The 57,671-nt window shown below is 71.2% G+C and carries 42 protein-coding genes (1 of these 42 running past the window's edge); 30 read left to right on the top strand and 12 right to left on the bottom strand.

Features of this window, described 5'->3' with window-relative positions; genetic code table 11:
• From gatB to ABZV42_RS28645, 7 genes are all read left to right on the top strand, one after another.
• Positions 1-1,220: the 3' portion of an Asp-tRNA(Asn)/Glu-tRNA(Gln) amidotransferase subunit GatB gene (gene gatB, locus ABZV42_RS28675; RefSeq protein ID WP_355983356.1), read on the top strand. Its footprint begins 295 nt before the window's first position; the window shows 1,220 of its 1,515 coding nt (coding positions 296-1,515); its start codon lies beyond the left edge, outside the window; its stop codon occupies positions 1,218-1,220.
• A gap of 110 nt (positions 1,221-1,330) precedes the next feature.
• A complete protein-coding gene (locus ABZV42_RS28670) occupies positions 1,331-1,852 on the top strand; it encodes a DUF308 domain-containing protein (protein ID WP_356054223.1) in 522 nt (173 codons plus the stop codon).
• A 183-nt stretch (positions 1,853-2,035) separates the two neighbouring features.
• The gene (locus ABZV42_RS28665) at positions 2,036-4,354 is read left to right on the top strand and encodes an MMPL family transporter (RefSeq protein WP_356054221.1); all 2,319 of its coding nucleotides are present in this window, start codon (positions 2,036-2,038) and stop codon (positions 4,352-4,354) included.
• Between the two features lie 4 nt (positions 4,355-4,358).
• Positions 4,359-4,934 carry a GNAT family protein gene (locus ABZV42_RS28660; protein ID WP_356054219.1) on the top strand — a complete coding sequence of 192 codons (576 nt, stop codon included), beginning with the start codon at positions 4,359-4,361 and terminating at the stop codon, positions 4,932-4,934.
• 34 nt (positions 4,935-4,968) lie between these two features.
• Positions 4,969-5,589, top strand: a complete 621-nt coding sequence (locus ABZV42_RS28655) for a hypothetical protein (RefSeq protein ID WP_355983348.1) — start codon at positions 4,969-4,971, stop codon at positions 5,587-5,589.
• A gap of 183 nt (positions 5,590-5,772) precedes the next feature.
• Positions 5,773-5,967 (top strand): hypothetical protein, encoded by a 195-nt coding sequence (locus tag ABZV42_RS28650; RefSeq protein ID WP_356054217.1) that lies wholly within the window; start codon positions 5,773-5,775, stop codon positions 5,965-5,967.
• Positions 5,968-6,335: 368 nt separating this feature from the next.
• Positions 6,336-9,467: an AAA family ATPase gene (locus tag ABZV42_RS28645; RefSeq protein WP_356054215.1), complete on the top strand. Its 3,132-nt coding sequence runs from the start codon at positions 6,336-6,338 to the stop codon at positions 9,465-9,467.
• 18 nt (positions 9,468-9,485) lie between these two features.
• Here ABZV42_RS28645 and ABZV42_RS28640 read toward each other — a convergent pair whose 3' ends face one another.
• Positions 9,486-10,658, bottom strand: a complete 1,173-nt coding sequence (locus tag ABZV42_RS28640; protein ID WP_356054213.1) for a PQQ-dependent sugar dehydrogenase — start codon at positions 10,656-10,658, stop codon at positions 9,486-9,488.
• Positions 10,659-10,764: 106 nt separating this feature from the next.
• Complete coding sequence (locus ABZV42_RS28635) at positions 10,765-11,772, bottom strand: aldo/keto reductase (protein WP_355983340.1); 1,008 nt, start codon at positions 11,770-11,772, stop codon at positions 10,765-10,767.
• Positions 11,773-11,847: 75 nt separating this feature from the next.
• Here ABZV42_RS28635 and ABZV42_RS28630 point away from each other — a divergent pair, with 75 nt between their 5' ends.
• From ABZV42_RS28630 to serA, 6 genes are all read left to right on the top strand, one after another.
• Positions 11,848-12,789: a 2-hydroxyacid dehydrogenase gene (locus ABZV42_RS28630; RefSeq protein WP_355983338.1), complete on the top strand. Its 942-nt coding sequence runs from the start codon at positions 11,848-11,850 to the stop codon at positions 12,787-12,789.
• Positions 12,790-13,172: 383 nt separating this feature from the next.
• The gene (locus ABZV42_RS28625) at positions 13,173-16,343 is read left to right on the top strand and encodes an EAL domain-containing protein (RefSeq protein WP_356054211.1); all 3,171 of its coding nucleotides are present in this window, start codon (positions 13,173-13,175) and stop codon (positions 16,341-16,343) included.
• A gap of 227 nt (positions 16,344-16,570) precedes the next feature.
• A complete protein-coding gene (locus ABZV42_RS28620; protein ID WP_355983334.1) occupies positions 16,571-18,424 on the top strand; it encodes an acetolactate synthase large subunit in 1,854 nt (617 codons plus the stop codon).
• A gap of 20 nt (positions 18,425-18,444) precedes the next feature.
• Positions 18,445-18,972 carry an acetolactate synthase small subunit gene (ilvN, locus tag ABZV42_RS28615; protein WP_355983332.1) on the top strand — a complete coding sequence of 176 codons (528 nt, stop codon included), beginning with the start codon at positions 18,445-18,447 and terminating at the stop codon, positions 18,970-18,972.
• 135 nt (positions 18,973-19,107) lie between these two features.
• Entirely contained in the window at positions 19,108-20,109 is a 1,002-nt protein-coding gene (gene ilvC / locus ABZV42_RS28610; protein WP_355983330.1) for a ketol-acid reductoisomerase, read from the top strand.
• Positions 20,110-20,418: 309 nt separating this feature from the next.
• Entirely contained in the window at positions 20,419-22,008 is a 1,590-nt protein-coding gene (gene serA / locus ABZV42_RS28605) for a phosphoglycerate dehydrogenase (RefSeq protein ID WP_355983328.1), read from the top strand.
• A gap of 82 nt (positions 22,009-22,090) precedes the next feature.
• On the opposite strand, the gene ABZV42_RS28600 is transcribed toward serA, so the two are convergent.
• Both ABZV42_RS28600 and ABZV42_RS28595 read right to left on the bottom strand, forming a co-directional pair.
• A complete protein-coding gene (locus ABZV42_RS28600; protein ID WP_355983327.1) occupies positions 22,091-25,060 on the bottom strand; it encodes an AAA family ATPase in 2,970 nt (989 codons plus the stop codon).
• A gap of 193 nt (positions 25,061-25,253) precedes the next feature.
• Positions 25,254-26,846, bottom strand: a complete 1,593-nt coding sequence (locus ABZV42_RS28595) for an MFS transporter (RefSeq protein ID WP_355983325.1) — start codon at positions 26,844-26,846, stop codon at positions 25,254-25,256.
• A gap of 123 nt (positions 26,847-26,969) precedes the next feature.
• Here ABZV42_RS28595 and ABZV42_RS28590 point away from each other — a divergent pair, with 123 nt between their 5' ends.
• Positions 26,970-27,542 carry a helix-turn-helix domain-containing protein gene (locus tag ABZV42_RS28590; RefSeq protein ID WP_355983323.1) on the top strand — a complete coding sequence of 191 codons (573 nt, stop codon included), beginning with the start codon at positions 26,970-26,972 and terminating at the stop codon, positions 27,540-27,542.
• 30 nt (positions 27,543-27,572) lie between these two features.
• On the opposite strand, the gene ABZV42_RS28585 is transcribed toward ABZV42_RS28590, so the two are convergent.
• Complete coding sequence (locus ABZV42_RS28585) at positions 27,573-28,862, bottom strand: helix-turn-helix domain-containing protein (protein ID WP_355983321.1); 1,290 nt, start codon at positions 28,860-28,862, stop codon at positions 27,573-27,575.
• A 183-nt stretch (positions 28,863-29,045) separates the two neighbouring features.
• Between ABZV42_RS28585 and ABZV42_RS28580 the strand changes: the two genes are divergently transcribed.
• Both ABZV42_RS28580 and pruA read left to right on the top strand, forming a co-directional pair.
• Complete coding sequence (locus ABZV42_RS28580) at positions 29,046-29,972, top strand: proline dehydrogenase family protein (protein ID WP_355983319.1); 927 nt, start codon at positions 29,046-29,048, stop codon at positions 29,970-29,972.
• 237 nt (positions 29,973-30,209) lie between these two features.
• Positions 30,210-31,841 (top strand): L-glutamate gamma-semialdehyde dehydrogenase, encoded by a 1,632-nt coding sequence (pruA, locus tag ABZV42_RS28575; protein WP_356054209.1) that lies wholly within the window; start codon positions 30,210-30,212, stop codon positions 31,839-31,841.
• A gap of 188 nt (positions 31,842-32,029) precedes the next feature.
• On the opposite strand, the gene ABZV42_RS28570 is transcribed toward pruA, so the two are convergent.
• Positions 32,030-32,236, bottom strand: coding sequence for a DUF5988 family protein (locus ABZV42_RS28570; RefSeq protein ID WP_355983316.1), 207 nt, complete (start codon positions 32,234-32,236; stop codon positions 32,030-32,032).
• 51 nt (positions 32,237-32,287) lie between these two features.
• Positions 32,288-33,211 carry an alpha/beta hydrolase gene (locus ABZV42_RS28565; RefSeq protein WP_356054207.1) on the bottom strand — a complete coding sequence of 308 codons (924 nt, stop codon included), beginning with the start codon at positions 33,209-33,211 and terminating at the stop codon, positions 32,288-32,290.
• Between the two features lie 228 nt (positions 33,212-33,439).
• Here ABZV42_RS28565 and ABZV42_RS28560 point away from each other — a divergent pair, with 228 nt between their 5' ends.
• Positions 33,440-33,982, top strand: coding sequence for a GNAT family N-acetyltransferase (locus tag ABZV42_RS28560; protein WP_355983312.1), 543 nt, complete (start codon positions 33,440-33,442; stop codon positions 33,980-33,982).
• A gap of 269 nt (positions 33,983-34,251) precedes the next feature.
• The gene (locus ABZV42_RS28555; RefSeq protein WP_103550476.1) at positions 34,252-34,383 is read left to right on the top strand and encodes a hypothetical protein; all 132 of its coding nucleotides are present in this window, start codon (positions 34,252-34,254) and stop codon (positions 34,381-34,383) included.
• A gap of 129 nt (positions 34,384-34,512) precedes the next feature.
• Here the strand turns inward: ABZV42_RS28555 and ABZV42_RS28550 are convergent, their stop codons facing one another.
• A complete protein-coding gene (locus tag ABZV42_RS28550) occupies positions 34,513-36,114 on the bottom strand; it encodes a metallophosphoesterase family protein (RefSeq protein WP_356054205.1) in 1,602 nt (533 codons plus the stop codon).
• A gap of 142 nt (positions 36,115-36,256) precedes the next feature.
• On the opposite strand from ABZV42_RS28550, the gene ABZV42_RS28545 reads away from it, so the two are divergent.
• The 4 genes from ABZV42_RS28545 to ABZV42_RS28530 all read left to right on the top strand — a co-directional run bounded on the left by ABZV42_RS28545 (position 36,257) and on the right by ABZV42_RS28530 (position 41,251).
• The gene (locus ABZV42_RS28545) at positions 36,257-37,300 is read left to right on the top strand and encodes a 3-isopropylmalate dehydrogenase (protein ID WP_355983308.1); all 1,044 of its coding nucleotides are present in this window, start codon (positions 36,257-36,259) and stop codon (positions 37,298-37,300) included.
• Between the two features lie 267 nt (positions 37,301-37,567).
• Positions 37,568-38,656 carry a branched-chain amino acid aminotransferase gene (locus ABZV42_RS28540; RefSeq protein WP_355983306.1) on the top strand — a complete coding sequence of 363 codons (1,089 nt, stop codon included), beginning with the start codon at positions 37,568-37,570 and terminating at the stop codon, positions 38,654-38,656.
• 154 nt (positions 38,657-38,810) lie between these two features.
• Positions 38,811-39,881 (top strand): hypothetical protein, encoded by a 1,071-nt coding sequence (locus ABZV42_RS28535; protein ID WP_355983304.1) that lies wholly within the window; start codon positions 38,811-38,813, stop codon positions 39,879-39,881.
• Positions 39,882-39,910: 29 nt separating this feature from the next.
• Entirely contained in the window at positions 39,911-41,251 is a 1,341-nt protein-coding gene (locus ABZV42_RS28530; protein WP_355983302.1) for a lysine 2,3-aminomutase, read from the top strand.
• Here the strand turns inward: ABZV42_RS28530 and ABZV42_RS28525 are convergent.
• Positions 41,198-42,631, bottom strand: coding sequence for a cytosine permease (locus ABZV42_RS28525; RefSeq protein WP_355983300.1), 1,434 nt, complete (start codon positions 42,629-42,631; stop codon positions 41,198-41,200). The genes ABZV42_RS28530 and ABZV42_RS28525 overlap by 54 nt on opposite strands.
• A 165-nt stretch (positions 42,632-42,796) precedes the next feature.
• Between ABZV42_RS28525 and ureA the strand changes: the two genes are divergently transcribed.
• The 5 genes from ureA to cimA all read left to right on the top strand — a co-directional run bounded on the left by ureA (position 42,797) and on the right by cimA (position 48,884).
• Positions 42,797-43,501, top strand: coding sequence for an urease subunit gamma (gene ureA / locus ABZV42_RS28520; protein WP_355983298.1), 705 nt, complete (start codon positions 42,797-42,799; stop codon positions 43,499-43,501).
• Positions 43,498-45,207: an urease subunit alpha gene (locus tag ABZV42_RS28515; protein WP_356054202.1), complete on the top strand. Its 1,710-nt coding sequence runs from the start codon at positions 43,498-43,500 to the stop codon at positions 45,205-45,207. The genes ureA and ABZV42_RS28515 overlap by 4 nt, the downstream gene beginning before the upstream one ends.
• A 26-nt stretch (positions 45,208-45,233) precedes the next feature.
• Positions 45,234-46,271 (top strand): agmatine deiminase family protein, encoded by a 1,038-nt coding sequence (locus ABZV42_RS28510; protein WP_356054200.1) that lies wholly within the window; start codon positions 45,234-45,236, stop codon positions 46,269-46,271.
• Between the two features lie 15 nt (positions 46,272-46,286).
• Complete coding sequence (locus ABZV42_RS28505; protein ID WP_355983292.1) at positions 46,287-46,895, top strand: TetR/AcrR family transcriptional regulator; 609 nt, start codon at positions 46,287-46,289, stop codon at positions 46,893-46,895.
• 384 nt (positions 46,896-47,279) lie between these two features.
• Positions 47,280-48,884 (top strand): citramalate synthase, encoded by a 1,605-nt coding sequence (gene cimA / locus ABZV42_RS28500; RefSeq protein ID WP_356054198.1) that lies wholly within the window; start codon positions 47,280-47,282, stop codon positions 48,882-48,884.
• Positions 48,885-49,043: 159 nt separating this feature from the next.
• Here cimA and ABZV42_RS28495 read toward each other — a convergent pair whose 3' ends face one another.
• Positions 49,044-50,906: a lectin gene (locus tag ABZV42_RS28495; RefSeq protein ID WP_356054196.1), complete on the bottom strand. Its 1,863-nt coding sequence runs from the start codon at positions 50,904-50,906 to the stop codon at positions 49,044-49,046.
• 268 nt (positions 50,907-51,174) lie between these two features.
• Between ABZV42_RS28495 and ABZV42_RS28490 the strand changes: the two genes are divergently transcribed.
• The gene (locus tag ABZV42_RS28490; RefSeq protein WP_356054194.1) at positions 51,175-54,216 is read left to right on the top strand and encodes a glycoside hydrolase family 3 N-terminal domain-containing protein; all 3,042 of its coding nucleotides are present in this window, start codon (positions 51,175-51,177) and stop codon (positions 54,214-54,216) included.
• A 94-nt stretch (positions 54,217-54,310) separates the two neighbouring features.
• On the opposite strand, the gene ABZV42_RS28485 is transcribed toward ABZV42_RS28490, so the two are convergent.
• Entirely contained in the window at positions 54,311-54,559 is a 249-nt protein-coding gene (locus tag ABZV42_RS28485) for a hypothetical protein (RefSeq protein ID WP_355983284.1), read from the bottom strand.
• Positions 54,560-54,750: 191 nt separating this feature from the next.
• Between ABZV42_RS28485 and ABZV42_RS28480 the strand changes: the two genes are divergently transcribed.
• Complete coding sequence (locus ABZV42_RS28480; protein WP_356054192.1) at positions 54,751-56,115, top strand: hypothetical protein; 1,365 nt, start codon at positions 54,751-54,753, stop codon at positions 56,113-56,115.
• A 191-nt stretch (positions 56,116-56,306) separates the two neighbouring features.
• Here the strand turns inward: ABZV42_RS28480 and ABZV42_RS28475 are convergent, their stop codons facing one another.
• Positions 56,307-56,927, bottom strand: a complete 621-nt coding sequence (locus ABZV42_RS28475) for a YceI family protein (RefSeq protein ID WP_355983280.1) — start codon at positions 56,925-56,927, stop codon at positions 56,307-56,309.
• 524 nt (positions 56,928-57,451) lie between these two features.
• Here ABZV42_RS28475 and ABZV42_RS28470 point away from each other — a divergent pair.
• Positions 57,452-57,671 (top strand): carboxyl transferase domain-containing protein (locus ABZV42_RS28470; RefSeq protein ID WP_356054190.1); only part of this gene is annotated, 220 nt, incomplete at its 3' end.

The raw sequence follows: 57,671 nt of genomic DNA, 5'->3' as shown, positions 1-57,671 counted from the left end.
ACATGCCGAAGAACTTCCAGACCTCCCAGTACGACGAGCCGATCGCCTTCAACGGCTATCTGGACGTCCAGCTGGAGGACGGCGAGGTCTTCCGTGTGCAGATCGAGCGCGCCCACATGGAGGAGGACACCGGCAAGTCGACGCATGTCGGCGGTGCCACCGGCCGCATCCACGGAGCCTCGCACTCCCTGCTCGACTACAACCGCGCGGGCATCCCCCTCATCGAGATCGTCACCAAGCCGATCGAGGGGGCGGGCGAGCGGGCCCCCGAGGTCGCCAAGGCGTACGTCGCCGAACTGCGCGAGCTCATCCGGGCGCTCGGCGTGTCGGACGCCCGCATGGAGATGGGGCAGATGCGCTGCGACGTGAACCTCTCGCTGCGCCCGCACGGGCGTGAGAAGTTCGGCACGCGCTCCGAGACGAAGAACGTCAACTCGCTGCGTTCCGTCGAGCGTGCCGCCCGCTTCGAGATCATGCGTCACGCCGCGGTGCTGAACTCCGGCGGCACGATCATCCAGGAGACCCGCCACTTCCACGAGGACACCGGGTCCACGACCTCGGGCCGCGTGAAGGAGGAGGCCGAGGACTACCGGTACTTCCCGGAGCCCGACCTCGTCCCCGTCGCCCCGTCCCGTGACTGGGTCGAGGAGCTGCGCGGCGGGCTGCCCGAGCAGCCGCTGGCCCGCCGCAACCGACTGCGCGAGGAGTGGGGAGCGAACGCCCACGACATGCAGTCGATGCTCAACGCCGGTGCCATCGACTCGATCGTCGCGACGATCGAGGCCGGAGCCGAGTCCACCTCCGCCCGCAAGTGGTGGATGGGCGAGCTGGCCCGCAGCGCCAACGAGTCGGGCACGGCCCTGGAGGACCTGCCGATCACCCCGGCGCAGGTCGCCCGGGTGGCCGAGCTGGTCATCTCCGGCGATCTGAACGACAAGCTCGCCCGTCAGGTCATCGAGGGCGTCCTCGCCGGCGAGGGCACCCCGGACGAGGTCGTCGACAAGCGTGGCCTGAAGGTCGTCTCGGACGAGGGCGCGCTGACCGCCGCCGTCGACGAGGCCATCGCCGGGAACGCGGGCATCGCCGACAAGATCCGTGGCGGCAAGGTCCAGGCCGTCGGCGCGCTCGTCGGCGCGGTCATGAAGGCCACCCGTGGCCAGGCCGATGCGGCCCGCGTCAAGGAGCTCATCCTGGAGAAGCTGGGCGTCTCCGAGGGCTGAGGTCCAGGTTCGTTCCGGGTTTTCCCACATCCCAGGGGGTGCATCGTGGCCGATGCGCCCCCTGGGGTCTGTGTCGGCGTGCTCAGGTCAACGCGCTACGCTCCCGCGCCATGAGTGGAAGCACCGACTCCGAGACGCACGACAGCACGACGCACGACTCCGAGACGCACGACAGCACGACGCACGACCGCGAGACTCGCGACCGCGGGACCCGGACCCCGGAGACCCAGGCCCTGGAGGTCCGGGCCCCGGAGGTCCAGGACCGGGACGAGCAGGACGAGCAGGACCGGGACCCGGCGGGCCCCGACGGTGAGGTCCAGGCCCCGGCGGACTCGGGCGACGAGGACCGGACCCCGGCGGACACCGCCGCCGACGACGAGGACCAGGACCCCGAGGCGCGCCGGGCGCGCTGGAGCGCTGTCGGGACGGGGATCCTGCTGACCGTCGCCGGGCTCGCCGCGTCGGCGATGCGCACCGGCTCCGGGACCGCGCTCATACCCCTCTCCTACGCCTCGGGGGCCGTCCTGTGCGCCGGAGCGTCCGCGCTCGGGGCCAGGGGCCGCACCCGGCGGGCGCTGTGGCTCATGATCGTCGGCGTGATGGTCATGGCCGTGGGTGACCAGCTGGACTGAGCTGTGGCCGACGGGGTGACCGGGGCCACGCGAATGGCCTGTGACCTCGGACGCAGTCCTGTGAGTAAGCCCACGAATGCGACAAAGAATCACTTCAGGCTGTAAGAGTGATGACGCATTAGTCATGTGTTCTTTGCGGGCAGTTCCCGATAAAGATCCACAAATCCCCCAGGGAGCTCGCTCGTGGCAGCCCTTGCACGGTGGTGTGTCCAGCATCGCCTCGTCGCCGTTCTGCTCTGGCTTCTGGCCTTCGGCGGAGTGACCGCCGCCGCTGCCGTTACGGGTTCCGCCTACTCCAACGACTACGAGGTCCCCGGCACCGAATCGGGCCAGGCGACGCAGCTCCTGAACAAGGGCTTCCCCGGGCTCGGCGGTGACAGCGACACGATCGTCTGGCACACCTCCCCGGGCACGGTGCGCTCGGCCGACGTCGAGCAGAGCATGACCCAGGCCCTCGACAAGATCGAGAAGCTCCCCGGAGTGGCCTCCGTCGACAGCCCGTACACCCACCAGGGGTCGGGCCGGGCCGACTCGGTGGGCCGGATCAGCCAGGACGGCCGGACGGCGTACGCGACGATCACCTTCGCCGACCGGGCCGAGAACCTCGACAAGGGCGAGGTCCAGGCCGTCGTCAGCACCGCCAAGGCCGCAGAGGCCAAGGGACTCGACGTCGAGCTCGGCGGCACCGCCATCGCCCTCACCAAGTCCTCCGGCGGGCACATGGCCGAGATCGTCGGCGTGGCCGTCGCCGCCGTGGTCCTCTTCCTCGCCTTCGGTTCGCTCGCGGCCTCCATGCTGCCCATCGCCACCGCCCTGATCGGCGTCGGCACGGCGTACTTCGGCATCGTGCTCCTCGGGCACGCCATGACCGTCGCCGACTTCGCCCCCATGCTGGGCATGCTGGTGGGCCTCGGCGTCGGGATCGACTACGCGCTGTTCATCGTGACCAGGCACAGGCGTGGTCTCAAACGCGGGCTGACGGTGGCCGAGGCTGCGCAGAACGCCGTCGCCACCACCGGACGCGCGGTCGTCTTCGCCGGCGCCACCGTCTGCATCGCCCTGCTGGGCATGCTCATCCTGCGGCTCAGCTTCCTCAACGGCGTGGCGATCGCGGCCTCCCTGACCGTCGTCCTGACCGTCGCGGCCTCCGTGACCCTGCTGCCCGCGCTGCTCTCCTTCATCGGTCCACGCGCGCTCAGCCGGCGCGAACGGCGGCGGCTGGAGGAACACGGACCGGAGCCGGAGATGGCCACCGGGTTCGCCGCCCGCTGGTCCGCCTTCGTGGAGCGCCACCCCAAGCTGCTCGGTGTCGTGGCCGTCGTCGTGATGGCCGTGCTCGCCATCCCCACGTTCTCCCTCCACCTGGGCACCTCCGACCAGGGCAACGACCCGAGGACGACGACCACCCGGCAGGCGTACGACCTGATCTCGCAGGGCTACGGTCCCGGCGTCAACGGGCCCCTGACGCTCGTCACCAAGGTCGGCGGCGCCGAGGACAGGCTCGCCCTGGACAACCTGGACGCCACGCTGCGGGCCACCGAGGGTGTCGCCTCGGCGACCCCGGTGACGTACAACGGCGCCGGTGACACCGCCTTCCTCACCGTCGTCCCGGCCTCCGCGCCGCAGTCCCAGAAGACCAGCGATCTCGTCGACCGGCTGCGTACCGACGTCCTGCCCCGCGCCGAGTCGGGCACCGGTCTCGACGTACAGGTCGGCGGTGTGACGGCGAGCTACGACGACTTCGCGGGCGTCATCGTCGGCAAGCTCCCGCTCTTCGTCGGCGTCGTGATCAGCCTCGGCTGCGTCCTGCTGCTGCTCGCGTTCCGGTCGATCGGCATCCCGCTCAAGGCCGCGGCCATGAACATCGCCGCCGTCGCGGCCGCCTTCGGAGTCGTCGTCGCGATCTTCCAGTGGGGCTGGGGGAGCGAACTGCTCGGCCTCGGCCGCGCGGGCCCGATCGAGCCGTTCCTGCCGGTGATCATGGTGTCGGTGCTCTTCGGGCTCTCCATGGACTACCAGGTCTTCCTGGTCAGCCGGATGTACGAGGAGTGGCTGGAGACCGGCGACAACCGGCGTGCCGTACGCGTCGGGCTCGCCGAGACCAGCCGGGTGATCAACTCCGCCGCCGTCATCATGATCTCGGTCTTCCTCGCCTTCGTGCTCAGCGGCGACCGCGTCATCGCGATGTTCGGCATCGCCCTCGCCGCCGCCGTCGCGCTGGACGCCTTCGTCCTGCGCACGCTCCTCGTCCCCGCCCTCATGCACCTGCTCGGCGACGCCAACTGGTGGCTGCCCCGCGCCCTCGACAAGCGGCTGCCGCGCATCAGCATCGAGCCGCCCGAGTGCAGGGCCGCGCATGAGAGGCTGGCCGAGGCCACGGACGCCGAGGCGGCGGACGTACTGGGCCGCGCGGCGGCGGACGCCGAGGCCGCGGATGCCACGGCGGCGGACGACGGGGTGACCGACGCGGGGGCGACGGACGTGACGACGAAGGAGCGGTAGCGGGATGTACGCGATATCCCTGGGTGACGACGGTGCGCAGCTTCGGCCGCTGGAGCCCTGGCACGCGGAGGAGTTCCTCGCGCATCTGGACCGCGGACGCGAGTTCATCGGGCAGTTCATCTCCTTCGGCGCCCGTTCCACGGACCTGACGTCGGCGCGGGCGCAGCTCCAGAGGCACGCCGACCTGCGCGCCGCCGGCACCGGGTCCCTGCACGGCCTGTGGCTCGAGGGGAAGCTCGTGGGCGGTGTGCTCTTCCTGAACTTCGACGCCGATCAGGGCAACTGCGAGGTCGGCTGCTGGCTGGAACCCGCCGCCTCCGGGCGCGGTCTGGTGACCCGCGCGATGCGGATCCTCATCGACTGGGCGGTCGAGGAGCGCGGGATCCACCGGGTCGAGTGGGTCGCGGCGGCGGGCAACGTCCCGAGCCTGAACGTGGCCCGGCGGCTCGGCATGAGCCGGGACGGCGTATTCCGGCAGAAGCACTCCCACGACGGGGTCCGGCACGACCTCGAGGTGTGGTCCGTGCTCGCCCCCGAGTGGCGTGCCGCACGCGCGGACGCCGCCCACAAGGATCATTAAGGAACCTCTCAGACTGCGTCCGTACGGTGCCCGCATGGGAACCAAGACAGTTGACGAGGCCGGGGCAGAGACCGGTACCGAGGCGAAGCGCGACGAGCGGACCGTGGACGTCACCGAGGCCGGCACGGCCGCGGCGTCCACCGACGAAGGGACTACGGCCGAGGCCGAGGAGCGCGACGAGACCGACGCGGACCTCGACGAACAGGGCGAGCCGGAAGAGAACCCCGTGAGCGGTGCCGACGCCGCCGACGCGGGACAGGACGCCGGTGTCGGCCAGGGCGCCGCGGCGGTCGTGTCCGCCGGGCTCGGCGTGGTGTCGCTGACCGGCAGCTGGGTCGCCACCGTGGCCGCCGCCCGCTCGACCCTGGTCGGCCAGCTCCAGACCTCCTCGACCGCGAGCGTCGCCAAGCAGGTCAAGGCGGTCTACGGCGACGCCTGGGCGACCACCGCGCTGATCGGCGGCCTCTTCGCGCTGGCCGCGCTGATCGTCGGCGTCTTCGTGCTGGTCCGGCCCGCGTTCGGCGTCCCCGGCAAGCCGCAGGCGGCCTGGATCAAGTCCGTCGCCTGGGCCGGCGTGTCGCTGGGCGTCGTAGGACTGGTGCTCGCGGTCGCCAAGTACTCCGACGTCATCCTCGGACTGCCGTCCACCAGCTGAACCCCGTAGACCGGGACGACTCTGAGGGGCCTTAGGGCCGGCGCGGGAAACCGGCCGCCGCCCTAAGGCCCTTCGCGTTCCCAAGATGCGGAACTCTCCCGATGTGGCGCACCCCCCTGGGAGAAGAAGGTTGAGGCATCGCAACGAGCGAGACCGGAACCGACTCTTCACAAGGGGTACGAGATGTTCGAGTACGAGCTCCACCGCATGCGTTCCGCGGACCTGATCCGCGAGGCCCAGACCCACCGGCTCGCCAGGGAGGCCGCGAGCGGCCGCCGGGCCGCCCGCCGCGCCGCCCGCGAGAACGCACAGGGCGACGCCGGGGAACGGGCCCATAGCGACCGCCCCCGCCGGCACCGGTTCGCCCGCACCGCGTGAGCGCCCGGGCACCCGTGGACGGCCGGGCGCAGTCCGGCCGCCCACGGGGCGTACGGGACGGCGGCCCCGGCGGCCCCGCGGCGGTCGGCCGCCTTCCGCCGGGAGCCGGCGGCAGGACACCGGAAGGCGTCGGCCGGACGGCCGACGGGGATGCTCCGACGGCCGGCGGGGGTGCTCCGACTGCGGGCCCGGGCGGTCCGACGCTGGGAGTGGGCGGTCCGACGGCCGACGGGCGTGGTCCGACGATGGGCCGGGGCGGTCCGACGGTGGGCCGGGGCGGTCCGACCGCGGGAGTGGGCGGTCCGACGGCGGGAAGGGTACTGCCCGCCGTCCCGATAACCGCTGACCTCCTCCCGGACTCCTGTGCCATGCTCGGGCCCGTGGAGACCAGGTCCGTCAGCCCGGTGTTCGTCGGCCGCTCCGACGAACTGGAGGTGTTGAACGACGCGCTCGCCCGCGCCGCCGCCGGCAGTGCCTCAAAGGCGTCCGGCACCGGGGGAGAGCCCCAGGCGTTCCTGCTCGGCGGCGAGGCGGGCGTCGGGAAGACCCGCTTCCTGGAGGAGTTCGCGGCCGCCGCCACCCGCGAGGGCGCCGTCGTCGCCTGCGGCGGCTGTGTCGAGATCGGCGCCGACGGCCTGCCCTTCGCACCGTTCTCCACCGCCCTGCGCGCCCTGCGCCGCACCCTGCCCGACGAGTTCGCCGCCGCGGCCGCCGGACAGGAGGAGGAACTCGCCCGTCTGCTCCCCGAGCTCGCGCAGACGACCAGGGGACGGCAGTACGAGGAGGACGGCACGGCCCGCCTCTTCGAGCTCACCGCCCGCCTGCTGGAGCGCGTCGCCGCGGACCGCACGGTCGTCGTCGTGCTCGAGGACCTGCACTGGGCCGACGCCTCCACCCGCCACCTGCTCGCCTACCTCTTCCGCACGCTGCGCGGCGGCCGCCTCGTCGTGATCGCCACCTACCGCGCCGACGACATCCACCGCCGCCATCCGCTGCGCCCCCTGCTCGCCGAGCTCGACCGTCTCCGCACGGTCCGCCGCATCGAGCTGGGCCGTTTCAACCGGGCCGAGGTCGGCCGTCAGATCGCCGGGATCCTCGCCCGTGAACCCGACACCGCCCGGGCCGACGACATCTTCGCCCGCTCCGACGGCAACGCGTTCTTCGTCGAGGAACTCGCCGTCGCCGCCCGCGAGGGCTGTCCCACCGGGCTCACGGACACCCTGCGCGACCTGCTTCTCGTCCGCGTCGAGGGACTGCCCGAGAGTGCCCAGCGGATCGCCCGGACCGTCGCCGAGGGCGGCAGCACCGTCGAGTACCCCCTGCTCGCCGCCGTGGCCAGACTCGCCGAGGACGACCTCATCGAGGCCCTGCGCGCCTGCGTCGGTGCCAACATCCTGATCGCCTCACCCGGCGGCGACGGCTACCGCTTCCGCCACTCCCTGGTCCGCGAGGCCGTCAGCGACGACCTGCTGCCCGGCGAGCGCTCCCGCTTCAACCGCCGCTACGCCGAGGCCCTCGAGGCCGATCCGGCACTCGTACCGGCCGACGAGCGCGTCACCCGGCTGGCCAGCTACTGGTACCACGCCCACGACGGGGCCAAGGCGCTGCCCGCCGTCCTCGACGCCTCGGTCGAGGCCCGCCGCCGCCACGCCCACTCCGAGCAACTGCGGCTCCTGGAAAGGGCGATGGAGCTGTGGGAGGCGGTCCCCGACACCGTACGGGCCGAACTGCGCCCCATCGACTACGTGGAGGCCTATCCGCCCCCGCGGCCGCAGGAGTGCGGGGAGAGTCCCGCCGGCCGTGACTGCGCGGCCGCGCCCCTGCGCTACCTGGACCTGATGGCCGAGGCCGCCGTCGCCGGCCGGCTGTGCGGGGAACGCGAACGAGCCCTGAAGACGACCAAGCGGGCGCTGCACCTCCTGGAGGACGAGCACGACCCGCTGCGCGCCGCCTGGTTCTGGGTCCAGCGCTCCCGGCTCGTCCAGGCACAGGTCCGCGGCGACGGCTGGACGGAACTCGCCACCGCACAGGACCTGGTGCGCGGTCTGCCGCCGTCCCAGGTGCACGCCGAGGTCCTTTCCATGGTGGCCGCCTGGTGCATGGTCCACCAGCCGGGTCACGGCGCCCTCTCCGCGGCCGAACGCGCCGTGGAGTACGCGCACATGGTGGGCGCCCGGGACACCGAGCTGAACGCCCGGCTCACCCTCGGCGGCCTGATGGTCGACGCGGGGGAGACCGAGGCCGGGCTCGCGGAGATGTACGGGGTCAGGGAGCGGGCCAGCCGCCATGGCGCCGCGTACGTCGTGGGCCGGCTGCACATCAACCTGCCCTCGCACCTGGAGTCCGTCGGCCGCTCCCGCGAGGCCGTCGCGATCCTGCGCGAGGGCATCGAACTCGCCTGCCGGAACGGCCTGTTGGACACCCAGGCCTGGGTCTGGGGCAATCTCTCCGAATCGCTGTACGCGCTCGGCCGCTGGGACGAGGCCGCCGAGGCCGCGCGCAACGCCCTGGCCGTCGGACTCGGCGGCAAGGCCTCGGGTGTGGGCGCCTCCCGTCTCGCGCCCGTCGCCCTGGCCCGCGGCGACCTCATCGAAGCCGGCCGTCAACTGGCCGCGGCCCGGGCCCACTTCGGCACCCATGACCCGATGCCCCAGCACTCCCTGCCGCTGCTGTGCACCACCATCGGCATCGCCGCGGGCGAGGGCCGCTTCCTCGACGCCCGTACCGTCCTGGAGGAGGCCCTGGCCGCGGGCTTCCCGCCCGGTACCCAGCGCTACGCCTGGCCGCTGCTGCTGGCCGCCGTCACCGCCGAGGCCGACGCCCGCGGTCTGCCCGTCGCGGGCCCCGGCCGTGCTTCGGCCCTGGAACGTATCCGCGCGGCCGCGAGAACCCTGGCCACCGGAGCGCCCGTCTGGCTCGCCCACGCCGACTGGCTGAGCGCAGAGCTCCGGCGGGCCGACGGCGCGAGCAGCCCGGAGCAGTGGTCTGCGGTGGCCGGAGCCGTCGAACCCCTGGAGCGCCCCTACGACCTTGCCCGCGTCCGCCTCAGGCTGGCCGAGGCACTGCTGCTCACGGGCGCGGACGACGACGAGCGCGCCCGCGCCGCGGAACTCCTCCGGCTGGCGGGCGCCACCGCCGGACACCTCGGCGCCCGCCCGCTCGCCGAGGCCGTCGCCCTGCTCGCCCAGCGCGCCCGCCTCACCCTGGAGCACACGCCCGCCCGGTCCCGTACCGCCCCCGCCGACCCGTCGGACGCGTTCGGCCTCACCAGCAGGGAGCGCGATGTCCTGCGCCTGGTCGCCGCGGGCCGCAGCAACCGCCGGATCGCCGAGGAACTCTTCATCTCCCCGAAGACGGCCAGCGTCCATGTCTCGAACATCCTGGCCAAGCTGGATGTCTCGGGACGGGGAGAGGCGGCGGCCCTGGCCCACAGGCTGCGGCTCTTCCCGCCGGACGTCCCGGATGCCCCGGACACCCCGGCCGCCCGGACGGCGGGCTGAACACCGGTCCCGGCCGCGCTACTTGACCTCCAGCTCCAGCAGCCGGTCGTCGCCCTTCACGGGGGTGCCGCGGCCGTCGGTCTCGCTCGTGGTCAGCCAGAGCCGGTCGCCGCCCGCCGAGACGACCGTGCGCAGGCGGCCGTACTTGTCCTTCAGGAAGGCCTGGGGCGGCGCGGACGCCTTGGTGCCGTTCAACGGGATGCGCCACAGGCGCTGCCCCCTGAGCGCCGCCATCCAGATGGACCCCCCGGCGTAGGCGATCCCGCTCGGGGAGGCCTCGTCGGTGTGCCACTGGAAGATCGGATCGTGGTACTTCGGGTTGTGCCCGATGCCCTCCACCACCGGCCAGCCGTAGTTGTCGCCCGGCTTGATCTGGTTCAGCTCGTCCCAGGTGTCCTGGCCGAACTCCGAGGCCCACAGCCGCTGTTTGTCGTCCCAGGCGAGACCCTGGACGTTGCGGTGCCCGTACGAGTACACGACCGAGCCGGGGAACGGATTGCCCGGCGCGGGCTCGCCCTCCGGCGTCATGCGCAGGATCTTCCCGCCGAGCGACTTCCTGTCCTGGGCGAGCCCCCGGTCGCCCGTCTCGCCCGCGCCCGCGTACAGCATCCTGTCGGGGCCGAAGGCGATCCGGCCGCCGTTGTGGATCACGCCCTTGGGGATGCCCTTGAAGATCGTGTCCGGCGCGCCCAGCTGCTCGCCGGCCGGCTTCCGCTCGTCGTACAGCACGCGGACGATGCGGTTGTCGGAGGCCGTCGTCAGATACGCGTAGATCATGTGGTCGGAGGCGTAGTCCGGCGAGAGCGCTATGCCCAGGAGGCCGCCCTCACCGGCCGGGGCCACCCCGGCCACGTCGCCCAGCAGAGTCTTCGCGCCGGTCTTCTCGTCGATCCGGGTGATCGTCCCCTTGTCCCGCGAGGACACCAGCAGACCGCCCCCGGGCAGCGGCGCGAGGCCCCAGGGGGTGTCGAGATCCTCGGTGACGGTGCGCAGGACCTTCACCGAGCCCTTCGCGGGCGGCGTCGGCTCGGGGGCGGCGCTCCCGGCGGACGACGAGTGCGGCGACGGGCTCCCGGTGCCGGCGGGCACGCCCGGGCCGGCCGGGCCCGGACTGCCGCCGGAGGAGCAGCCGGCCGTCAGCAGAAGCGCGGTCGTGGCCAACACGACTGTCACTGCTCGAACTTGCACCATCGGAATCCCTTCGACGCGGCGGTCCTCCTGTTCATACACCGCTCGCGTTCCACGGGTTCCCGGCGGTCCCGGACGGGCGATCCGCGCCGGGCTCCGGAAGCACCGCTCAGTCCCAGGATCCCAGCGCCCCCGGCAGCCCCGCCACCTCGGCCAGATCGTCCGCCGTCAGGCGTAGTCCGGCCGCCCCCGCGTTCTCGGTGACCCAGCGCTCCCGCTTGGCCCCCGGCACCGGGACGACCTGCGGACCCTGCGCCAGGACCCAGGCCAGTGCCACCTGCGCCGGCGTGACGGGCCGGGCGCCGTCCCCGTGGCGCCGCGCGACGCGCCGCAGACCGACGACGATGGGCTGGTTCGCGGCCATCATCTCGGCGGTGAAGCGGGGATGGCGGGCCCGCGGATCGTCGGGCTCGAAGCCCTCCCCGGGGGTCAGGGTGCCGGTCAGGAAGCCGTTGCCGAGCGGCATCGCGGCCAGGAACCCGACACCGCGCGCCGTGCACCACGGCAGCAGCGTGTCCAGCGCCTCCGCGGACCACACCGACAGCTCGGCCTGCACCGTGCTCACCGGGAAGACCTGCTGCACCCGCTCCAGCAGCCGGATCGTTTCGTCGTGCGGCCGCGCCCACGCCCGGCGGCCGGACCCGGCCCCCACCGCGCACAGCCCGAGCGAGCGGACCTTTCCGGCCGCGACGAGCTCGGCCATCGCGCCCCAGGTCTCCTCGACCGGCACTTCCGGATCCGCGCGGTGCAGCTGGTAGAGATCGATCACGTCCGTCTGGAGCCGGCGCAGCGACGCGTCGCACGCCCGTTTCACATAGCCGGGGCGGCCGTTGGCCACGAGGTGCTGATCGCCCACCAGCAGACCGACCTTGGTCGACACGAAGGCCTCGGAGCGCCGCTCCTTCAGTACGCGCCCCACGAGCAGCTCATTGGTGAAGGGCCCGTACATGTCGGCCGTGTCGAGCAGCGTCGACCCCCGGTCCAGTGCCGCGTTCACCGCGCGCAGCGACTCCTCGCCACGCCGTTGTGACCCGGTGTAGGCCCAGCTCATCGGCATGCATCCGAGTCCGACCGCCCCCACATCGAGCGCCGCGGCCCCGATCGTTCTGCGCTCCACCTGGCCGTGATCCTCCTTCTGCCGGCCCCCAACCTAACCTCTGCGCGCATGAGCGCCTGGCATAACCTCCTGACCATGACTTCCGATGTCTGGCTCCCCTTCCACGAGGACGAGATCGACGGACTGCCCGAGGGCCCCTACTACCGCTTCTGGGACGGCGGCCCGGAGTTCCCCGCGGATCCGGCCGACTGCGCGTTCTACGTCGTGCCCTACATGAAGCCCCCCGCCGTCTCGCGGCGGCCGATGGCCGAAATGACGTCGCTCCAGGCCGTGCAGACACTCTCAGCCGGCGTCGACCACGTCCTGCCGAGCCTCAAGTCCCTTCCTTCCGGGGTGGTGTTGTGCAACGCCCGCGGGGTGCACGAGGCGAGCACCGCGGAACTCACCCTCGCCCTGGTCCTCGCCTCGCTGCGCGGGATCCCCGACTTCGTGCGGGGCCAGGACAAGCAGGAGTGGCGCTCGGGGTTCCGTCCCTCGCTGGCCGACAAGTCCGTACTCATCGTGGGGTACGGGTCGATCGGGTCCGCCATCGAGGACAGGCTCGCGCCCTTCGAGCTCGCGCGGGTCGCGCGCATCGCACGCTCCGCCCGTGCCACGGCGCGCGGTCCCGTGCGCCCCCTCGCCGAACTGCCGTCCCTGCTGCCCGAGTTCGACGTCGTCATCCTGTCCACGCCACTCACGGACAGCACCCGCGGCCTGGTGAACGCCGACTTCCTGTCCCGGATGAAGGACGGCGCGCTCCTGGTGAACGTGGCCCGCGGCCCCGTCGTCGACACGGACGCGCTGCTCGGCGAGCTGAAGAGCGGGCGCATCACCGCGGCCCTCGACGTCACCGACCCCGAACCGCTGCCCCCGGGGCACCCGTTGTGGCACGTGCCCGGCCTGCTGATCAGCCCCCACGTCGGGGGGCCGACTTCGGCGTTCTGGCCGCGCGCCAAGCGGCTGCTGGCGGATCAGCTGACCCGCTTCGTGAACCGGGAGCCGCTGCGCAACGTGGTCCTTACCACCGGCACCTGAGCAACCGTCCGTTCGCCCCGCGTCCGCTTCGGGCACCCTCCGGAGTCCTCCGGATGCGGGCAGTGGCGGCATAGTCCCTGGTCGTTACGGAGCGTAGAGGAACTATGTCCCTGAGTGACGAGACTGGTGTATCGTCCCGACAGGGGCTGCGCCGCGCACCGTTCGGCGCCGGGGACGGACATGAGACTGCGAGGGGGGCGACGGGCGATGCACGGCCTATGGACCGACGATCCGACGCGGCGGGGCCGCCGCCGACGACCCTGGCGCGCGGCCACGCACAGCCGCGGCAGCCATCACCACCGCAGGCACCCGGGCCGCCGCAGGCACGGGCATCCGGCGCACCGGGACCAGCGGGACCCCGGGGCGCGGACCCGGTGGGCCCGGTGAGTTCCCCGGGAGCGCTGCTGACCCGTCGGACGGTCTTCGACGGCGGGACGGGCCTGTTCTCGCAACTCGCGCTGGCCCTGCTGTGCGCGGGATACGCCGTCGGTTCCGCGCTCGACTGGGGTTCCGCGAGTCTGGCGCTGGTCATGGGCGACTTCGGGCTGAGCGTCGCCGCGGGCACCGCGGCGGTCTCCTGCTTCCTCTACGCTCGCAGCCGCCGCAGCCGTTTTCGACCCGCCTGGCTCCTGTTCGCGCTCTCCTCGGCGATGGCCTCGCTCGGAAACCTGGTCTGGGGGTGGTACGAGGTCGTCCTCGACCGTCCCGTGCCCACCCCGAGCTACGCCGATCTCTTCTTCCTCTGCTTCGCGCCGCCCGCCATCGTGGGACTTCTGGTGCTCGCCAAGCGGCCCGTCACCAAGGCGGGCTGGGTGTGTCTCGCGCTGGACGCCTGGCTGATCGGCGGATCGCTGCTCACCCTGTCCTGGAGTCTGGCCCTCGCCCAGGCCGCGAAGTTCGACGGGCCGAGCGTCGCCCACACCGCGCTGTCGCTCGCGTACCCGCTGCTGGACATCGCCCTGGTCAGCATGGTGCTCGCACTGCACTTCAGGCGCTCGTCGGTGAACAGGTCGGCGGTGAACACGGCGATCGGGGCGCTCGCCCTGACCGTGATGTGCGACGCGCTGTTCACCTCGCCCCTCCTGCACAACACCTACCACTCGGGCCAGCTCCTCGACGCGGGCTGGTTCGCCGGCTCGCTGCTCCTCGCGTACGCCCCCTGGGTCGTCACCCGGCACGGCGGCGAGAGTGAGGATCACGGCACGGGCGAGCACGGCATCGACGCGTACGGCCCGGATCTGCGCGGGCCCGACCTGCGCGAACCGGACGAGCAGGACTCTCGGGAGCACGCGCGCGTGGTGCACGAGGGCATCCCGGGACAGCGCAGGGAAGGGCAGCACGGACCCCCGGGAAGTCACGCCTCGCCCGGACCGCGGGGGACCCGTCCGCCGTACGACCGCGAGGCCCCGCGGCAGGAGCACGGGTCCCACGAGGGCCAGGGGCGGCACGAGGAGCCGGACGGCCTCCACGGGCCGCCGCACGACGGAGCCGCGCACCCGAACCCCCAGGGCCCCGGATCCGGCCGCTCCCAGGCGGCACGGCCCATCACCGGATCACTGGCCGCGCTGACGCCCTACCTGGCCGCCGCCGTCTGCACGCTGGGGATCCTCTACAACATCCTGAACGGACGCCGGGTGGACCGCGTGGTGCTGGTCACCGCCGGCCTGGTCGTGCTCGCCCTCGTCGTGCGCCAGGGCATCATGCTGCTCGACAACATCACCCTCACCCAGGAACTGGCCCAGAAGGAGAACCACTTCCGCTCCCTGGTGCAGGGGTCGAGCGACGTCATCATGATCGCCGCTCCGAACGGCATCCTGAGATACGTCAGCCCGGCCGCCGCCGGGGTCTACGGCCGGGACGCCGAGGAACTCGTCGGCTCCGAGCTGGCCTCGCTCATCCACCCCGAGGACCTCGGCTGCGTGGTCCACGAGGTGCGGCGCTTCCTCGCGGCCAGCCAGGCCGAGGAACCCACCACCCGGATCGAGTGCCGGTTCCGGTCCGGCGACGGCGGCTGGCTCAACGTGGAGTCCACCGTCAACCGGCACCACGGCGGCCTCATCTTCAACAGCCGTGACGTCACCGAACGCGTGCGGCTACAGGCGCAGTTGCAGCACAACGCCGAGCACGACCCGCTCACCGACCTGCCCAACCGCGCGCTGTTCACCCGGCGCGTCCAGCAGGCGCTGTCCGGGCGCCGCTCCACCGACCGGGGCACCGCCGTCCTGTTCATCGACCTCGACGGCTTCAAGGCCGTCAACGACACGATCGGGCACCAGGCCGGCGACGAACTGCTCGTGCAGGCAGCCCGCAGACTCCAGGACTCCGTCCGGCACGGCGACACCGCCGCCCGGCTCGGCGGGGACGAGTTCGCCGCCCTCATCGTCGGTGACGGAGGACGCGACCGCACCGCCCGTGAGCAGCAGATACTGGAACTCGCCGACCGTCTGCGCATCAGGCTCTCCCAGCCCTACTGTATCGACGGCAACGATGTCCGGGTCGCCGCGTCCATCGGCGTCGGCTTCGCCGAACCTGGCCTCGGCGCCGGTGAGCTGCTGCGCAACGCCGACCTCGCCATGTACCGTGCGAAGGCGGCCGGCAAGGGGCGCGTCGAGCTGTACGCGCCCCAGATGCAGCAGGACGTGGTCCGCAAGGCGGAACTGGCGACCCGGCTGCGCTCCGCGCTCCAGGACGGCGAGTTCGCGCTGCTGCACCAGCCCGTGGTGTCGCTGGGAAACGGCCGGATCGCGTCGGTCACCGCCCAGGCGCGCTGGCGTTCCTCCCAGGGCGTGCTCTTCACGCCCGCCGAGTTCCTGCGGGTGGCAGAGGACAGCGAGCGGACCGCCGAGCTCGGCCGCTGGATGCTCGACGAGGCCGTCGAGCAGGCCGCCGAGCGCACCGCCGCGGGGGTCGCCGTGCCCGTGACGGTCCGGATGACCGCCCGGCGTCTGGTGGACCGGTCGATGCCGCTGGGCTCCGTGGAGTCCCTGCTCACCCGGCACGGGCTCGCCTCGGGCGGCCTGATCATCGAGCTGTCCGACACCGATCCGAGGGTCCCTCTGGACGAGCTGGAGCGCCGGCTGAACGCGCTCAGACGTCTCGGTGTGCGGATCGCCCTGGACGGCTTCGGCAGCGGCTACGCGGCGATCACGGCACTGAGGCGGCTCCCCCTCGACGTACTGCGTCTCGACAGGAGTCTGGTCGAGGGAGTCGTCGAGTCCGCCCGGCTGCACAAGATCACCAGCGGGCTGCTGCGGATCGCCACCGATCTCGGTCTCCAGTCCGTGGCCGACGGGGTGGACCTTCCCGAGCAGGTCGTCGCCCTGCGCGCGATGGGGTGCACCCATGGCCAGGGCATGGCGTTCTCCGGGCCGCTGGACGAGTACCGGCTGCGCAGAGCGCTCGCCTGCGGCCGCTATCCCGTGCCCGACGGCCCCGCCGAGCCGGTGTTCGCGGGCGGGGGCGGCGCGGGGGTGTATTCGGGCGGGGTGCCCGTCGCCCTGGCAGGCGGAACGGCCCTCCGCTCACATAATGAGACTCCCGTCCCACCCACTTGACAGTCGGTGCGTGCCGGGGGGAGGGTCAATGCCATGCGCACCCGAATTCTCGTACTTGGAAAGCGCGTCGGCTGAAGCTAGGTGACCACCGGAAAGGTCCGGAACACCCAGCGACCGCACCCGGCGCGCTCCCCTCGCTTGCCTCACGGCACGAGGGGTTTTTTGTTGCACAGGCATCAGTCGTACACCGCACAAAAGTCGCAAAAACCCTCAGCATCGAGAAGAGAATGCCGATGACCGAGCAGGCCACCGGGGCCCACCATCCGCAGCCGCGGCCCCGTTCCGGAGGACAGTCCGCACCCGAGCACGTCACGGGTGCGAAGTCCCTCATCCGCTCGCTCGAGGAGGTCGGGGCCGAGATCGTATTCGGTATCCCCGGTGGGACGATCCTTCCGGCATACGACCCGATGATGGACTCGAGCAGGCTGCGCCACGTGCTCGTCCGTCATGAGCAGGGTGCGGGTCACGCGGCCACCGGCTACGCGCAGGCCACCGGCAAGGTCGGTGTCTGCATGGCCACGTCGGGTCCGGGTGCGACGAACCTGGTCACGCCGATCGCGGACGCCATGATGGACTCCGTCCCGCTGGTCGCCATCACCGGCCAGGTCGTCACCAAGGCGATCGGCACGGACGCCTTCCAGGAGGCGGACATCGTCGGCATCACGATGCCGATCACCAAGCACAGTTTCCTGGTCACCAAGCCCGAGGACATCCCGAAGGCGATCGCCGAGGCGTTCCACATCGCCTCGACCGGCCGCCCGGGCCCGGTCCTCGTGGACATCCCGAAGGACGTGCTCCAGGCCCGGACGACGTTCTCGTGGCCGCCGCAGAGCGACCTGCCGGGTTACCGCCCGGTGACCAAGCCGCACGCCAAGCAGATCCGTGAGGCCGCGAGGCTGCTCACGAACGCGAAGCGACCCGTCCTGTACGTGGGTGGCGGCGTCCTCAAGGCGCACGCCACCGCCGAGCTGAAGGTCCTCGCCGAGCTCACCGGAGCGCCCGTCACCACCACCCTGATGGCGCTCGGCGCGTTCCCCGACAGCCACACGCTGCACGTGGGAATGCCGGGCATGCACGGTTCGGTCACCGCCGTCACCGCGCTCCAGAAGGCCGACCTGATCGTCGCCCTCGGAGCCCGCTTCGACGACCGCGTCACCGGCAAGCTGGACAGCTTCGCCCCGTTCGCCAAGATCGTCCACGCCGACATCGACCCGGCGGAGATCGGCAAGAACCGCACCGCCGACGTGCCGATCGTCGGAGACGCCCGCGAGGTCATCGCCGACCTCGTCCAGGCGGTCCAGAAAGAGCACAACGAGGGCAACACCGGCGACTACACCGCCTGGTGGAGCGACCTCAACCGCTGGCGCGAGACGTACCCGCTCGGCTACGAGCAGCCCGACAACGGCCAGCTGTCACCGCAGCAGGTCATCGAGCGCATCGGACAGCTCGCCCCCAAGGGCACGATCTTCGCGGCCGGCGTCGGCCAGCACCAGATGTGGGCCGCGCACTACATCCAGTACGAGCAGCCCTCGACCTGGCTGAACTCCGGCGGCGCCGGAACGATGGGCTACGCGGTCCCGGCCGCGATGGGCGCCAAGGCCGGACAGCCGGACCGCACGGTCTGGGCGGTCGACGGCGACGGCTGCTTCCAGATGACCAACCAGGAACTCACCACCTGCGCCCTGAACAACATCCCGATCAAGGTCGCCATCATCAACAACGGCGCCCTCGGGATGGTCCGCCAGTGGCAGACCCTCTTCTACAACCAGCGCTACTCCAACACCGTGCTGCACAGCGGCCCGGACGCGGACGGCAAGCAGCCGAGCGCCGGCACCCGCGTCCCCGACTTCGTGAAGCTGTCGGAGGCCATGGGCTGCTACGCCATCCGCTGCGAGTCCCCGGACGACCTCGACAAGGTGATCGAGGAGGCGAACTCGATCAACGACCGTCCGGTCGTGGTCGACTTCATCGTCCACGAGGACGCGATGGTGTGGCCGATGGTCGCCGCCGGCACCTCCAACGACGAGGTCATGTTCGCCCGGGACGTCCGCCCCGACTTCGGCGACAACGAAGACGACTGAGAGAGAGCCGAGTCAGACCCATGAGCAAGCACACCCTCTCCGTCCTCGTCGAGAACAAGCCCGGTGTCCTCGCCCGGATCACCGCCCTGTTCTCCCGGCGCGGCTTCAACATCGACTCCCTCGCGGTCGGTGTCACCGAGCACCCCGAGATCTCCCGCATCACCATCGTGGTGAACGTGATCGAGACACTTCCGCTCGAACAGGTCACCAAGCAGCTCAACAAGCTCGTCAACGTCCTGAAGATCGTCGAGCTGGAGCCCGGTTCGGCCGTTCAGCGGGAACTCGTTCTGGTGAAGGTGCGCGCCGACAACGAGACGCGCTCCCAGATCGTCGAGATCGTTCAGCTGTTCCGCGCGAAGACCGTCGACGTCTCCCCGGAGGCCGTCACCATCGAGGCCACCGGCGGCGCCGACAAGCTGGAGGCCATGCTCAAGATGCTGGAGCCCTTCGGCATCAAGGAGCTGGTCCAGTCCGGCACGATCGCGATCGGACGCGGGGCGCGTTCGATCACCGACCGGTCGCTGCGCGCACTGGACCGGTCGGCCTAAGCCAGGAGAACACCGGTACACGGGCGGGCCGCTCACCCGGTCCGCCCGTATACCGAGACCCGAGAACTTCACTTCCCCCGCCCGCCGTACGGTGGGACGCAACACCGGAAATACCGGAAAACAAGGAGAACCCCAGTGGCCGAGCTGTTCTACGACGACGACGCCGACCTGTCCATCATCCAGGGCCGCAAGGTCGCGGTCATCGGCTACGGCAGCCAGGGCCACGCCCACGCGCTGTCGCTGCGCGACTCGGGTGTCGACGTCCGCGTGGGTCTGCACGAGGGCTCCAAGTCCAAGGCGAAGGCCGAGGAGCAGGGCCTGCGTGTGGTGACGCCGTCGGAGGCCGCGGCCGAGGCCGACGTCATCATGATCCTGGTGCCGGACCCGATCCAGTCCCAGGTCTACGAGGAGTCCATCAAGGACAACCTCAGCGACGGCGACGCGCTGTTCTTCGGCCACGGCCTGAACATCCGCTACGGCTTCATCAAGCCCCCGGCCGGCATCGACGTCTGCATGGTCGCCCCCAAGGGCCCGGGTCACCTCGTGCGCCGCCAGTACGAGGAGGGCCGCGGCGTTCCGTGTATCGCGGCCGTCGAGCAGGACGCGACCGGCGACGCCTTCGCCCTCACCCTCTCGTACGCCAAGGCCATCGGCGGCACCCGCGCCGGCGTCATCAAGACGACCTTCACCGAGGAGACCGAGACCGACCTGTTCGGTGAGCAGGCCGTCCTGTGCGGTGGCACCGCCGCCCTGGTGAAGGCCGGTTTCGAGACGCTGACCGAGGCCGGCTACCAGCCGGAGATCGCGTACTTCGAGTGCCTGCACGAGCTGAAGCTCATCGTCGACCTCATGTACGAGGGCGGCCTGGAGAAGATGCGCTGGTCCGTCTCCGAGACCGCCGAGTGGGGCGACTACATCACCGGCCCGCGCATCATCACGGACGCCACCAAGGCCGAGATGAAGCAGATCCTGGCCGAGATCCAGGACGGCACCTTCGCCCGTAACTGGATGGACGAGTACCACTCGGGCCTGAAGAAGTACAACGAGTACAAGACCCAGGACGAGAACCACCTCCTGGAGACCACCGGCAAGGAGCTGCGCAAGCTCATGTCGTGGGTCAACGACGACGAGGCGTAAGCCGTACGACGGGGGGCCGGGGCGGCATGCTCCGGTCCCTTCGTCGAACCCCGGGTAACACCGGTGTGCGCGGTGTTGTCCATCCCGTCCAGCCACGGACGGGTGATCCTTCCGCAGAGGCGCAGGACGGCCTCCGCGGCGCCACTACACTGCTGCACATCAACAACGCGTCAGGCCCACAGCGTCGTGCGTCTTCCACGCGGCTCATGCGGCCCCCAAGAAGTGCAGGCACACCCCGGGGCCGCTACAAACCCTCCACCGCCTGCGGCCGTCGGGACGGCCGTCCGCATTGGACTTGTGAGGACTCACGTGAGCTCGAAACCTGTCGTACTCATCGCTGAAGAGCTGTCGCCCGCGACCGTAGACGCCCTGGGCCCGGACTTCGAGATCCGGCACTGCAACGGCGCGGACCGCGCCGAGCTGCTGCCCGCGATCGCCGACGTCGACGCCATCCTGATCCGCTCGGCCACCAAGGTCGACGCCGAGGCCGTCGCCGCCGCGAAGAAGCTGAGGGTCGTCGCACGAGCCGGCGTCGGCCTGGACAACGTCGACGTCTCCGCCGCCACCAAGGCCGGCGTGATGGTCGTCAACGCCCCCACCTCGAACATCGTGACCGCGGCGGAGCTGGCCTGTGGCCTCCTCCTCGCCACCGCGCGCCACATCCCGCAGGCCAACACGGCGCTGAAGAACGGCGAGTGGAAGCGCAACAAGTACACCGGCGTCGAGCTCGCCGAGAAGACCCTCGGTGTCGTCGGCCTCGGCCGCATCGGCGCGCTCGTCGCGCAGCGCATGTCGGCGTTCGGCATGAAGGTCGTCGCCTACGACCCCTACGTCCAGCCCGCGCGGGCCGCGCAGATGGGCGTGAAGGTCCTGACCCTCGACGAGCTGCTCGAGGTCTCGGACTTCATCACCGTGCACCTGCCGAAGACCCCCGAGACCCTCGGTCTCATCGGTGACGAGGCGCTGCACAAGGTCAAGCCGACGGTGCGCATCGTCAACGCCGCGCGCGGCGGGATCGTCGACGAGGAGGCGCTGTACTCGGCGCTCAAGGAGGGCCGCGTCGCCGGCGCCGGCCTCGACGTGTACGCGAAGGAGCCCTGCACGGACTCCCCGCTCTTCGAGCTCGACGAAGTCGTCTGCACCCCGCACCTCGGCGCCTCCACGGACGAGGCACAGGAGAAGGCCGGCATCTCCGTCGCCCGCTCGGTGCGTCTCGCCCTCGCCGGTGAGCTCGTCCCCGACGCGGTCAACGTCCAGGGCGGTGTCATCGCCGAGGACGTCAAGCCCGGTCTGCCGCTCGCCGAGAAGCTCGGCCGCATCTTCACCGCCCTCGCGGGCGAGGTCGCGGCCCGCCTCGACGTCGAGGTGTACGGCGAGATCACCCAGCACGACGTCAAGGTGCTCGAACTCTCCGCGCTCAAGGGCGTGTTCGAGGACGTCGTCGACGAGACCGTGTCGTACGTCAACGCCCCGCTGTTCGCGCAGGAGCGCGGCGTCGAGGTCCGTCTGACCACGAGCTCGGAATCCCCCGACCACCGCAACGTGGTCACTGTGCGCGGCACGCTCACCGACGGCCAGGAGGTCTCGGTCTCCGGCACGCTGGCCGGCCCGAAGCACCTCCAGAAGATCGTCGCCGTCGGCGAGTACGACGTGGACCTCGCGCTCGCCGACCACATGGTCGTGCTGAGCTACGAGGACCGTCCCGGTGTCGTCGGCACCGTCGGCCGCATCCTCGGCGAGTCCGGCATCAACATCGGGGGCATGCAGGTCGCCCGCGCGGCCGTCGGTGGCGAGGCTCTCGCGGTCCTCACCGTCGACGACACCGTGTCGCAGAACGTCCTCACCGAGCTCTCCGCCGAGATCGGCGCGACGTCGGCGCGGTCGGTCAACCTGGTCTGAGGGCCGTCCACGACGGCTTCCCGTACGACGGCCGAGGGCCGGGACACCAGTCGGTGTCCCGGCCCTCGGCCGTTTCGGCCCATTACGCGGACGGTGTCGTCTCCGGTTCGATCAGGCCCTCGCGATAGGCGATGGCGACGGCCTCGGTGCGGCTCGCGGCCCCCAGCTTGGCGAGGATGTTGGAGACATGGACGCTCGCCGTCTTGCCGCTGATGAACAGCTCCTCGCCGATCTGGCGGTTGGTGCGCCCACGGCCGAGCAGCCGCAGCACATCGCTCTCCCGGGCGGTCAGCGCGGCGATGCGTGGGGCGGCCGGTGACTCGGCGAGGCGCCCGCGCCGCAGAAGCGCGTCCAGGGCCTCGCGCAGCGGCGCCGCGCCGAGGCCCACGGCGGTGTCGTGGGCCGCGCGGGCCTGTTCGGCGGCCTCCGCGCGGCGGCCCGCCGCGAGCAGCGCCTCGGCGAACCGCCGTCTGCTCCTGGCCAGTTCGTACGGATCGCCGTAGCCGAACGCCGTCACGGCCCGCTCCCAGGCCGCCACGTCAGGACCGGTGCGGGCGCGCAGTCCCTCCGCCTCGGCACGGGCGAGCCAGGCCAGGCCCTCGGGTCCGTGCTCGCCGCCCTTCCCGCCCTGGGCCGCCGTGGACCTGGCCAGCTCCACCAGTTCGGCCGCGGTGTCCGCCCAGCGGCCGGCGCCCGCCGCGTCACCGGAACGGCGTGCCTCCTCGGCCGCGTCGGCGACCGCCGACAGCGCGAGGGCGGCGAGCCGCACCACGACGGGCGGCGGGCCGGTCCCGGAGGCGTCCGTGAGGGCCTCGGCCGCGGTGCGCACCCGCCGTACGGACTCCTCGGCGTCGCCGCCGTGGGCCGCCGCGTCGATCAGCACGATGCTCGCGACGAGCGTCGACATCCAGTCGAACGGCCGGTCCAGCAGCGCGCGGGCTCCGGTGACGGCCGCCTCGTGCTCGCCGCGGGCGAGCGCGACGTACAGGGCGGGCCCCGTCGCGAACCCGGCCGCCGCCGGGAGCACTTCGGCGTCGTCGGCGGCCGCTCGCGCGCAGGCGTCCCAGCTGCCCATCGTGTAGAAAACCAGCGACTGGAGGTAACGCAGTTCCAGGGCGTACGGCGAGGAGAGGAGACCGGAGCGGCGGGCGCGGTCCACGCCGTCGCCGAGCCAGGTCAGGCACTCCTGGAGGTCACCGGATTCGTAGCACCCGATGGCCAGGTTGAACAGCGCCCGCATCTCGACCGGGAAGTTCCCCGCGTCGTGGGCCAGTTCACGGGCCCGGCGCAGACGCTCGCGGCCCTTCGGGGTGCGCCGGTTGTCCGCCTCCATGCCGACCAGCGAGATGGTCAGGTCGGCCTGGGCATCGGCGAGCCGGAGCTGTTCGGCGGTGGCGAGCGCCTGCCGGGCGACCCGCTCGGCGTCCTCGGCCCGCCCCACATGGCGGGCCGCCATGACATGGGTGGCCGCCGCCCACACCCAGGTGCGGGAGGGTGGTTCGGCGGGGATCAGCGCGAGCGCCTCGCTGCTGTAGGCGAACGCGTCCTTCAGGCTGTCGATCCGCATCAGGTTGCCCGCGAGGGTGTAGCGGACCCGGGCGGCGAGTTCGGAGTCGGCGTCCGCGCCGACCCTGGCGAGGGCGTCACGGGTGAGGTGGACCGCGCGATGCATCTCCCCGGCGCTCGCGGCGGCCGCCGAGGCACGCAGCGTGAGGGCGACCGTGCCCCCGTCGGGGCGGGCGCCGGCGTCCACCGCGGGCCACAGTTCGAGCGCGGCCTCCAGATGGCGCAGCTCCTCGGCGGGCGCGCCGACGCACTGGGCGTGATCGGCCGCTTCGAGGGAGGCGGTGAGCGCGTCGGGCAGGTCGTGGCTCTCGCGTGAGTGGTGGGCGCGCTCGGCCGCGTTCTTCGCCGAACGGGCCTGCCCCGCGAGGAGTTTGGCGAACTGGCTGTGCAGCCGCACCCGTTCGCCTGGCAGCAGGTCCGCGTACACGGCCTCGCGGGTGAGCGCGTGACGGAACGAGTACGTCGCTCGGTCGCCCGGCACCAGCAGTTGGTGGCCGACGGCCTCGCGCAGCGCCGACTCCAGCTCGTCCTCGGGGAGTTGTACGGCTCCACGCAGCAGTTCGTGCTCGACGCGGCGCCCCGCGACGGCCGCCGTGCGCAGCACCTGCTGGGCGGTGTCGGAGAGTTGCTCGATGCGGATGAGCAGCACGTCGGCGAGCCCGCTGGGCATGGCGGGGGAGAGGGAGGCGTCGTCACCGGGCAGCGCGGCGAGCAGTTCCTCGGCGTAGAAGGCGTTGCCCTCGGCGCGCTCGACGATGCTCCGGACCGTGCTGTCGGAGACCGGGCCGGTGCGCAGCGCGCGCACGAGCCGGGCCACGTCCGCGTCCGCCATGGGCCGCAGCTCCAGCCGGTCGACGGCGGGCAGCCGGATCAGCTCGGCGAGCAGGGGGCGCAGCGGGTGACGGCGGTGCAGGTCGTCCGCGCGGTACGAGGCGAAGACCGCGAGCCGCCGGGCGGGGCCGCCGGCCGCGGGCCGCTGGAGCACGCCCCGGCTGAGCAGGAAGCGGAGCAGGTCGCGGGAGGACTGGTCCGCCCAGTGGAGGTCTTCGAGGATCAGCAGGAGCGGGGTGATGTCGGACAGGTCGGCGAGGAGACCCGCGACGGCCTCGAAGAGCCGGAGCCGGCCACCGGGGTCGAGTGCGCCGCCGGCCCCCGGACCGGAGCCGGTCAGCCGGTCCACCGCCGGGTGGGCGGCGAACGCCGGGGCGAGGCGTTCGTCGGCGGCCGCCGCGCCCAGGATCTCCGTGAACGGGAGGTAGGGCAGGCCCACGTCGCCGAGGTCCACGCAGTGCCCGGTCAGGACCGTCGTCCCGGAGCCTGCCGCGTGCGCCGCGGCCTCGGTGAGCGTGCGGGTCTTGCCGACGCCGGCGTCCCCGGCCACCAGGACCGCGCGCGGCTCGCCGCCCCTGGCGCGCTCCAGCACGCCGGTGAGCCGGGAGAGTTCGTCTCCGCGGCCGATGAACGGCGTACCGAATGTCTGTGTCACCCGTCCATCCTGGCACGCCCCGCCGACAACTCCCCGGCGTCGCCGCCCTGGTCGGGAACCCGGCCCCCGGGCCCGCGCCGAGGACGGCCCCGCGCAGGCCGAAGCCGCGCATGCCGAAGCCGGGCGGGCCGGAGTGCTCCGGCCCGCCCGGCGGACGGGCGTCAGGGTCGTCGGCCGCCCGGTGGGCGGGCTGTCAGGCTGTTCGCGTGCTCGGTGCCGCCACGTCGAGCGGCTCGGCGGTTCCGGCGTCGAGGGTGTCGCCGTTCTCGCGCACCGTCACCCTGCGCAGGCTCGCCGCGGCGAGGACGGCGGCGCCCAGCAGCAGGACCGCACCGGCGACGGCCGCCGCCTGCATGCCGTGGGTGAAGGACTCCCGTGCGGCGGCGGCCACGGCCCGTCCGGCGTCGCCCGGCAGTCGTCCGGCCACGGCCAGCGCGCCGCCCAGGGTCTCGTGGGCCGCGGCCGGGACCCCGGCGGGGATGTCGTGGCGGTAGACCGCCGTGCCGATCGAGCCCAGGACCGCCATGCCGAGGGCACCGCCGAACTCGGCCCCGGTCTCCAGCAGTGAGGAGGCGGCGCCCGCGTTGGCGACGGGCACCGTGCCGAGGGCCAGGTCCATCATCTGCGACATCACGGTGACGATCCCGGAGGCCAGGACACCCGCGCCGGCCAGCACGAGCCACAGGGAGTCGGTGCCGGCGAGTGCAAGGAGTCCGTATCCGCAGGCGGCGGTGACGAATCCGCCGGAGACGACGTGGGCGCGGTGGACGCCCTTGGCCACGAGCTGTGCGGAGAGCGGCGCGGCCGCACCGACCAGGACGGTGGGAAGCAGGGACCACAGGGCGGCGGTCATGGAGCTCTTGCCGAGCACCGACTGGAGGTACTGGGTGGTGAAGTACGCCGAGCCCATCATGCCGAAGGACGAGATCAGGTTGAGGACGACGGCGGGCGCGAAGCCACGGCCGCGGAACAGCGCGGGGGAGATCAGCGGGGACTTCGCGGTGCGCTGACGGTGGACGAACAGTGCGGCGAAGACCAGGCCGACGAGTACCGAGGCCACGTACTCGGTCCTCCAGCCCTCGGCCGGGATCTCCTTGACGCCGTAGATCACCGGCAGTACGGCGGCCATCGACAGGGGAACGCTCGGCAGGTCGAAGCGGCCCGGCTCCGGGTTCCTGGACTCGGGCAGCAGGAACGGGCCGAGGCCCAGCAGCAGTGCCATCGCGGGCAGGTTGACCAGGAAGACCGAGCCCCACCAGAAGTACTGGACGAGGACACCGCTCATCACCGAACCGAGCGCGACCCCGCCGGTCATGACGCCGGACCACAGGCCGATCGCCTTCGCGCGCTGTCCGGGGTCCGTGAACATCGTGCGGATGATCGCCATCGTCGACGGCATCAGGGTCGCGCCGCCGACGCCGAGGAGGGCGCGGGCCGCGATCAGCATCTCGGCGCTGTTCGCGTAGGCGGCCAGTACCGAGGCGGTGCCGAAGGCGGCGGCGCCGAACAGGAGCAGCTTGCGGCGCCCTATGCGGTCGCCGAGCGAGCCCATCGTCATCAGCAGGCCGGCGAGCACGAACGCGTAGATGTCGAAGATCCACAGCTGCTGGGTGCCGCTCGGCTCCAGGTCGGCGCTGATCGAGGGGATCGCGAAGTAGAGGACGGAGACGTCCATCGAGACCAGGAGCAGCGGAAGCATCAGGACGCCGAGGGCGGTCCATTCGCGGCGGCCGGCCGGAGCGCCGGGGGCACCGGAGGCGGGAGTCGTGCTCGTCGGGTTCGTCATGGCAGGGACTGTACGGACGTCTTAAACGCTTGTCTAGTACGCACGTATAATACATTCGTTTCACACGGTTGTCCTTGACGCACGTATGGGACGCTTGTCTGAATCGGGGGTAGGGTGGCCGGCATGGGACACCGTGAGGATCTGCTCGAAGGCGCCAAGCGCTGCCTGCTGGAGAAGGGCTTCGCGCGCACCACGGCGCGGGACATCGTCAAGGAGTCGGGGACGAACCTGGCGTCCATCGGCTACCACTACGGATCGAAGGACGCGCTGCTCGCGCAGGCCTACATCTCGCTGGTGGAAGCCACACCCTTCGAAGGGGACGGGGGTGCCGGGATCGAAGCCGCGCCCGGCTCGCTGGAGCGGTTCCGCGAGGTGTGGTCCAACATCGCCGAGTCGATGCGGCAGCCCGGGTCGATGTGGCGGCTGGGCATCGAGGTCATCACCATCGAACTGCCCGAGGTGCGCGAGCATCTGGCCCGGGCCCAGCTGGAGGGCGGCCGGGGACTCGTCGCACTCCTCATGGGCGTGCCGGAGGAGGAGGTGTCCGACGAGAGGGCGGACACGCTCGGCCGCTTCTACATGACGCTGATGTCGGGCCTCATCGCGCAGTGGACCTTCGATCCGAGGACGGCTCCCGACGGGGACGTGCTGACGGAGGGGCTGCGGCAGATCATCGAGGCCGCGACCAGGACCTGACGCCTCCGCCGTGTGCCGGGGCCGCGGTCGTCACAGCCGCGCACCCTTCAGCGCCATGTGCAGCAGCAGCCGGTCCTCGCCGTCGTCCAGGTCGAGGCCGGTCAGTTGCTCCACCCGGGAAAGGCGGTAGTAGAGCGTCTGGCGGTGGATGCCCAACTCGGCTGCCGTACGCCCGGCCTGACCCGCCCGGTCCAGGAACACCTCGGCCGTACGCGCGAGTTCACGGTGGGCGGTGCCCAACAGGGCGCTCACGGCCGGGTCGTGGGCCGCGTCCGGCGGCAGCGCGGTGAGCAGCCGGAACGGGCCGATCGCACCCCATTCGGCGACCGGACCGAGCCGGGGCTCCGCCAGCACCGCACGCGCGGCCGCGGCCGCCTCGCGCCAGGCCGCGCCCAGCTCCCCGAGCCCCTCCCGGGCCCCGGCGACCCCGGCGGCCGTCGCCCCTCCGGGACCGCCGCCGGGGGAGGAGGACCCCCGGCCGCCGGCGGAGGCTCCTCCCTGACCGCCGGCGGAGGTGGCTCCCTGGCCCCCGCCGCCGGGGGCGGCACCCCCGGCGCGGACGCCCGCGGCCTCCCGCACGAACCGGCCGGCCGCCGTCAGCGCCGGAGTCAGGACGTCCGGCGAGCGCAGCCGGACCAGCAGGGCCAGGCTCTGGGCCGTGGTGCCCCACGGAATGGTGCACAGCGCGGTCGTCCCCGGCACCGTACGGGCGGAGGGCGCGTCGTCCGGGTCGGCCGAGGGCCACGGAGCCACGCACACCACCGTGTGCAGGCCCTCGCCGCGCGGGCCGAGCGCCGTGCGCAGCTCGGCCACCGCCATGTCCAGCTGCCATCCCCGCTCGGCGGTCAGGACCGCCCGCAGCTCGCGGGTGAGATCGGCGCCGGCCTGCGCCTCGTCCGCGAGCAGTGCGCCGATGCGCGAGGCCACCTGCATGGCACCGGCCAGCTGGGCGTCGGTGGGACCGGGGTCGTCGTCCAGCAGCCAGACATAGCCGAGGACGACGCTCCGATGACGTACGGGCAGACAGATCCGCCCTCGGTACACCCCGGCCTCGGGGGTCGGCGGGATGCGGACGGGTCCGGTCGCCCTGGTGATGCCGAAGCCCTCGAACCAGGTGCGGACCGTGGTGGTGGAACGCCCGGTGAGGATCGAGCGGGTGCGCACGGGGTCCAGGGCGGACGGGTCGAGGTCGCCCTCGCTGTCGTACGCGCCGAAGGCGATCAGCTCGAAATCGCGGTTCTCCAGCGTCGCCGGGACGCCGAGGAGCGCCGAGATCTCGTCGACCAGCTCTTGGTAGTCGCCTCTGTGTTCACCGCTCACCCCGGCATTCTCGCGCATTTCCGCGAGCCCTTCATACATATGTCTGAGATCCGGGGCAGGGATGCGTGACAGCTGTCGATGGCCCAGGATCGGAGATATCCCTAGGTTTCACGGTGGTTCTCCGTGCCGTACCCGAATCGTCGGGACTCGGCCTCCTGCTCACTTTCGTTGTGGAGGTGCCCCGTGCTGGGTCCCGTGATTCTCGCCGCCTCGCGCAGCGACAAGATGCGCCGTCTGATCTCGGCCGCCCCGGTGACCAAGCCGGTCGTCGACCGCTTCATCCCCGGTGAGACCGTCGACCAGGTCGTCCCGATCATCAAGGACCTCGCGGGCAAGGGCCTCGAGGTCACGATGGACGTCGTCGGCGAGGACATCACGACGCCCGAGCAGTCGTACGCCGCCCGTGACGCGTACCTGGAGCTGATCGGCCGCCTCAAGGAGCTCGGCCTCGGCACCAAGGCCGAGATGTCGGTCAAGCTGTCGATGTTCGGCCAGGCCCTGGAGGGCGGCCACGAGCTGGCCCTCGCCAACGTCCGCCCGGTCGTCGAGGCCGCCGCCGCCATCGGCACCACCGTCACGCTGGACGCCGAGGACCACACCACCCTCGACTCGATGTTCGCGATCCACGAGGAGCTGCGGAAGGACTTCCCGCAGACCGGCTGTGTGATCCAGGCCTACCTGTTCCGCACCGAGTCCGACGCCCGCCGCCTCGCCGAGAGCGGCAGCCGCGTCCGCCTGGTGAAGGGCGCCTACAAGGAGCCCGCCGAGGTCGCGTACCAGCAGAAGGCCGAGACCGACAAGGCGTACGTCCGCATCCTGAAGATCCTGATGGAGGGCGAGGGCTACCCGATGATCGGGTCCCACGACCCGCGCCTCATCTCGATCGCCCAGGAGCTGGCGCGGACCGCCGGGCGCAAGCTGGACGAGTACGAGTTCCAGATGCTGTACGGCATCCGCAGCGACGAGCACGTGCGGCTCGCCGCCGAGGGCCACCGCATGCGCGTCTACACCGCGTACGGCACCGACTGGTACGGCTACTTCATGCGCCGCCTCGCGGAGAAGCCGGCCAACCTGCTCTTCTTCGCGCGCTCGATCCTGACCAAGGGCTGAGGGTAGCTGTCGGCATCCGGGCAAGGCCTGGACAACGGCAGCCACCAACCGTCGGCCGGTTGAGCCGACCCGGTTCCGGAAGGAGTTACGGAACTTGTGACTCCGCCCCGGTGAGGGCTTCTCACCTGCTCGCCGCGGCGAGCTCGTGACGGTCAAGCCCTGACCGCCGACCAACTTACGTGCATGACTTCGGTTCTCCCGGCTGAAGTCAGTGATTCATTCGGAAGAGGTAGCGTCATGGACGCAGTGACCCAGGTCCCCACCCCCGTCAACGAGCCGGTGCACGGCTACGCCCCCGGCTCGCCGGAGCGCGTCCGGCTGGAGGCCAAGCTCAAGGAGCTGGCCGAGAACCCGATCGACCTGCCGATGACCATCGGCGGCGAGCGGCGCATGGGCGGCGGCGCCCGGTTCGACGTCGTGCAGCCGCACAACCACAAGGCGCGCATCGGCACCTACGCCAACGCCACGCAGGCTGACGCCCAGGACGCCGTGGACGCGGCCCTCGCGGCCGCTCCGGCCTGGCGCGCGATGGCCTTCGACGACCGCGCCGCGATCATCCTGCGCGCCGCCGAGCTGCTGGCCGGTCCCTGGCGCGAGACGCTGGCCGCCTCCACCATGCTCGGCCAGTCGAAGACCGCCCAGCAGGCCGAGATCGACACCCCCTGCGAGCTCGTCGACTTCTGGCGCTTCAACGTCCACTACGCCCGCCAGATCCTCGCCGAGCAGCCGCCGGCGAACTCCCCGGGCGTGTGGAACCGCATGGACCACCGTCCGCTGGAGGGCTTCGTCTACGCGATCACGCCCTTCAACTTCACGGCGATCGCGGGCAACCTGCCCACCGCTCCGGTGCTCATGGGCAACGTCGTCGTGTGGAAGCCGTCCCCGACGCAGACCCACGCCGCCGTGCTGCTGATGCAGCTCCTGGAGGAGGCGGGCCTGCCCAAGGGTGTCATCAACCTCGTCACCGGTGACGGCATCGAGGTCTCCAAGGTCGCCCTGGAGCACCGCGACCTCGCCGGCATCCACTTCACCGGCTCGACCAAGACCTTCCAGTACCTGTGGAAGACGGTCGGCAACAACATCGAGAAGTACCGCTCGTACCCGCGTCTGGTCGGCGAGACCGGCGGCAAGGACTTCGTGGTCGCCCACCCGTCGGCGGACCGCGCGATCCTCAAGACCGCCCTGACCCGTGGTTCCTTCGAGTACCAGGGCCAGAAGTGCTCGGCGAGCTCCCGCGCCTACATCCCGGCCTCCATCTGGAACTCCGGTTTCAAGGAGGACTTCGCGGCCGAGGTCGACTACCTGACCATGGGTGACGTCACCGACCTGTCGAACTTCATGGGCGCGGTCATCGACGAGCGGTCCTTCGCCAAGAACAAGGCGGCCATCGACCGCGCGAAGGCCGACCCGACCTGCACGATCGTCGCGGGCGGCTCGTACGACGACTCCGTCGGCTACTTCGTGCGCCCGACCGTCGTCGAGTGCTCGGACCCGGAGAACGAGGTCTTCACGACCGAGTACTTCGGCCCCTTCCTCGCCGTGCACGTCTACGAGGACGACAAGTACGACGAGATGCTGACCCAGATGGAGTCGGCGTCCGACTACGCGCTCACCGGCGCGGTCATCTCCGGCGACCGCGCGGCGGCCGCGTACACGATGGAGAAGCTCCGCTACGCGGCGGGCAACTTCTACATCAACGACAAGTCGACCGGCGCCGTCGTCGGCCAGCAGCCCTTCGGCGGCGGCCGTGCCTCCGGCACCAACGACAAGGCGGGCGCCCCGCAGAACCTGATGCGCTGGACGCTGACCCGCGCCATCAAGGAGACGCTGGTCCCGCCGACCGACTACGGCTACCCGCACATGGGCTGACAGCCGATCGCGGATGCCGGCCCCCGGGCCGGCAGCCCGTCACCCACTCCGCCCCCGCCCCACGGTCTCCCCCGTCCGTGGAGCGGGGGCGGTTTCCATGTCGCCGGCCGCACGGGCGGGTGCCGAGCGTGAGGCGGTGACGGCGGCGTCGCGGTGACCCGCCGTCCCGCGCCGCGGTGGGCGCGGCGCTATCCGGGGAACTCCGTCCGTTCCCACCACTCGTACACGGGCAGCCTGCCTTCAGGCGAGTCCGCGTGACGCGGGGTCGCCCTGAAGTGTTCGTATCCACCACGCAACTCGATCTTCACCTCCGATCCGGGGGCCGGGACGGGGACGATCCGTTCGGGCAGGTCGTCCGGGCCGCCCTCAAGCAGTGCTCTGGTCGCGTCGCTCATGACGTCACCGTTCCCTGTGCCGGAGCCCGATGTGGCACGCCTGGCGGAGGATCAGTCGTGCGGGTGATCCGCTTCCCGGCCGTCGGCCGTCGGATTCCGGTCGAGGAAGTCCCCGATGAGGACCGCGATCTGCGTCGCGTGCGTCTCCAGGGCGAAGTGCCCCGTGGGGAGCAGATGGATCTCCGCGTCCGGGAGGTCGCGGCGGAAGGCGAGGGCGCCCTCCGGGACGAAGATCTCGTCGTTGCCGCCCCAGACCGCCAGGAGCGGGACCCGGCTGGTGCGGAAGTACTCCTGGAAGGCCGGGTAGAGCGCGAAGTTGGAGCCGTAGTCGGAGATCAGGTCGAGCTGGATCTCCGGCTGGCCAGCGCGGGCCATCAGGGCCGTGTCGTGCTCGTAGGCGTCGGGGCTGACCAGGGTCGGGTCCGGCACGCCGGTCAGGTACTGCCACCGGATGCCGTCCGGGCCGCTGATCGCGCGGACCGGCGCCTCCGTCTCGGGCGTGCGTTCCGCGATCAGCGCCAGCACCGGCGCCCAGGCGTCGGCGCCCAGCCCCTCCTCGTACGCGTTGCCGTTCTGCGTGATGATCGCGGTCACCCGCTCCGGGTGCGTGAGCGCCAGGCGCAGACCGATCGGGGCGCCGTAGTCCTGGATGTAGAGCGCGTACTCCTTGAGACCGAGCTGTTCGGTGAACTCTCCGGTGATCTCGGCCAGCCGGTCGAAGGTGTACGGAAAGTCGCCGGCCGCCGGGGCGTCCGAGCGGCCGAAGCCGAGGTGGTCGGGGGCGATCAGGTGATAGCGGTCGGCAAGCAGCGGCAGCAGGTCCCGGAACATGTGCGAGCTGGTCGGGAAGCCGTGGAGCAGGAGCAGGACGGGGGCATCCGCCGGGCCCGCCTCGCGGTAGGCGATCAAGTGGCCGCCGACGGTCGTGGTGCGGTGATGGACCGACTGGCCGTGGTGGACCGGGTGGCTGCTCATGATCGGATCCCCTAACCCCTGAATGCCTTCTTGATGGTGAGAACAGTCCACCATGTGCATGTCTAACCGGTCAATACGTTTTTAGAGGTTAGACTGGTCGAGGGTTGGGTTCCGGAGGTCGAGGGTTGGGTTCCGCGAGGTGTCCGATGCCCGCGCGGGTAGCCGTCGCCTGCCGGTGGGTGGGGTGAAAGGGCTGGGATTCCCGGCCCGCGTGTGAATACTGACCGCATGGCCACCCGACTGTGGATCGCCCATACGGCGGATCTCGAGCCCGCCGAACTCCGCGCCGCCCGCGCCCTGTTGGAGGACGCCTTCGACGGGGACTTCAGGGACGAGGACTGGGATCACGCGCTCGGGGGCCTGCATGTCCTGGTCCGTGACGGCCGGGGCCTCGTGGCGCACGGCTCGGTGGTCCAGCGCCGCGTCCTGCACCGCGGACGCTCACTGCGGGTGGGATACGTGGAGGCGGTCGGGGTGCGCGCCGACGTGCGCCGCGCGGGGCTCGGCGGACGGGTGATGGCCGAGCTGGAACGGATCATCGAGGGCGCTTACGGGCTCGGCGCGCTCTCCGCGAGCGAGGACGGGGCGGCCCTCTACGCGGCGCGGGGCTGGCGGCTCTGGCCGGGCCACGTGTGTGTGCTCACGCCGGACGGAACCGTGCGGCTGCCCGACGAGGAGGGCACCACCTTCGTCCGTCCCGACGCCGCCCGCGGCCCTCTCGATCCCGCGCACGCGCTGGTCTTCGACTGGCGCGAGGGTGACGTGCTCTGACCGAAGTCGCAGGTCGCGGCGGTGTGACGTAATCCGCCGTCTCAGATAGTAGGAAGTCCGAGTAATTGTGGAGACAGATGCCGGGTCCTCGCCTAGCTTGGTAGGAGCCGAACGTCTCGCTCGACCAAGCGAATGGCGGTCGTGAGCCGGAGCCCTTTGCAGGCAACCCCTGCGGCACCGCTCCCCGCCCCTTCCGGCGTCTCGTAAATCCCTCATCGCACTTCCGGCCGCCCGTGCGGGCGCCGCCGGAGGCAAGGAGTCGATTCATCATGGCCGAGACGACCGTCCGCCGAGTCCGTCACCTCTCTCGCACGAGCAGCGAGTCCGACCGCAAGAACGCCGCCGCCGCGCTCCAGCGCGCCCTCGACCGCAGGGACAACGGCGGAGCGACGGGCCACTGAGGCCCGCCGCCCTCTCGACCGGGAGCCGCACCCGCGGGGGTGCGGCGCGGGGCCGTGCCCCGTGCCGCCCCTCGAACCCGGTTTCCGCGTCACCCCTCGAATCCGGCCTCCGCGCCGCCGGACTTGGACTCAGGTCCCGCGCCGCACCTCGAAGTGGTCGATGCGCTCGCCGCTCTGGGCCAGCGCGGACACCTTGAGCCGGGGTGAGGGGCCCGCCTGCGCCTCCACCGAGAGGAAGGAGAAGCCGGTGTACCGCACCCTGGACCACTCCACGGTGTCCGGCCTCTGCTGCTTCGACTTCGTCCAGTGGAAGGTCTCGACGGCCTCGCCGCGCGTGACCTTGCCCTCGTAGCTGTCCTTGACCCCGACGGGGAAGCGGTAGAGGCTCTTGCCCGCGCCGCCCGCCGTGACGTAGACGATCCCGTCCCGGGTCGGATCGGTCGAGGCGCCCACCGGCACCTGCCTGCCCACCTTGCCGCCCTTGATGGCGTCGGTGCGCTCGTACACGTGGTTGTGTCCGTTGATCACCAGGTCCACCTGGTGTTTGGTGAACAGCGGCACCCAGGCGTCGCGCACCCCTCCGTCGGAGGCATGTGTCGAGGTCGAGTAGGCGCAGTGGTGGAAGAAGACGACCACGAAGTCGACCTGCCCGCGCAGTTCCCCGAGCCGCTTGTCGAGCCAGGCCGTCTGCCTGCCCTCGGAGTAGCCCTTGTTGGCGGGGATCTCGTACGACACGTCGTTGGCGTCCAGCGCGACGATGCCGACGTTGCCGTACACGAACGAGTAGGCGCCCGGCGCGTTCCGGGGGTCGAAGCCGTTGCCGGGGAGCGTCCAGCGCGCCGACTGGCCGCCGTAGCCGTTCGGCGAGTACCAGGCCTCCATGTCGTGGTTGCCGGTCGTCACCATCCACGGCACCGTCTTCGCCACCGTCTCCGTCTGCTTGAGGAACAGGTCCCAGGCGGCCGGGTCGTAGATGTCCGACTCCTGGCCGAGCCCGATCCCGTCCGCGTAGCAGATGTCGCCCGCGTGCAGATGGAAGGCGGGCCCGCGGCCGAGGAGGACCTTGTCGTTGGCGAGCGCGTCGGGAGTGACGCCCTGGTCGCCGAAGGCGGTGAACACGAACTTCTCGGGGTGCGCGGGCGCCGTGCGGAAGTGGCCGATCGTGGAGTGCCGCTCCTTGCTCGCGGGGTCGGAGCCCTCGTGGCCGACTCCGTAGTAGTACGTCGCCCCGGGGCGCAGCCCGTCGAGCGCCGCGTGCAGGTAGTACTGGTCCAGGGCCGCCCGCTGTCCGGTCAGGCCCGGTGTGTGCAGATGGCGGACCTCGGCCTCGATCCTGCGGCTCAGGGCCCAGGGCGTCGGGCCCACCCGGATGTAGGGCTTCTTGACCGCGAACGGCACCTGCCAGGAGATCCGCATCTGCGTCTTCGGGTCCGCGCCGAAGGCGAGGTGGCGGCCGAACGGCGTGACGGCGGAGCCGGGCACCCGGCCGGTGGCGGGCGACGGCGAGGAGCCGGAGGCCGGCCGCGAGGGGACCCTGGTGCCCTGGGCGCAGCCGGCCAGCAGCCCGCCGCCCGCGAAGGCGCTCGCCGCGACGAGTGCGCGGCGCCGTGTGAGCCTCGTCCTCAGGTACTCGTACTGCTCCGCCATGCTCATGTCGCGTGCGAGCTCGTGCGGGATGCCGACGTCGGGGACGGGGAGCTCGGGGGAGGTCCCCCTGGAGGGAGCGGTCATGTCTGGAAAGTTCCCACCCTGCGTCAACGGCGTTCATACGTACGGGTGAACGTGTGTCGAAGCATAGGCGTGGCGCGACACCGTCGTGTCCGTATGGCGGACATCGCGTGTCATTCCATGGGACACGGAGTACGGTGCCGTCATGTCTCGCAGCATCGATCTCGCAGTGATCCCCGGTGACGGCATCGGCCAGGAAGTCGTGGCCCAGGGGCTCAGAGTCCTCTCCGCCGTCCTTCCGCCGGACGTGAAGCTGGAGACCAAGGAGTTCGACTTCGGCGCCCGGCGCTACCACGCCACCGGTGAGACCCTCACCGACGCCGACCTCGACGCCCTGAAGGGGCACGACGCCATCCTGCTCGGCGCTATCGGCGACCCCTCGGTCCCGTCCGGTGTCCTGGAGCGCGGCTTCCTGCTCAAGCTCCGCTTCGCCTTCGACCACCACGTCAACCTGCGTCCCTCGAAGCTCCTGCCCGGCGTCGCGACCCCGCTCGCCGGTCAGCCCGAGATCGACTTCGTCGTGGTCCGCGAGGGCACCGAGGGCCCGTACACCGGCAACGGCGGCACGATCCGCAAGGGCACCCCGCACGAGATCGCCACCGAGGTCTCCGTCAACACGGCGTTCGGTGTCGAGCGGGTCGTCCGTGACGCGTTCGCCCGTGCGCAGGCCCGCCCGCGCAAGAAGCTGACGCTGGTCCACAAGAACAACGTGCTGACCTTCGCCGGCCACCTGTGGACGAACGTCTTCAACAAGGTGGCGCAGGAGTTCCCCGAGGTCACCACCGACTACATCCACGTGGACGCGGCGACGATCTTCCTCGTCACCCAGCCCGAGCGCTTCGACGTGATCGTCACCGACAACCTCTTCGGCGACATCATCACCGACCTCGCCGCGGCCGTCTCCGGCGGCATCGGCGTCGCCGCCTCCGGCAACATCAACCCGAGCGGCGAGTTCCCCTCGATGTTCGAGCCCGTGCACGGCTCGGCGCCCGACATCGCGGGCCAGGGCAAGGCCGACCCCAGCGCCACCGTGCTGTCCGTCGCCCTGCTGCTGCGCCACCTCGGCTACGAGGCCGAGGCCGCCCGCATCGAGGACGCCGTCTCCGCCGACCTCGCCGAGCGGGTCGGCAAGCCCGCCCGCAGCACCGAGGAGATCGGCGACGCGCTCGCCGTGCGAGTAGCCGGCTGACCCGGCGCACCACCTACGTTCCGTAGCAGCCGCCGGGTCGCATCCGCACCCGGCGGCTTTCGCCGTTCCGTCGCCGGGTGCCACCATCAGTTCCCCGGGCCACCCCCCGGGCCGTATTCACACCGTTTCGTCCACGGCCCTCCGCGCGCGATAATCAGAGGCGGAGCCGCGGAATGAGGGAATGCTCGGACGTCCTAGCACTGGCCACGGACGGTTCGGGTGTGAGCGCGGCCCGTCACATACAACCGGTGAAGGACAAAACCACTCATGACGCAGCCCACGATCGAGCTCAAGCCCTCCGCCAGTCCGCTCGCCGCCGCCGAGCGCGAGGCGATCCTGGCCAACCCCGGGTTCGGCCGCCACTTCACCGACCACATGGTGACCGTCAAGTGGACCGAGGGCCGCGGCTGGCACGACGGCCAGCTCGTTCCGTACGGACCGCTCTCCCTCGACCCGGCGAACATGACCCTGCACTACGCGCAGGAGATCTTCGAGGGCCTCAAGGCCTACCGCCGGCCCGACGGCTCCGTCGCGACCTTCCGTCCCGACAAGAACGCCAGGCGCTTCCAGGCCTCCGCCCGCCGGCTCGGCATGCCCGAGCTGCCGGTGGAGACGTTCATCGAGGCCTGTGACGCGCTGGTCCGCCAGGACCGCGACTGGGTTCCCGCGCACGGTGGCGAGGAGTCCCTGTACCTGCGGCCATTCATGATCGCGACCGAGGTCGGTCTCGGTGTGAAGCCCGCCAACGAGTACCTCTTCCTCGTCATCGCCTCGCCCGCCGGCGCCTACTTCTCGGGCGGTGTGCGGCCGGTGTCGATCTGGCTCTCCGAGGACCGCGTCCGCGCCGTTCCCGGCGGCATGGGCGACGCGAAGACGGGCGGCAACTACGCCGCCTCCCTCCTCGCGCAGAAGGAGGCCGCGGCCAAGGGCTGCGACCAGGTCTGCTACCTCGACGCGGTCGAGCACAAGTGGATCGAGGAACTCGGCGGCATGAACCTGTACTTCGTGTACGGCGACCGCATCGTCACCCCGTCCCTCACCGGCTCCATCCTGGAGGGCGTCACCCGCGACTCCCTGCTGACCGTCGCCCGCGACCTCGGCTACACCGCCGAGGAGGGCCGCGTCTCCATCGACCAGTGGCAGACCGACGCCGAGAACGGCACCCTCACCGAGGTCTTCGCCTGCGGCACCGCCGCCGTCATCACCCCCGTCGGCACGGTCAAGCGCGACGGCACCGAGTGGCACCAGTCCGGCGGCGAGCCCGGCAAGGTCACCCTCCGCCTCCGCGAGGCCCTGCTCGACATCCAGCGCGGCATCACCGAGGACACGCACGGCTGGATGCACCCGCTGGGCTGATCCCTCACTCCTCCCGCCGGTCCCCGTCTCCCAACAGGGTTGCGGGGACCGGCTGTTCGTTCGACGCGTAGCGCCTCCGCGACACGGGTATCCACTCAGTCCACGGGGGGAGCGTGTCCTCCCGCGCGCCCGCACGGCCAGGGAGGGAGCCCAGGTGAGGGCAAGGTCGCCGCTGTCACGGCCGAGCTGGCTGCTGCGCACCCTGCGCACCCCGCGCCGACCCCAGAGCCTCACGGTCCTCGGCCTGCTCGCCGCCGTCGCCGCGCTGCTGCTCTGGAGCAGCAGGCGCATGGACAACTACGGGGAGAACCTCGCCCTCAACCTCGGCACCGACATCGTCGGCGTCGTCGTCACCGTCTTCGTGATCGGGCCGCTGATCAGCCGCGCCCAGGAGGGCCGGGTCCGCGAGCACACCCGGCTGGACTACGAATGGTTCAGCGCCCAGGTCTACGGGGCCACCTCGAACGTCAAGGTCCTCGACACCTTCTCCAGCGTCTTCGGCCCGCAGTTCTCCGAGCGGCTGTTCCGCGGCATCAAGGCGGCCACCGGGCACGGTGCCCGGGTGCAGATCCTGCTCCTGGACCCCGACTCCCTCGCGGTCATCCTGCGCGGCCGTGAACTCGGCGAGCAGAGCGCCGACATCCGCCGCGACATCCTGCGCAACCTGCGGACCCTGGACCGCTTCGCGCTGCGGCTCGACGAGGAGTGCCGTCAACTCCTCGAAGTACGCCTGTGTTCCGCGTCCCCCGGCGTGACCCTCTACCGCTGGGACGACCGCTCCCTGGTCTCCTTCCTCACGGTCGGCCGTCTTTCCGGCGAGGGCGTCCAGCTCGAAGTCGCCGTCCGTTCCCCGCTCGGCGCCTTCGTCGAACAGCGCTTCGACGAGCTGTGGCAGCAGAGCATGCCCATGGAACGGTTCACGCATCTGCCGGTGACCCTGGTCGACGCGACGGACGGGCGCAGGGCGTTCAGCGTGCGTTTCGTCTACTCTGGCGACGCCCTGTACGTCGCAGGGCACGACCTCGTGTCGTACATGGCGCGTCACCGGCTGGACCAACTGTCGGCGCACAGCGACTCCTTGAGCGCCCCCGGCGCACACGAACTCGTCGTGGTGGACGACGAGAGCGAGCTGCACGCCTTACTCATCCAGCAGTTCACGGAGAAGTATGCTGCTCCGGCGAGCGCCTTCGTCGAATTGCGGCCGGCGGCGTCGTTGACGGAATAGTCGTTGACGGAATAGAGGCTCCGGCACCAATGAGCTCAGCGCTCCACCCGGCTCCGCACGCGAGCACTCGCTCCCTCGGCACGAGTCCGCGCTTTCGGGCGTACACCTCCCGCGACCTCGACGGCCTGCTCCGGCGCGTGTCCCTGCCGTCCGACGAGCGGCTCGCCCTGCGGGCCGTGGCGGCCGTCCTGCCGTTCCGTACGAACAGTTATGTGGTCGACGAACTGATCGACTGGTCCGCCGTGCCCGGCGACCCGATCTTCCGGCTGACGTTCCCGCAGGCCGGGATGCTGCCCGAGCCCGACCTCAAGCAGATGGCGGACCTCCTCGCCCACGAGGCCCCGAAGGCCGAGGTGCTGCGCGCGGCCCACGAGATCCGGATGAGGCTCAACCCGCACCCCTCCGGGCAGCTCGACGCCAACGTCCCTGTGCACGAGGGCCGCCGCCTCACCGGTCTCCAGCACAAGTACCCGGAGACGGTGCTGATCTTCCCGCGCCAGGGCCAGACCTGCCACGCCTACTGCACGTACTGCTTCCGCTGGCCCCAGTTCGTCGGGGAGTCCGACCTGCGCATCGCCACGGACGACATCGCCGCCACGTCCGCCTATCTGCGCGCCCACCCCGAGGTCACCAGCGCGCTCATCACGGGCGGCGACCCGATGGTCATGAGCACCGAGGTGCTGCGCCGGTACGTCGAACCGCTGCTGGAGATCGACACGGTCCGCTCCATCCGCATCGGCACCAAGGCGCTGGCCTTCTGGCCGTACCGCTTCCTGACCGACCGCGACGCCGACGAGCTGCTGCGGTTGCTGGAGAAGGTGGTGGCGAGCGGCCGGACCCTCGCGCTGATGGCCCACTTCACGCATCCCCAGGAGCTGCGGCCCCCGGCCGTGCGCGCGGCGATGCGCCGGGTGCGCGACACGGGAGCGGTGATCCGCTGCCAGGGGCCCCTGGTCAGGGGGATCAACGACAGCGCCGGGGCGTGGGCCGAGCTGTGGAACGAGACGACCGCGCTGGGGGCGGTGCCGTACTACCAGTTCGTGGAGCGGGACACCGGCCCGCAGGGCTGGTTCGGGGTGCCGCTGGCCCGCTGCCACCAGATCTTCCGTGACGCCTACGCCCAGGTGTCGGGCCTCGCGCGGACCGTGCGCGGCCCGGTCATGTCGGCGATGCCGGGCAAGGTGTGCGTGGACGGGACGGCGGAGGTGGCCGGTGAGAAGGTCTTCGTGCTCCACCTCATCCAGGCCCGTGATCCGGACCTGGTGGGGCGCCCGTTCTTCGCCGCCTACGACGAGCGCGCCACCTGGTTCAGCGACCTAAAGCCGGCTTTCGGCGCGAGCCGGTTCCTGCCGGGGCTCGACCTCGGGTGACGCCGGCTTCGGCGAGAGGGCCAGGTACACGATGCCGCCGACCAGTCCGGACAGGATGAAGCTGCAGTCCACCCCGCCCGTCAGGGACAGCAGCGGACCCTCGTACGACGGCAGGGACACGGCCAGCAGACCGACGAAGGCGCCCAGCGCCCAGGCGGCGGTGGCCCGGATGTTCCAGCCGGCCCGGTACCAGTAGACGCCGCCGCGGGAGCGGCGGTTGAAGACCTGGAGGGCGTCGGCGTCGTAGATCCCGCGGCAGCGGACGAATCCGATCAGGGTGATGACCGCCCACGGGGTGCCGATCGCCGTCAGCAGCAGGACGAAGGACGTCAGCGCGGACTGGGCGTTCCAGGCGTAGTGGCCGACGAACACGCAGAGCATGGCGACGACGGCGACGGCGCAGGTGGCGCGGGCGCGCGAGGCGCGGGGCAGGATCGCGTCGAGGTCGAGGCCCATCGAGTAGAGCATCAGGCCGGCGTTGCCCACCGAACCGGCGGAGGCGGCCAGCAGCAGCGGGATCAGGTACCAGCCGGGGGAGGCGGACACGAGCGGTCCCGCGTAGTCGAGGGCCGCGCGGGCCCCGTAAGCGGTGAAGGTGCCGAAGAGCTGGGGGACCAGCAGACCGGCGATCAGGCCGAGCCAGGTGCCGTGCAGGACCGTACGGGAGGAGTGGCGCTCGGGCGAGATGTAGCGGGTGTAGTCGCCGAGCAGCGTGATGAACGCGATCGGGCCCGACAGCCCGGCCGCCACCGCGGCGAGCAGCCAGGTGGGCCAGAACGAGCCGAGCAGATAGCCGCCGGCCTCCGGGAGCGCCGCGGTGGTGAAGTGCGGGGCGTACGCGATCACGCCGACCACCAGCAGGGCCGACATGCCGAACGCGAGGGCGCGGGACATGGTGAGCAGCACCCGGTAGCCGTAGACGGCGCCCGCGACGGTGGCTGCGGCCAGCACCGCGTAGACGACCGCGTACGACAGTCCGTCCGCCGGGAGGCCGAAGAGGCGGCCGAGGACGCCGACCATCACGTCGCCGCCGATCCACACGGTCAGGGCGGTGTAGCCGAGCGCGAGGAGCAGGCCGACGACCGAGCCGACCAGTCGTCCGCGCACGCCGAACTGCGCGCCCGAGGAGGTCGAGAGGTTGGTGCCGGTCCGCAGCGAGACGAGGGCCAGCGGCGCGGTGAGCGCCGTTCCGACGACCGTGCCTGCCACGATCGAGCTCACCGAGGACCACCAGTCGAGCCCGAACGAGGGCGGCAGCCAGCCGAAGATGATCACCCCGAGGCAGAGATTGGAACCGAGCAGGATCGACACGAGATCGCGCGGCCCGCTGGTGCGTTCCTCGTCGGGGATCGTGTCGACTCCGCGCTGTTCGATCGGCATGGCTGGTCTCCTTTGACGGCCGCCTGGCGTGGTGCGGGCAAGCACCAAGAGTTTGAGCGACGTTCAATGTGACGTCTACGGTGCCTGGTCGTCAATGATTCCCTTCCATGAAATCGCCGTTTAGAGTGATGCTCTAAACAGAGGAAGGCGAGGAGGTGTCGTGGCGTGCGACTGACCCCCACGGAACGTGACCGACTGCTGCTGTTCTCGGCCGCCGAGCTGGCCCGTGCCCGCAGGGCGCGCGGACTGCGGCTCAACGTGCCGGAGGCCACCGCGCTGATCGCGGACACCGTCTGCGAGGTCGCCCGCGACGGCGGACGGCTCGCCGGGGCCATCGAGGCGGCCCGGTCCGTCCTCGGCCCCGAGGACGTGCTGCCCGGCGTCGCGGACATCGTCACCGAGGTGCATGTGGAGGCCGTCTTCGACGACGGCTCGCGCCTCGCGGTGGTGAGCGACCCCATCGGCGGCGGCCTCGGCGACCTGGCGCCCGGCGCCCTGCTGCCGGGTCCGGAGCACGCCGAGCCCGAGGCCGTCGTCCGCCTGTATGTGACGAACACGGCGCCCGTCCCCGTCTCCGTCACCTCCCACTTCCACTTCTTCGAGGCCAACCCGCGGCTCGACTTCGACCGCCCGGCCGCCTACGGCATGCGGCTGGCGGTACCCGCCGGCTCCTCCGTCCGCTTCGGCCCGGGGGAGAGCGCCGAGGTCGGGCTGCTCCCCATCGGCGGAGCCCGCGTCGCGATCGGCTTCGCGGGACTCGTCGACGGACCACTGGACGCCCCCGGAGCCAGAGAAGAGGCCCTGCGCCGGGCCGCCGCCTGCGGATACCTCGGCGTACCGGAAACCCGTGACCAGGAGGCCGAGCGATGAGCCGCCCCGGAGGCCACCCCGCCGAGGCCCGCCGCCTCACCCCCTACGAGTACGCCGCCACCCACGGCCCCCGCGCCGGGGACAGGATCAGGCTCGGCGACTCGGGGCTCACCGTCCGCGTCGAGTCCGACTCCCAGCTCCCCGGGGACGAGTTCCTCGCCGGGTTCGGCAAGACCGCCCGTGACGGGCTGCACCTCAAGGCCGCCGCCGTCCGGGACACCTGTGACGTCGTCATCAGCAACGTCGTGGTCATCGACGCCGTCCAGGGCATCCGCAAGGTGTCCATCGGCATCCGCGAGGGCCGCATCTGCTCGATCGGGCGGGCCGGCAACCCCGACACCCTCGACGGCGTCGACGTCGTGGTCGGAACCGGCACGTCCATCGTCTCCGGCGAGGGGCTCATCGCCACCGCCGGAGCCGTCGACACCCACGTCCACCTGCTCTCGCCGCGCATCATGGAGGCCTCGCTCGCCTCCGGCGTCACCACGGTCATCGGCCAGGAGTTCGGGCCGGTGTGGGGCGTCGGCGTCAACTCGCCCTGGGCGCTGCGCCACGCCTTCTCCGCCTTCGACGCCTGGCCCGTCAACATCGGCTTCCTGGGCCGGGGTTCGTCCTCCGACAGCGCGCCCCTGATCGAGGCGCTCGCCGAGGGCGGGGCGAGCGGCTTCAAGGTCCACGAGGACATGGGCGCCCACACCCGGGCGCTGGACACGGCCCTGCGGGTCGCCGAGGACCACGACGTCCAAGTCGCCCTGCACAGCGACGGGCTGAACGAGTGCCTGTCGGTCGAGGACACCCTCAAGGTGCTGGAGGGCCGCACGATCCACGCCTTCCACATCGAGGGCTGCGGCGGCGGGCACGTCCCGAACGTGCTGAAGATGGCGGGCGTCCCGAACGTCATCGGGTCCTCCACCAACCCGACCCTGCCCTTCGGCCGGGACGCGGTCGCCGAGCACTACGGCATGATCGTCTCCGTCCACGACCTGAAGACCGACCTGCCCGGCGACGCCGCCATGGCCCGCGACCGCATCCGCGCCGGGACGATGGGCGCCGAGGACGTGCTGCACGACCTGGGCGCCATCGGCATCACCTCCTCCGACGCCCAGGGCATGGGCCGCGCCGGTGAGACCGTGCGCCGCACCTTCGCCATGGCCGGGAAGATGAAGGCCCAGTTCGGCGCGCCCGAGGACCACGACAACGAACGCGTCCTGCGCTACATGGCCAAACTGACCATCAACCCGGCCATCGCGCACGGGCTCTCGCACGAGGTCGGCTCCATCGAGACCGGCAAGCTCGCCGACATCGTGCTGTGGCGCCCCGAGTACTTCGGCGCCAAACCGCAGCTCGTCCTGAAGTCCGGCTTCCCGGCCTACGGAGTCGTCGGCGACCCGAACGCCGCCACCGACACCTGCGAACCCCTGGTCCTCGGACCGCAGTTCGGGGCGCACGGCGCGACCCCCGCCGAGATCTCGGTCGCCTTCGTCGCCCAGGCCGCGCTCGACCAGGGCAACGACACCATGCCCACCCGCCGCCGCCGCGTCGCGGTCCGCGGCACCCGCGGCATCGGACCCGCCGACCTGCGCCTCAACTCCCGTACCGGAGCGGTCGACGTCGACCAGCGCAGCGGTCTGGTCACCCTCGACGGCGATCCGCTGCGCTCCGATCCCGCCGACTCGGTCTCCCTCAGCCGCCTGTACTTCTTGTGATGGACACAGCCCGTAAGGAATCACCCATGTCTGCTGCCGCCGACGGCTTCCGCATGCCTGCCGAGTGGACCCCGCACGAGCGCACCTGGATGGCGTGGCCGGGCCCCAACCCCACCTTCGACAACCCGGACGACCTCGCCGAATCCCGGATGGCGTGGGCGGCCGTGGCCCGCGCGGTCCGCCGCTTCGAACCGGTCACCGTGGTGTGCGGTCCGGGTCAGTCCGCGCAGGCCGCCGAGCTCCTCGGCCCCGGCGTCGACACCGTCGAGCGGGAACTCGACGATGCCTGGATGCGGGACATCGGCCCCACCTTCCTCACCAACGGTCAGGGCGAACTCGCCGCCGTGGACTGGACGTTCAACGGCTGGGGCGCCCAGGAGTGGGCCCGCTGGGAGCACGACTCCAAGATCGGCGCCCAGGTCGCCGAGCTGGCCGGCGCCAAGACGTACGCCTCCCGGCTCGTCAACGAGGGCGGCGCGATCCACGTCGACGGCGAGGGCACCGTGCTGCTCACCGAGACCGTGCAGCTCGGCCCCGAGCGCAACCCGGGCTGGACCCGCGAGCAGGTCGAGGCGGAGATCCACGCCCAGCTCGGCACCGAGAAGGCGATCTGGCTGCCGCGCGGACTGACCGGCGACTACCCCCCGTACGGCTTCGGCACGCTCGGTCATGTCGACATCGTCGCCGCCTTCGCCCGGGCCGGCGTGATCGTCGCGCACTCCCAGCAGGACCCCGCGCACCCTGACCACGAGGTCAGCAAGGAGGTCATCGGGCTGCTCAAGGCGCAGACCGACGCGCGCGGCCGCCGTATCGAGGTCGTCGAGGTCCCCGCTCCGGCGGCCCTGGAGGCCGACGGCCACTGGGCCGACTACTCCTACATCAACCACTACCTCTGCAACGGCGGCGTCGTCCTGTGCGGCTTCGACGACCCGCGCGACGAGACCGCCGCGGACATCTTCCGCCGGCTCTTCCCCGAGCGGACCGTGACCCTGGTGGACGCACGTACGATCTTCGCGGGCGGCGGTGGCATCCACTGCATCACCCAGCAGCAGCCGAAGGTCTGACAACGGGAGTCACGGATGGCCGGTGCGCGGAAGAACGCGCCACCGCGCGAGGAGGTCCTCGCCGCCGCCATGGAGATGATCGCCGATCGCGGTCTGGAGAAACTCACCATGGCGGCGCTCGGCCGTGAGGTCGGCATGAGCAGTGGCCATCTCCTCTACTACTTCCGCTCCAAGGACGAGCTGCTGCTGCGCACCCTGGAGTGGAGCGAGGGCCGCCTCGGCGCCGAGCGCGGCCGGCTGCTCGCCGCGCGCGGAACCGCCCGCGAGCGCCTGGACGCCTATGTCGACCTGTACGTCCCCGACGGCCACCGGGACCCGCACTGGACCCTGTGGCTGGAGGTCTGGAACCACTCCCAGAACGCCGACGAGGCCGCCCGTGAACGGCAGGCCGCCATCGAGGGCGCCTGGCACCGGGACCTCGTCGCGCTCCTCGCCGAGGGCGTCTCGCGCGGCGAGTTCCGCCCCCTCGACGCGGACCGCTTCGGCGCCCGGCTGCGCGCGCTGCTGGACGGCTTCTCCATCCATGTGGCGATCGGCCTGCGCGGCACCAGCCGCGAGCAGGTCCTGTCCCATGTGCGGGAGTTCCTCGACGAGTCGCTGGGCCGGGACGAGTCGGCGGGCTGAGACGGGTCGCTGGGCCGGGACGAGTCGGCGGGCCGGGACGAGTCGGCGGGCCTGACGACCGTACGTCCGCGCCGGTCACGTAGCCCAGTGCTCGCATCCTGAGACACCGTGTGATCGCGGGGGCGGTATGTGCCACACTGCCCCCGTGCTCTCGTTCGCCACGATTATTGGCAGCAGGCGCGCCGGTCCGCAGTGACCGCCACGTACGACCAGGTACGGGCGGACACCGTCGTTCTCGACCCGCGCGCAGACCTCTCGCACCCGCGAGGGGTTTTTCGCATTTCTGGCCCACCTTCAGCCGGGAGCGCAGCGCGAGGGATCATTGGGGGACGGTGGAGCCGGTCATTCCGGTAGACCGAGTTTCAATACAGGAGCCCTGAGACCATGACGGAAACCAGCGAAGTCGACGATTCCTTCCACGTCTTCGACACGACGCTGCGCGACGGCGCGCAGCGCGAGGGCATCAACCTCACGGTCGCGGACAAGCTGGCCATCGCGCGGCACCTGGACGACTTCGGGGTGGGCTTCATCGAGGGCGGCTGGCCCGGCGCCAACCCCCGCGACACCGAGTTCTTCGCCCGCGCCCGGCAGGAGATCGACTTCCGGCACGCGAAGCTCGTGGCCTTCGGCGCGACCCGCAGGGCCGGCGGCAAGGCGAGCGAGGACCCCCAGGTCAAGGCACTCCTGGACTCGGGTGCCCCGGTGATCACGCTGGTCGCCAAGTCGCACGACCGGCATGTGGAGCTGGCGCTGCGCACCACCCTGGAGGAGAACCTGGAGATGGTCCGCGACACCGTCTCCCACCTGGTCGCGCAGGGACGGCGGGTGTTCGTGGACTGCGAGCACTTCTTCGACGGCTACCGCGCCAACGCCGCCTACGCGAAGTCCGTCGTTCGCGCCGCGCACGAGGCCGGCGCCGATGTGGTCGTGCTGTGCGACACCAACGGCGGGATGCTCCCGGCGCAGGTGCAGGCGGTGGTCTCCACCGTCCTGGCGGACACCGGCGCCCGCCTGGGCATGCACGCCCAGGACGACACCGGCTGCGCGGTCGCCAACACCCTGGCCGCCGTCGACGCGGGTGCCACGCAAGTGCAGTGCACCGCCAACGGCTACGGCGAGCGCGTCGGCAACGCCAACCTCTTCCCCGTGGTCGCCGCCCTCGAGCTCAAGTACGGCAAGAAGGTGCTCCCCGAGGGCGCGCTGCGGGAGATGACGCGGATCTCGCACGCGATCGCCGAGGTCGTCAACCTGACCCCCTCCACCCACCAGCCGTACGTCGGGGTGTCGGCGTTCGCGCACAAGGCGGGTCTGCACGCCTCCGCGATCAAGGTCGACCCGGACCTGTACCAGCACATCGACCCGGAACAGGTCGGCAACACCATGCGGATGCTGGTCTCCGACATGGCCGGCCGCGCCTCCATCGAGCTCAAGGGCAAGGAGCTGGGAGTCGACCTCGGCGACGACCGCGAGCTCGTCGGCCGGGTCGTGGAGCGGGTCAAGGAGCGCGAGCTCAAGGGCTACACCTACGAAGCCGCCGACGCCTCCTTCGAACTCCTGCTGCGCGAGGAGGTCGAGGGCAGGAAGCGCACCTACTTCGAGGTCGAGTCCTGGCGGGCCATCGTCGAGGACCGCCCCGACGGAAGCCACGCCAACGAGGCCACGGTCAAGCTCTTCGCCAAGGGAGAGCGCATCGTCGCCACCGCCGAGGGCAACGGCCCCGTCAACGCCCTCGACCGCGCCCTGCGCGTGGCCCTGGAGACGCTGTACCCGCAGCTGGCCAAGCTGGAACTGGTCGACTACAAGGTCCGCATCCTGGAGGGCAAGCACGGCACGCAGTCCACGACCCGGGTCCTCATCTCCACGTCCGACGGCACGGGGGAGTGGTCCACGGTCGGCGTCGCCGAGAACGTCATCGCCGCCTCCTGGCAGGCGCTGGAGGACGCGTACACCTTCGGCCTGCTGCGGGCCGGGGTGGAACCCGCTTCGTAACCGGACCCGAACGCCGGAGGGAGCGGGAAGCGCACCCTCCGGCGTTCACGGCATCTCGGTCCCTCCGGCGTTCACGGCCCGCTCGGCCCTTCCGCGTTCACGGCGTCCCGGATCCGCCGGCGTTCACCGTGTCCCGGCTCCGGCCGGCGCGGCGGACCGCTAACCCAGATGCCATTTCTGGTTGGCGGCCCCCGTGCACGACCAGATCTGCGCCCGTGCCCCGTTCGCCGACGAAGCGTCCGTCACATCGAGGCATTTGTTCGCCGCGGTGTTGACCACGTCACCCGTCGAGGAGTTGTACGACCACTGCTGGGCGCCCGACCCGTTGCAGTCGTAGAGCTGGACCTTGGCTCCGTCGGACGTCGACCCCGACGTGACGTCGAGGCACTTCCCGAGCGAGCGCGCCGAACCGTCGGCACCCAGGGTCCAGGACTGCGCGGCGGTCCCGTTGCAGTCGTAGAGCTGCACCGCCGTGCCGTTGGCGCTCGAACCGCCCGCCACATCCAGGCACTTGCCGGCCGGCCCGACGAAGGCTCCCGCCTGGCTGCCCCCGCCCGACTGCGTCCCGGACCAGGTGAACGTCGCCGACGTCCTGCCGGGCAGCGAGTAGGTCGCGTGCTGCGCACCCCAGTTGATGGTGACCGTCTTCGCCGCCGAGCTGTCGTTGTACGCGATCAGGGCCTTCGAGCCGTCCGGGTTGCGCCAGGCGACGTTCGGGACGGCCGACGACGCCGTGGAGGCGATCCGCTGTGCCCCGGGCCGGACGAACTTCGTCAGGTGCCCCATCGTGTAGTACTCGACCGTGTAGTCGACGGTTCCGCTCGCCCCGTCCCCGTTGTGCACGGTGATCAGCCCGGTGCAGGTGCCGCAACCCCCGTTGTGCGGGCCCTTGTTCTGGTCCACGGCGAGCGACCACTCGGTCACCGACTTCGCCCAGTTGCGGGTGTAGTCGACGATGTTGAGCATGTCCTCGCGCTGCTGGTCGGCGATCCAGGTGCCGCCGGAGTGCTCGGTCCCGAAGGCGTCGAGGCCCGGGTACTGGTTGTGCACACCGGTCTGCTTGGCGATGTCACCGCCGTACCCGTGCCAGGCGATCCCGCCGAAGTTCGGGTGCGAGCGGACCGCGGCGTCGTCGACCGTCGCCGCCGCGTAGGAGTCGTACACGTCCCAGTTCCAGTCGTGGGCGAGCACCTTGGTGGACAGCCCGGCCGCCTGGAGCCTGGGCAGCAGCTCGCTCTTGGTGAAGTAGGCGAGCCCCGAGGCGTTCCAGCTCATCGAGGGGTAACCCGAGCAGCAGGTCGGCTCGTTCTGGGCGGTGACGTACGAGACGGGGACGCCCTGGTCCCGGTACGCCTGGAGGTACTTCACGAAGTACGAGGCGTACGCGCCGTAGTCCTCGGCCTTCAGCCAGCCGCCGTTGAGCGACCCGCTGTCCTTCATCCAGGCCGGAGCCGTCCACGGCGAGGCCATCACCGTCAGGGAGGGGTTGAGCTGGAGGGCCTGCTTCGTCAGCGGCACCACGTCGGCGAGGTCGTGCGCGACGGAGAACTGCGCCAGGTTCGGGTCGCTCTGACCGGCCGGCACGTCGTCGTAGGTGTAGCCGTAGCGGGCGAGGTCCGAGGCGCCCATCGGGTTGCGCAGGAAGGACAGTCCGATCCCGTCCGTCGGCGAGAACAGTTTGCGCATGGTCGCGTCGCGGGCGCTCTGCGACAAGGCGCCGCTGCTGTTCATCAGCCAGGCCGCGGTGTCCGTGAAGGACGCGCCGCCGCCGGTGAAGGTCTGGTACCGGGTGTTCTCGTCGACGGTGATGTTCTCACCGCCGCCACCGCTGCCCGACTGGAAGGCGAACGGAGCCTGGGCCTGGAGCCCGCGCACGACATGGCGTCCGCCGTCGTCGTCCGTCGTCGTCAGATAGGCGGTGACCTGTTCGCCCGCTGCGTGCGCGGGCGCGGCCGCCGTGAATCCCGCGGTGGCGAGCAGCCCGGCGACGATCAGCCGGGCCGCCCGAGTGGATCTCCTCATGGAGCGCCGCCCTTCTGGAGGTGGGGGGAAGGCGTGCGAGGCGTGAGTAAATGACGGCTGCGGACCCGCGTCAAGGGGGTGCGCGTTCAGATTTTGAACGAACAACTGCTCTGATCCGGACGTGAGTTGAGTGTGTACCGGTTGTGGTGTGAAGTCTTGACGGGTTGCCGGGACGCCAGTTAACTCACGCCGTGATCTAAGCCGTAAGAAGAGGCACGTCGTCAAGAAGCACGTCGTCAGAACAACGTGAGAGTCGAGGGGGAACCCATTGACCGGGCTCGATCGGAATTCCGTACGAAGAACCGCTCTGCTGGCCGGTGCCGCGCTGATCGCCGGACTGCTTCCGCTCGCTTCGGCGGCGGTGGCGGCGGCCGATGATCCCGCGCCCGTCCCGGTCGACCGCTTCGAGGGAGAGGTGCCCTTCGCGAGCCAGCCCGCCGACGGCATCTTCACCTGGGGCGGCGACAGCGACGACCCGCCGAAACTCGCCCTGACCGCACGGTCCGACGCGCCCGAGGGCGCCAAGGTCCTCACCGGTGACTACGACATCAGCGGCTACGGCGGGTTCAGCCACGACTTCGCCGCCGACCAGCCGGCCCACGACTGGTCGGCGCACAAGGGCATCCGCTTCTGGTGGGACGGCCACGACAACGCCAAGAAGATCGCCTTCGAGATCAAGGACGGCGGCGCCAACGGCGAGGCCTCCGAGCTGTGGACGACCTCCTTCACCGACGACTTCAGTGGCTGGAAACAGATCGAGATCCCGTTCGCCGACTTCGTCTATCGCACGGACTACCAGCCCGTCGGAGGCATCGACCACGTCCTCGGGCTGACACAGATGTGGGGCTACGCCCTCACCCTCCCGGTCGGCCTCCAGGGGCAGTTCGCCATGGACGACGTCGAGCTGTACGGCAAGGCCGACCAGTCCCTGCGGGCCTCCGTCACCACCGACGCGGCGGTCTACCCGGTACGGGAGGGCGGCACGGCCGCCGTGAAGGTCTCCGTCGCCACGACCGGCTCCGCCCCCATCGACGAGCCCGTGACCGTCGCGTACGAGAGCGCGGGCGGCACCGCAACCCCCGGCAGGGACTACACCCCGGTCCGGGGCGAGGTCACCTTCCCGGCGGGCACCGTGTCCGGCACCAGTCGCACCGTCAAGGTCCCGACCCTGCGCGACCGGTCGGCCGAAGCGGCCGAGACGATCCCCCTCAAGTTCACGGTGACCGGCGCCAAGGCCCCGGCCGAGACCCCGCAGGTCGTCATCGACGCCCACGGACTCCCGTACCTGGAACCGAAGCTGTCCGTGAAGAAGCGGGTCGCCGACCTCCTCTCCCGGATGTCCCTCGAGGAGAAGGCCGGGCAGATGACCCAGGCCGAGCGCGGCGCGATCGGCACGGGCGGTGACATCGCCTCCGAAGACCTCGGGTCACTGCTCTCCGGCGGCGGTTCCACGCCGACCCCCAACACCCCCGCGGCCTGGGCGAAGATGATCGACGGCTATCAGCTCCGGGCGCAGGCCACCCGCTTCCAGATCCCGCTGATCTACGGCGTGGACGCGGTGCACGGTCACAACAACCTCGCCGGCGCGACGATCATGCCTCACAACATCGGCATCGGCGCGACCCGTGATCCCCGGCTGGCCGAACGGACGGGCGCGGTGACCGCGTCCGAGGTCCGTGCCACCGGCATCCCGTGGGACTTCGCGCCCTGCCTGTGCGTGACCCGCGACGAGCGCTGGGGCCGCTCCTACGAGTCCTTCGGCGAGGACCCGGCGCTCGTCCAGTCCATGGAGACGATCGTCCAGGGCCTCCAGGGCGCCCGTAACGGCAAGGACCTGAAGGACGACGACAAGGTCCTCGCCACCGCGAAGCACTTCGTCGGTGACGGCGGTACCGGGTACGGAACGTCCACGACGGGCTCGTACACCCTCGACCAGGGCGTCACCAAGGTCACCCGGCAGCAGCTGGAAGCCGTTCACCTGGCCCCGTTCCGAACGGCGGTCGACCGGGGCGTCGGTTCGGTCATGCCGTCCTATTCCTCGCTCGACATCGTCGGTGACGGCCAGGGCCCGGTGAAGATGCACGCCCGCGCCGACATGATCAACGGCGTGCTCAAGGGCCGGATGGGCTTCAGCGGCTTCGTCATCAGCGACTGGAATGCCATCGACCAGCTCCCCGGCGACTACGCCTCGCACGTCCGCACCTCGGTCAACGCGGGCGTGGACATGATGATGGTGCCGTACTCGTACAAGGACTTCCGTACGACGCTCATGAGCGAGGTGACCGCCGGCCGCGTCAGCGAGCGGCGGATCGACGACGCCGTGTCCCGCATCCTCACCCAGAAGTTCAAGCTGGGCCTCTTCGAGAAGCCCTACGCGGACACGAGCGGCGCCTCGAAGATCGGCTCCGCCGCGCACCGGGCCGTGGCGCGGCAGGCGGCGGCCGAGTCCCAGGTCCTGCTGAAGAACGCGGGAGGCGTACTCCCGCTGAAGAAGTCCCAGAAGGTGTACGTCGCCGGTTCGAACGCCGACGACCTCGGCAACCAGACCGGCGGCTGGACCCTCACCTGGCAGGGCTCGTCCGGCGCCGTCACCAAGGGCACGACGATCCTTGAGGGCATGCGGAACGCCGGCGGCGACGTCACCTACTCCAAGGACGCCTCGGCGCCGACCGGCGGCTACGACGTCGGTGTGGTCGTCGTCGGCGAGACCCCGTACGCGGAGGGTGTCGGCGATGTCGGCAACGGCAACGACCTGGAGCTCACCGCGGCCGACAAGGCGGCCGTCGACAAGGTCTGCGCGGCCATGAAGTGCGCGGTGCTGATCGTCTCGGGCCGCCCGCAGCTCATCGGCGACCGGCTCGGCTCCGTCGACTCCCTGGTCGCCTCGTGGCTGCCGGGCACCGAGGGCGACGGCGTCGCCGACGTCCTCTACGGAAAGCGCGCCTTCACCGGGCAGCTCCCGGTCACCTGGCCGAAGTCGGAGTCCCAGTTGCCGATCAACGTCGGTGACACCTCCTACGACCCGCAGTTCCCGTACGGATGGGGTCTCACGACACTGACGGACCTGCCGAAGGGCGGCGCCGACACACTCGGCGCGCTCGCCCGGGCGGCCTCGGCCGCGGAACGCTCCGGCGACGACCGGGCCGCCCGCAGGGCCGTGACGAAGGCCCGTCTGCTCGTCCAGCGGAAGATCGGTTCGTCGGTCACCGCGGCGAACGCGGGGCCCTTCGCGGACGCGGACCACCTTCTGCTGACCGGCCACTACGCGAAGGCGGTGGCCGCGCTGACGAAGGCGTACCGCGCCGGGTGAGGAAAGGACGTGGAGGGCCGGCCGGGGCTGAGCACCAGCCCCGGCCGGTCCGCGTTCCGGTCCGCGTTCCGGTCCGCGTTCCGGTCCCCGCCGGCTACGGCGCGGGTGCCGTGGCCGTGGCGCCCGCGGATTCCCTGGCCGCCTTGCGGGCCTTGAGCGCCTTGACCACCTCGTACACACGGATCACGGAGAACACGAGCACCGCGAGGCCGAGGAACGCCCCGAAGGCCGATCCGTCCCGGGCCGCGGCGTAGAAGAGGAGGCCGCTGAAGGGGAAGCCGACGACGATGAGCAGCGGCTCGCGAACCCAGAAGGGGAGAACGCGAAGGATGAGTCCGACCATCCGGCCACTTCAGCAGGTTCATGCCAGCCGCCGCTGTGATGGAAGCCACAATTCCGGAAGGTGGAATCGAATCGTTCCGCGACGCCGGTCCGACGCCCTTCCCCCGGCCGCCTCGGTCGTCCCTCTCCCGGTCACCCCGGCCGCCGTTCCCTCGATGTCCTGTTTCACTCCGGTTCGGGTAGTTTCAAGGCATGAGGGCCGCACACAACCGAGGACTTCCAGGCCTGTTGGTCGCGCTGACACTCGCGGCCCTCGCCATGGTGTGGATCCCGGCGCCCCGGGCCCACGCCGCCACCGATGTCTCCACCGTGGCGGCGGCCCTGAGGAAGGGTCCCGTCTATGTGGACCCGGCCGCCTCCGGCCAGCTCTCCGTGCCGGAGGCCGATGCCCTCGCAGCCAAGATCAAGAAGGCCGACAAGCCCCTCTTCATCGCCGTGCTGCCCGCGGGCTTCCCCACCCGGAACCTCTTCCAGAACCTGCGCACCGACACCGGCGTCACCGGCCTCTACGCGATCAGGCTCGGCGACCGCTTCGACGCCCGCGCCGACTCCGCGGTGATGTCGCGCACGGCCGTGCGGAACCTCGTCACCAGCGTCCAGGGCGTGTCGGACGCGAACACCCAGCTGAACCGGTTCACCGACCGCGCGCTGGCCGCCATCCATGGTGAGGCCCCCGCGAGCTGGGGCGGCGGCATGGACAGCGGAGGCGTTCCGACGGGCGCGCTGATCGCGGTCGGCGCGGTGGCCGTCGTCGGAGGCGCGGGCGCGTACGCGGTCGTGCGCCGCAACCGGCGCCGCGAGCAGGAGGAACAGCGGGCCGCGCTCGACCGGCTCCGCGTGGTCGTCGACGAGGACATCACCGCCTTCGGCGAGGAACTGGACCGGCTCGACTTCCACCCCGCGGAGGCCGGCGCGGACGACGCGATGCGCGCGGACTACGAACGAGCGCTCGACGCCTACGAACAGGCGAAGTCCTTCATGGCCGGGGCCCGGCGCCCGGAGGACGTGCGCGCCGTCACCCAGGCCCTGGAGGAGGGCCGCTTCTCCCTGGCCGTGCTCGCGGCGCGCCGCGAGGGCCGCCCGGTCCCCGCGCGCCGCGCGCCCTGCTTCTTCGACCCGCGGCACGGCCCGTCCGTCGCCGACACGGCCTGGACGCCCGCCGGGGGCGCGCCCCGCGAGGTCCCGGTCTGCAAGGCGGACTGGATGCGTCTGGCCGGCGGTGAGGAACCGGCGGTCCGCGAGGTCGAGACCGACCGCGGCCGCCGCCCGTACTGGGACGCGGGCCCGGCGTACGGACCCTGGGCGGGCGGCTATTTCGGCGGTGGCGTGCTGCCGGGCCTGCTCGTCGGGACCGTGCTCGGCAGCATGATGGCGAGCCCCGGGTACGGGGCCGCGTACGGCACCGGCTACGGCGACTTCGGCGGCGGCTACGACGGAGGCGACGTCTCCGGTGCCGATTTCGACCCCGGTGATTTCGGCGGCGGCTTCGGTGACGGCGGGGGAGGCGGGGGAGGCGACTTCGGCGGTGGCGGCGGTGATTTCGGCGGCGGCTTCTGAGGGGTTGCGGGCCAGGGGCCGCCCATGGTCAGGCGCCCGGGTTCTCCGATGATCCGAGGCCCGGGGTCGCCCGTGGTCCCGCGCCCGAGGCCGGACATGGCCCGCGCACGCGGCGGCGCCGGGCGCCCCTGTGCGGGGTGCCCGGCGCCGGAGAACAGCGTGCGGCGGTGCGGGGGCCTTCGGCCCGTGGCTCAGCCGGCGTTCTTGATCGCCGAGATGTCGAAGTTCAGCTTGATCTTGTCGGAGACGAGGACGCCGCCGGTCTCCAGGGCCGCGTTCCACGTGAGGCCCCACTCGGAGCGGAGGATCTCGGCCTTGCCCTCGAAGCCCACGCGCTCGTTGCCGAACGGGTCCTTCGCGGCGCCGTTGAACTCCAGGTCGATGCTGATCTGCTTGGTGGTACCGAGGATCTCCAGGTCGCCGGTGATCCGGTAGTCGTCACCGCCCAGAGCCTCCGCCTTGGCCGAGCGGAAGGTCATCGTCGGGAACTCGTCGGTCTTGAAGAAGTCGGAGCTCTTGAGGTGACCGTCACGGTCGGCGGACCCGGTGTCGATGCTCTCCATCTTGATGTCGAGGGAGGCCGTGGACCGGGCCGGGTCGCCGCCGTCCAGGTGCAGCGTGCCCTCGAAGTCGTTGAACTTGCCCTTGACGTTGGTCACCATCGCGTGCCGGGCGACGAAGCCGATCGTCGAGTGCGCCGGGTCGATGGTGTACTCGCCGGTCAGGGCGGCCAGGTCCGGGTTGACGACGCCGGCGGTCGCGGCGGCGGTGGTCTCGGCGGTGTCGGTGGTCTTGCGGCCGAAGATGCCCATCAGAAGCTCCTTGGGGGACGGTCCGCGGCTCCGGGGAGAGCCACGGGGATAATCTGTTGAATGTTCAACGAGGTCAACAGGGGCAACCGTAGACCTATTCCGTTCAAGTTTCAACAGTATCCAGGATGTGCCCATGCGGTGACGCTGGGTCGCGACTGCCCGGCCCCGGCGGATGCGCCCGGAACTCGGACACGGCCCCCGTGTACCCCCGTACAGTCGACCCAACAGGCGCCACGGCCGTATCTCCGCGCGACCGCCCGAAGTGGCGGCCGGGCGGGGGCTCCGGGGCCGGCCGGCCCCGCCGAACGGGGGCCGTGTCACCCCAGTGATGGCATGTGCCACTCATGAATGTCGGATGGCGCTCGGCCGAACGGTTTGTGTGTTCTCCACAACCCTGAACCCCTCCGGGCAGTCGGATCGCCTGCACGTGATGGTGGTTCTGTTCAGGGGCACCAGGAAAACGGTCCGAGGACTGTGCAGAGTCGACGGGCCCGTTTCCTTGGTGGACTTCGTATGGTCGCTACATGACCGTTTTGGACGAGGCCGACACCGCGAGCACCACGATCCCCACAGGCGAGCCGACGGACGCGCGTGGCCGTGTGGCGGAACTGCACGCCATTCGTGCGGAGGCCTTGCGGGGTCCCAGCGAGAAGGCGACCGAGGCGCAGCATGCCAAGGGCAAGCTGACGGCGCGGGAGCGGATCGAGCTGCTGCTGGACGCGGGCTCGTTCCGGGAGGTCGAGC

This window comes from Streptomyces sp. NPDC005281 (genome assembly GCF_040607495.1).
GTDB lineage: Bacteria > Actinomycetota > Actinomycetes > Streptomycetales > Streptomycetaceae > Streptomyces.
This window is presented reverse-complemented; position numbering and strand designations above follow the sequence as displayed.

Excerpts from the sequence above, each read along its gene's own strand:
- ABZV42_RS28670 (WP_356054223.1), top strand. The coding sequence starts at position 1,331 with ATGAGTGGAAGCACCGACTCCGAGACGCACGACAGCACGACGCACGAC.
- ABZV42_RS28660 (WP_356054219.1), top strand. The coding sequence starts at position 4,359 with ATGTACGCGATATCCCTGGGTGACGACGGTGCGCAGCTTCGGCCGCTG.
- ABZV42_RS28655 (WP_355983348.1), top strand. The coding sequence starts at position 4,969 with ATGGGAACCAAGACAGTTGACGAGGCCGGGGCAGAGACCGGTACCGAG.
- ABZV42_RS28650 (WP_356054217.1), top strand. The coding sequence starts at position 5,773 with ATGTTCGAGTACGAGCTCCACCGCATGCGTTCCGCGGACCTGATCCGC.
- ABZV42_RS28645 (WP_356054215.1), top strand. The coding sequence starts at position 6,336 with ATGCTCGGGCCCGTGGAGACCAGGTCCGTCAGCCCGGTGTTCGTCGGC.
- ABZV42_RS28640 (WP_356054213.1), bottom strand. The coding sequence starts at position 10,658 with ATGGTGCAAGTTCGAGCAGTGACAGTCGTGTTGGCCACGACCGCGCTT.
- ABZV42_RS28630 (WP_355983338.1), top strand. The coding sequence starts at position 11,848 with ATGACTTCCGATGTCTGGCTCCCCTTCCACGAGGACGAGATCGACGGA.
- ABZV42_RS28620 (WP_355983334.1), top strand. The coding sequence starts at position 16,571 with ATGCCGATGACCGAGCAGGCCACCGGGGCCCACCATCCGCAGCCGCGG.
- ilvN (WP_355983332.1), top strand. The coding sequence starts at position 18,445 with ATGAGCAAGCACACCCTCTCCGTCCTCGTCGAGAACAAGCCCGGTGTC.
- ABZV42_RS28595 (WP_355983325.1), bottom strand. The coding sequence starts at position 26,846 with ATGACGAACCCGACGAGCACGACTCCCGCCTCCGGTGCCCCCGGCGCT.
- ABZV42_RS28590 (WP_355983323.1), top strand. The coding sequence starts at position 26,970 with ATGGGACACCGTGAGGATCTGCTCGAAGGCGCCAAGCGCTGCCTGCTG.
- pruA (WP_356054209.1), top strand. The coding sequence starts at position 30,210 with ATGGACGCAGTGACCCAGGTCCCCACCCCCGTCAACGAGCCGGTGCAC.
- ABZV42_RS28570 (WP_355983316.1), bottom strand. The coding sequence starts at position 32,236 with ATGAGCGACGCGACCAGAGCACTGCTTGAGGGCGGCCCGGACGACCTG.
- ABZV42_RS28565 (WP_356054207.1), bottom strand. The coding sequence starts at position 33,211 with ATGAGCAGCCACCCGGTCCACCACGGCCAGTCGGTCCATCACCGCACC.
- ABZV42_RS28560 (WP_355983312.1), top strand. The coding sequence starts at position 33,440 with ATGGCCACCCGACTGTGGATCGCCCATACGGCGGATCTCGAGCCCGCC.
- ABZV42_RS28555 (WP_103550476.1), top strand. The coding sequence starts at position 34,252 with ATGGCCGAGACGACCGTCCGCCGAGTCCGTCACCTCTCTCGCACGAGC.
- ABZV42_RS28550 (WP_356054205.1), bottom strand. The coding sequence starts at position 36,114 with ATGACCGCTCCCTCCAGGGGGACCTCCCCCGAGCTCCCCGTCCCCGAC.
- ABZV42_RS28545 (WP_355983308.1), top strand. The coding sequence starts at position 36,257 with ATGTCTCGCAGCATCGATCTCGCAGTGATCCCCGGTGACGGCATCGGC.
- ABZV42_RS28540 (WP_355983306.1), top strand. The coding sequence starts at position 37,568 with ATGACGCAGCCCACGATCGAGCTCAAGCCCTCCGCCAGTCCGCTCGCC.
- ABZV42_RS28530 (WP_355983302.1), top strand. The coding sequence starts at position 39,911 with ATGAGCTCAGCGCTCCACCCGGCTCCGCACGCGAGCACTCGCTCCCTC.
- ABZV42_RS28525 (WP_355983300.1), bottom strand. The coding sequence starts at position 42,631 with ATGCCGATCGAACAGCGCGGAGTCGACACGATCCCCGACGAGGAACGC.
- ABZV42_RS28515 (WP_356054202.1), top strand. The coding sequence starts at position 43,498 with ATGAGCCGCCCCGGAGGCCACCCCGCCGAGGCCCGCCGCCTCACCCCC.
- ABZV42_RS28510 (WP_356054200.1), top strand. The coding sequence starts at position 45,234 with ATGTCTGCTGCCGCCGACGGCTTCCGCATGCCTGCCGAGTGGACCCCG.
- ABZV42_RS28505 (WP_355983292.1), top strand. The coding sequence starts at position 46,287 with ATGGCCGGTGCGCGGAAGAACGCGCCACCGCGCGAGGAGGTCCTCGCC.
- cimA (WP_356054198.1), top strand. The coding sequence starts at position 47,280 with ATGACGGAAACCAGCGAAGTCGACGATTCCTTCCACGTCTTCGACACG.
- ABZV42_RS28495 (WP_356054196.1), bottom strand. The coding sequence starts at position 50,906 with ATGAGGAGATCCACTCGGGCGGCCCGGCTGATCGTCGCCGGGCTGCTC.
- ABZV42_RS28485 (WP_355983284.1), bottom strand. The coding sequence starts at position 54,559 with ATGGTCGGACTCATCCTTCGCGTTCTCCCCTTCTGGGTTCGCGAGCCG.
- ABZV42_RS28480 (WP_356054192.1), top strand. The coding sequence starts at position 54,751 with ATGAGGGCCGCACACAACCGAGGACTTCCAGGCCTGTTGGTCGCGCTG.
- ABZV42_RS28475 (WP_355983280.1), bottom strand. The coding sequence starts at position 56,927 with ATGGGCATCTTCGGCCGCAAGACCACCGACACCGCCGAGACCACCGCC.